The organism is Haloterrigena salina JCM 13891 (assembly GCF_000337495.1).
In the GTDB taxonomy this organism is placed as follows: domain Archaea; phylum Halobacteriota; class Halobacteria; order Halobacteriales; family Natrialbaceae; genus Haloterrigena; species Haloterrigena salina.
The window spans coordinates 1-56,741 of record NZ_AOIS01000017.1 but is presented as its reverse complement, the minus strand read 5'-3'; the positions used below and the strand labels follow the sequence as shown (position 1 = coordinate 56,741).

Below are 56,741 nucleotides of genomic sequence, written 5' to 3'. Positions count from 1 at the left end.
GGTTGCGCCGAGCGAGCGGGATCGCTCCGAACGGTCCGAGGAGAGGCCGATCGTTTCCTGGGTCCTGCGCCGCTGATCGGGATACTCGCGGGCGAGCAGCGCGCCGAGGTAGCCGCCGAGCAGCGACAGGCCGACGGTGTAGAGGAACAGGACCAGTCCGAACCCGACGATCGCCAGCGCCGCGATCGCGAAGCCCTCGATCGGCGCCGCGACGATCCCCATTCCGAACCCGAGGACTCCGAGTCCGAGCATCGCGAAGCCGGCGACCGGGAGGAACGCGATCGCCCCCGCGAGCGCGCCGGCGACCGCTCCCTGTCTGGCGTTCGATCCCTCGAGAAAACCCGCGGTAACGCCGCCGATAACGGGCGAGAGCGGGATGAACGAAAGCACGACGCCGACGATGGCGCCGACGATCGCGTTGGCGAGCGTTCGGCCGGAAGTCATAGGGAACGGACGACGACCAGCGTAAAAAGATGGGGAGGTCGTCCGAAGTTACCACGTTCGGACGCGACTATACGGGACAATTTCGACAACGGTGACCCGGAAAAGCGGCCCGGTGGGAAATGATAGAGCGCCGATCGACGGACTCGGAACGCAGGACGAGCGACCTACCTACGAGTTGGAAAGCTAAATAAAAGAAGTTCGTTCGCCCAATTCGATCCCTACGTCGAAATATTAATTCTGTAGCGATCTGCAAAAAGTATATAATATAGTGGAGATGAATATTAGGTTGAGGTACGAAACCGGCTGGCGGAACGTCGCCCTCCGAGCGTAGTATCGCCTCTCGAAACCGACCGAAGCGCGATCGTCGACCGCCCAACGGCTGAGAGACGGACGGCGGCAGACTATCCACCGAACAATATGACAGACGCATCCACGTTCGAACGATTGAATCAACAACTGAAAGAGAACCACATATTCCACGCGATTGCCGCGGTAGTCGTCCTCTTCGCAGTAAGTATCGCGTACGACCTGTATACGGGGTCAGAGCCCGCCTTTCTCGAAGCGATCGGTACTAGTATTGTGTTAGGCGCAATTTATTACGGAGGACTGAAGTACAACGATTCGGCGAACGAGTCCGACTGAGATGATACGACGGCTTCGGACGCTCGTCCACGGACTACGGATCGGCCGGACCGAAGTGCGTCGAGACTGGCGGGCGTTCAAGCGGGATCGGATTCGACTCGCGTTGCTCGCGGGAGCCGGGCTCTTCGGGACGCTATATCTCGGGCTGATGACGCTGGTCGTCCAGAGCCGAACGGCCGAACTCGCGGCTCGAGCCGAGCCGTCACTGCCGCCGATCGTCGGACTGCTCGTGACGCTGCTCTGGCTGTCGAGTACCGCGCTATTCGGGCAGCGAGCGGCGATACGAACCGTAGATATCGACAACCCGGCGCTGTTACTGACGAGCGTGCGACCGTCAGCGGTGACGATCGGCGTCCTCGTCGCGGAGGAACTCCGCGCGCTGGCGTTCGCCGCCCTCCCCGTCGGGATCCTCGGTGTCGGATTCATCACCGGTGCCGACACGGCCGTTCCGATTGCGACGATTCCGGTCGCCACCGTCCTGTTTCTGACGAGCAGCGTCTGCTGTGGCTACGCGGTCGGCACCGTGGTCGCCGTCTTGAGTCGCCGCATCCGCTGGAAGACGGCGCACGTGGCCGGCGGACTCGGCCTTCTCGGAGCGGTCGCCGCCGCCGGTGTAATGGCAAAACTGAGCACAACCCTGGAGTTCGCCGCGAGACTGCCGACGAGTTGGTACGCCGATCTCTTCGTCGTCGGGACGCCGATCGCGGCGTCCCCGTATCGGGTCGTCGGAGCAGTGCTCGGAACGCTCGTGGTCGCCCTCGCAGGCGGATCGGTGACCGAGCGGTTCGCGATTCAGCTCTGGACCGACGGCGAGGGGACGGACGGTGATGTTCGCCGGTCGCCGGCCACGAGCGAGCAATCGCGTCCGTTCGCCCGACTGCGAGGACGGATCGACCGACCGACGCGGTACGTCGCGTGGCGATCGGTACAACGAGCGAAACGCGACCTGACGCGCGTCTCGCATCTCGGCGTCCCGCTGCTCGTCGGCGTGTGGCTGGTGGTCGATCTGGTACGGACGTCGGCCGGACGCTCGCTGCTGCCGATTGCCGTCGGTCTCCTCGGCTCGTGGTTCGTCGGCGGCTGCCTGACGCTAAACCCGCTCGGCGACGACGGGGCGGCGCTACCGGCGACGGTGGCGTCGCCGGTCGACGGACACCAGTTCGTGGGTGGCACGGCGCTAATGAGCGCGATCGTCGGCGTCCCGCTGCTCGTCGCGACCGTCGGCGCGGTCAGCGCCGCGACATACGCGCTGCCGATCGCAGTCGGACTGGCGCTCTGGGCCGGCGTCCACGGTTCGGCTGCGATCGGGGTCGCGCTCGCCCTCGGTATGCGGTTTCCCCGATTCGGCGCGATACGAGTCAGCCGTCGGCGGAACGTGGTTCCACCGAGTCTGTCGGCGATTGCGATCTACTCGATGGTCGTGCTGTCGCTCGGGACGCTCGGGAGCGGCGCCGTCGTCGGTTCACGGCTACTGTTAGGCGACAGTGCGGTAGCGACCATCGGTTGGGCCGCGTCCGTACTGGTCTGGCTCGCTCTAGAGGGCGGCGTCGGCTACGGCTGTTATCGGGCGGCGGTGCGACGGTTCAACCGGTACACGCTCGAGTGAGCGGCGATTACAGTCCTCGACGAAGCGTACCGAGCATGTCGAAATAGAACGACAGAATGAAGCAGACAAACATCACGATCATCGTGCCGAGATACGGTATGAGTCCGATCGTATCGAGCATCCAGTCGGGGTCGAGAAATCCGGTCGCGAGCACTAGCATACAGAGGACGGCGACACCGGTAACGAGGATCGCAACCGGAAGCGACGTTCGACGATTCATATTTGAATTTCCGTTTCTATGGGTGATTAATTTAATGGCTTCAGTTCGGTTGCACTGATCTCGTGACGGCGATCGGAACGAGAACGATCGTTGGTCACGTACCAATATTTTTTGCATAATTATATCTCGGGAAAGAACTATAACATCTGATAGTGTATTAAAACTATGCGAACGAGTTAGATCGTGACAGTCACCAGAACCGGACTGGCGTGGATAATAGAGAATCGGTGACGGAGCGAATACGAGGACCGTAATCGTCGCGCATGAAATCCGAAAACGAACACAAACACGGACTCGAGAACGATGGGTACAGCGACGTTCAATTCCTGGCTGGAACGCGGGACCGACTTCGAATCCTCCAGGTGCTCTCGGAATCACCGCACAAACAGTCCAAGTTAGAAAAGAAGGTAAATGTCCATCGAACGACGCTCAGACGCAATCTCCGTGAGTTACAGGAACGGGACTGGGTCACAGAACGAAGCGGAAAAGTATACGAGATTACGCCGGTAGGCAGGTTCGTTCTGTCGAGTTTCACCGACCTGTTACAGGACGTCGAATCCGCAGCGAAAATCGGATCGTTTCTCTCGAAAGTTCCGCGAAAATTTTCGGTCGACGTAGACGCTCTGTCATCGGGCGAAATCGCGGTAAACGGATTCGATGTGCCGTTCGAAGCCGTCAACGAGTTTACTGCGTTCATCGAAAACGCCGATCGACTGCGGCTGTGCGCTCCGGCGATCAACCCGAAATACGCGTCCGTACTCGCGCAACGAGCGTCGATAACGGATAGCGAAATCGTCGGTCCTGTAGAATGTTTCGAAACGATAGGGCAGGCAGAACCGGCCGAGTTCGACGTGTTACAGCGGTCGGAGACGGTACAGATGATCGTTATTGACGAGTATCCGTCGTACGGAATTTGTTTCAGCGAAAACAGATACATGATTATCGCGTACAACGACGGAAGCGGGATCCACGGGGTCGTGCGATTCGACGATCCGGTACCCGGTGTCGAACGGTGGATGAAAGAAAAGTACGCGTCGTTCAAGCGAGCGGAAAACAGGATCAAAACGTACTGATTCTCGACGTCCACATCCGATCGACAGACAAGTATCTGATCGTCGACGAACGAGGTTCTCGAGAGAGGTGCGGTACGACTGTACCGCGGTCGCTATTCTCCGACGAAACCTACAGTGCCGGACCACCCGCTGCACGACGAGGATCGACTGCACGGACAGCGAACGACGCTTTGTGAGCAGAAGTTACTATCAATATTCCATCCATTCTACCGTGTACTGTAGCGATGAAAGAAGATAATAACGAACTAGAGGAAGGCAGTGGAATTAACCGTCGAAACGTTCTCAAAACCGTCGGTGCCGCCGGGTTATTCGCTGCCGGGTCGACGGGAATGGCTGCCGCAGCAGGTGACCTCTCGCAGGCTGAGGAAGCGAAACTGCTCACCGGCGCTGAGAAACGAGATCTCGCTCGCAAGCTCGCAGCGACGCCCGCGTTCCGCGAACTCGCACAGCGCGCTCGAGCCGACAGCGCACAGGTCCGTACCGACGCCGATGGCGTCGTCGCCGGCTACGCCCGGGGCGAGGACTTCGCTCGAGAAGTCGTCCAGTACGATCTCGAGAACCCGGCGGACGCCGACGAGGGCAGCATCGTCGTGGGTCGCAATCCCGATACCGGTGAGATCGAAGTCGCCAGTCTCGATTACTACTACGAAACCGACGACGGTGTCCTCAACGAAGTTCACCGGTTCGAGCCCACGGGCGGAGGGGAATCCAACGGGCCACAGCCTGCGGCCACGTCCGGCGGAGCGACGGTCATTTCCGTCGATACGGACGCGATCCGAGAAGCGCGCAATAGTGAACTCGATCCGGATCAGATCAGCCCCTCAGGCACTGCTGTCACTCCAGCAGATATCGAAGTCACGGGCTGTAGCGCCTGTCAGTACGCCGCAGGTCAAATTTGTACCATCGGGTGTAGTGCCGCCGGCGGATTCATCTGCGGGTTCCTCGGTATCACGATTCCTGTTGCGGGACTTAGCTGTCTGGGCTTCGTCGAAATCGTCTGTACCGTCGCCGACGAATACAGCGGCTGCGGTGACGCGGTCGCTGAAGAGGCCTGTGATCGAGCGGGACTCTGTTAGACGGTTCGCGACAGTGAGAACGAGTCCGGAACCGAAGCGAGCGAAATCACCGCTCCCTTCCGGGGCGGACGACGCGACGTCGACGGCCGTCCGGTAGCGAGACGGACCGGGCCAGTCGGTTCGATCAGTCGTCGGCGGTCCGCGTCTTCGATTCGTCGAAGTTGGTCTCTGTGTCCGTCTCGGAAGCCGTCGGTGACGATTCCTCGAGGTCCGACTCGACGAGTTCAGCGAACGTCGCGTCGCCGTTGACCTCGTCGGCCAGCAGGTCGACGGCCTCGACGAAGACGGCGACGATCAGCGGCCCGACGACGACGCCGATGGCGCCCAGCGTGAACAGCCCGCCGGTGAAGCCGACGAAGTAGAGGCTCCCGGGGAGGCCGGCGGAACGGCGGGCCAGTCGCGGTCGGACGACGATGTCGGGAAGCCAGGCGACGAGGGCCATTCCGAGGACGCCGACGAGGAGACCGGCGACGGGTTCGCCAACGGCGACGTGGTAGAGCGCGATCGGCGCGATCAGCAGACTGGGACCGATCATCGGGATGAACTGCAGTATCGCCGCGAAGAAGGCGATCGTGAACGCCGCGTCGTAGCCGAGCAGCCAGAACAGCGGGTAGGCGATGACGAGCGTCGCCACCGAAGTCGCGAACTGCAGGACGTAGATCGCGTACAGCGTCTCGCGGGCCCGCATCGCGAGCGCGTAGACGACGTCGCGGTAGCCGTAGGGAACCGGCGCGATGGCCGCGCGACCGGCGGCGTCGGCCTCGAGCAACAGCGCGAACAGCAGGATGACGAACAGCGCGAACTTGATCCCCAGCACGGGCAGCGCCGCGGCGAAGGAGACGGCCGCGTCGCTCAAAAAGTCGAGCGCGAGCGAACTGACGTCGGCGACGTCGACGGTGTAGGTGTAGCCCGCGACCGCGACGGGCAACTCGTCGGGAATCTCTTCAAGGACGGTCTGGATCTGGTCGAAGCGGACGTAGAGCGCGACGACCAGCGGCGCGAAGACGGCGACGGTTCCGAGGAAGCCGAGCAGGGTCGCCGCGACGGCCGACAACCGCTCCGAGAGGCCGCGCCGGTGGAGCCAGCCCTGGACGGGCAACAGGACGTAGGCGACCGTCAGCGCAAACATGATCGTCCCGAGGACGTCGAGCAGAATCGCACCGGTAACGAGGCCGAGTAGCGCGACGATACCCGCGAGCACGTATCGTCGGTCGTCGTCCGCAGTCGCGTTCGCTGTCACAGCCGTGACTCTCACCGGTGTGACAAAATCTTTCGGATTAGCGTAACGTCGAGAACGGACGGGGCCGCGACCGGTGCGCGCCGGCAGCGGTCGCCCTCGAGCGATCGTCACCGACGCAATTCGCCGAACGTCTTCGCACCGTTCTTTCCGAGTGAGAATAGGCGGCGTCACTGAAGTACGAGAGCCGCGGACACCGTACTACCGAGTCGCTCGGAGCGATCGACGGAACGGCGACGATCGCAATCGTTTCGGAGACGCCGAGTGCTTGCACGTAGCTATGGACGAATACACGCTCCTCATCGCGGCCGCGAACACGGCGACGTTCGTCACCGGCGGCGCCGTCGCCGCGCTGGCCTACCGTGCCTTTCGACGAACGGGGTCGGCGGCGCTGCGAGCGGTCGCTATCGGCTTTAGCGTCATCGTCGCCGGCTCGATCGGCGGCGCGCTCGCTCACGTCGGCGCCGACGACGTCGCGCTCGGCGTCGCGATCCAAAGCAGCTGCATCGCCGCGGGCTTCACGATTCTCCTGTACTCGCTGTACGCCGAGACGACGACGACAACGACGACGATCACGCTGGATCGGTCCGGATCCGGTTCCGGCTCCGAGTCCGATCTCGAGTTCGACTCCAACACGTCCGACCCCCGTTCGGACTCCGAGTCGGAGTGAGGGTCCGCGAGTCGAGTGTCGGTCCGGCTACCCTATTGCTCGAGTCGCCCTCGGAATCGCTCGAGGCCGACGTCGAGCATGTCCGGGCTGACGGGCTGGAACTCGCCGTCGTCGGGCAGGTACGGACGGACGGAGTCCCAGCTGTCGCGAGCGTAGCGCTCGTCTAAGAGCACGCGGACGCCGACGTCCTCGGGGCTCCGAATGACGCGGCCGATCGCCTGTCGGGCCTTCCGGACCGCGGGAATCGTCAGCGCGTAGGTGAAGCCGTCGCCGAACTCGTCGTCGTAGGCCCGGCGGACGGCCTTCGTGCGCGGACTCGAGGTGTTGACGATGGGGACGCCACAGACCACCGCGGCCGCGAGGCGGTCGCCGCTGTAGTCGACGCCCTCGGTCAGGGTCCCGCGGAGGCTGGTCACGAGGACCTTCCCCTCGCCGTCGAAGAACTCGCGTTTGAGCGCCTGGGTCGTCTCGTCGTCGCTGGCGGCGTCTAACAGGACGGGTTTCTCGAGTCGCTCCTCTAAGACGCCGGCGAGCCAGTCGGCCTCCGCGTAACTCGGCATCCCGACGAGGACGTTGCCCGGCAGTCGGCCGACCTTCGTGACGGCGTCGACGTACTGCCGACGTGTCGGATTCTCTTCTCCGGGTCGACCGCGGTTGTCGTAGGTGTATTTCGGTGCTGCAACGGCGAAGCTCTCGCGGTTCTCCTCGGGGAAGTGCAGGCCGTAGCGGCGTTCGACGACCGGCCGCTCTTCCTCGCGCTCGAGGTAGTCCAGTCCGGTCACCTCGGTGAAGGCGTCCATGGGCTCCAAAGTCGCGCTCATGAGGATGCCGCCGCCGAACATCCCGAGACGTTCGCCGATGGCGTCGCTGGGGACGCAGTTGTGCAAGGCGAGGCGAGCGTTGTACGCGCGGCGCCACGAGTCGGCGGGTTCGGTGTCGTCCCAGGTGCGCTCGAGTTCGATCTCGCGGAAGTAGTCGGTGTGGTCCCGGCGGTACCACTCGCCCAAGACGCGGCCGACGGCGGGTGCGGCGCGGGTGCGGTCCTCGTCCTCGGCTTCGTTCAGAATGCGCTCGACGACGGCGCCGACGGCCTCGGCGCGGACCCAGTCGGCGTCGCCGTACCCCGCCTCGCGGGCCCACGCCGTGAGTTCGTCCTCGGCAGGTTCCGCGGGGTCACGAAGCGGAATCTCGTCGTCCGAGAGATCGGTCAGGTTCGACTGCCACCCCCTGTGTTTCCGGTCGAGGTGCGCCGTGACCCGGCGGTCGAGTTCGCTCCGGAGGTCGCGGACGAACTCGAGGGTCTGCTCGAGTTCGTCGTAGGAGACGTCGCTGTCGTTGAGTTCCGCGCGGACGAGGTCGGCGTCGGCCGTCTTGGAGCCGCCCTCGGCGCGCCGTCCCTCGCGCTCGAACTTGATCGGTTGGATGACTCGCGAGAGTTCGGTCTCGGCGTCCCGCAGGGTCCGATCGGCGACNGCTTCGTCGCAGACGACGAACGTCGAGTCGTCGAGGAGGGCGCCAGTGAAGGAGCCGGTCGTCCGGGGATCGAACGCGTGGTAGTAGTTCCCGATGACGACCTCGACGTGGCCGAGCACGGCACCCATCACCGAGTGCGGGCAGGTTCCGTGGGCGACCGAGCGGGCGACGAGGTCCTCGGGAGTGATCATCCCCGCCTCGGTGAAGTCGTAGGGGACCGCTTCGACTGCATCCCCGTCGCTGCCCTCCTCCGGCAGGTCCTCGAGATACTGGGCGTAGAACGGACAGTACTCCGTCGAGACGTCGACGGGGCCGCCGCCGCTGTACTCCGGGAGGTCGGGCGCGTAGGGCGCGGTCTCGCCGGCGGTCTGGAGGAGCGTCGGGCCGCCACCCTGCCTGCCGCTGTCGGCCAGTCCCATCTGCTGGCTGCGCGCCTGTGCGGTCAGGCTCCCGGCGGTCGTGTCGCCGCCCTCGCCGGTCAGATCGCGGGTGCGATCCCGCAGGGTCTCACAGCGGTCGTAGACGTTGCCGTCGTCGATCCCGCCCGCGCCGGCGCGGTTGTACGGGCAGACGTCGGCCTTTCCGACGAGGGTGAGCCCCGAAACGGGGTTCCAGTCGTCAGGGAGGTTCTCGTTGATCGTCTCGAGGTCTTCCTCGAACTGGTGGAGTTGCTGTTTGACGCTCGTGAGTACGAAGACGCGCTCGTAGTCGGTGTCGGGATCGCGCACGAGGTCGATCCCCGCGGTCAGCGCGATCATCGTCTTTCCGGTGCCACAGGCGCCCTCGACGACGGAGTAGCCGCCGTCTCGAGCAACGTCGATCGCGGTCTCGATGCCGTCGACCTGCTCGTCGTAGGGGCGTTCGTGGCCGAAGATCGAGCGCCAGTCGGTCATTCTTCGCCTACTCGGTGACGGTGGTGCATATCCCTGACGGAGTACGGTTGCCGCGGCTTCCGCCGTAAACGTCGGGTCGACCGACGGGTGTGAGAACGCCAGCGCTCACGCCTCGCCGCTCGACGACTCGAGCGTCCCCGGGTCGCCGCCGTGATCGCCGTCTCCGGCGTCTGGGCCCGCAGCGTCGTCGCCGGCGACGGCCCAGTTGGCAGTGAGTTCCGGCGCCCCGCGGAGCGCGATGAGGACCGCGGCGATCCCGAACGCGAGCGCGCCCATCAGGCCGACGGGGTTGACGACGAGTTCCGAGCCTCCCTGCGCGAAGACGACCAGCGTGGTCGCGAAGGCGTTGAACGTTCCGTGGAAGATCGCCGGCGCCAGCACCGACCGCGCGGAGAGGGTAACGTAGGTGTAGACCGGCGACATCGCGAGACAGGCGACGGTCATGGCGCCGACCCCGAGGACGGGTTCGGTCGGGAAGTTGTACCCCTCGAGGACGATCGGCGCGTGCCACAGCCCCCAGACCAATCCGGTGACGGCCGACGCACCCCAGAAGCCGAGGGACGAGAGCGAGGTGAGAAACGCGCCGCGCCAGCCGAACTCCTCGCCGAAGGCGAAGATCACGTTGAGCGTCGCGCCGACCCCAATCGCGACGGCGATCGTCGCGAGCAGGTTGAGCGGCCAGCCGGGAAGCGACGGCCCGACGGGTTCGCCGCCCTGGGTCTGTGCGAAATCCGTCCCCTCGCCGGTCAGCGGGTTCGCGTCGGGAACGAACTCGACGCCCGGCAGGGCGAGCGAGATGGCGGTCCCGAGCAACACGAGCGCGATGGGGACGACCGCGGCGACCGCGAGCCAGCGGAGCCGTCCCCAGCCGACGCGGAGCCCGGCCCGTTCGAACGACGGCGGGCCGACGAGACAGGTCGCGATCCCCGCGAGCATCGGCGTGAACATGTACAGCGGCGCGAGCACGACCATGCCGACGCCGGTCAATCGCGAGAGCGCGACGACGCCGGCCGAGAGCGCCGCGAGCGAGCCGAGGAAGACGACGGGCGGACGGCGGTCCGTCATCGCCGTCGGCCCGCCTTCGCGCTCGTCCTCGGTTTCGATTCCGTTCCCGTTTCCGCTCGAGACCGTCGAACCCGCCGCGACCGTCGAAACCGTCGCGGCCGGCGCGAACGCCGTGACATACTGGGTCGTTCGCCGGAATTTCGATAAGCGTTACGTCGACGCCGGGTCGCCGGACGCTGCCGGCGTGCCCCTTTAATCCGCTCGGCTCCTACGCACGGGTAGACAATGAAGGTCCCCAATTCCCTCAAAAACGTCGAGCGAGACGATGCGGTCATCCGCACGTTCGAGTACGACGACGGCAGCGTTATCGCCGTCGACTTCGGGAACGCCGCCGCGGACCTCGAGATGGACGTTCTCGGCTCGACCGCGATCATCGTCGCCGACGGCGACCAGTTCGAGTTCGAACTCCCGCCGGAGGCCAGCGACGTCTCCGCGAAGAACGGCGTCCTGACGATCACAGAGTAACGCGGCCACGGCCGATCGAGCCGAGAGTGGCAACTGAACGGGCCGTGGCGGCAAAAGCGCAGGGTCGAGAGACGGGTTGACAGTCACGGTCATGGAGGCGTGTCGAGACGACTGCGACGGGAAACGCGTCTGGCCATCGTATTCATCTCGGTATGAGAAGTAATTTATCGGTTATCCAACTACCGATGACCGATGTCGGACTCGAGTCGATCGCTGGGGCGCGACCGGCGGACGACGAACGCGCTCCTCACGCTGCTCCTCGTCACGCTCGCTGCGGGGTCTCTCTACGTCGGTGAGGGTACCGGCGGTGTAACCCGTTCCGTCGCCGGACTGATTCTCACGACGGTGCTCTGGGTGCCGATTTTAGCCGGCATCGCGCTGGTCCTCAGTCGAGGGTGAGCGTCAGCGACAACCTCGAGGAGAACATCGGCGACAAACGCAACCCACTCCAGTCTCGACGCCTAACTGACGGTATGAGCACGCTCGACGACGTCGATCAGTGGCGCGAGGAGCTCGAGTCGAAACGCGACGAGAAAGACGAGTTCTTCGCGGACCACCCGCAGTCGCCGATCCCGCCCGAAGAGCGCGACTCGTTCGACGGCCTGGACTACTTCGATCCCGATCCGGACTACCGCGTGGCCGCGACCGCGACGGTCCACGACGACCCTGAGGTCGTCCTGATGGACACGACCGCGGGCCGAGAGATGCGGTATCTACGAGTCGCGACGCTCGAGTTTGCCTTGGAGCGAGCGGACGAGGAACTCGAGGACGGTACGTTCGAACTCAACGCCTACCAGCTGGAGAGCCCCAACGAGGAGCCGCTGTTCGTCCCCTTCCGGGACAAGACCACGGGCCAGCAGAGCTACGAGGGCGGCCGGTACATGGAGCTGTCGGCCGACCGCGACCTCGCGGACGGCGACGAGATCGTCGTCGACTTCAACCTCGCGTACACCCCGTTTTGCGCCTACAGCGACACCTTCGACTGTCCGCTGCCGCCCGAGGAGAACTGGCTCGAGGTGGCGATTCCGGCCGGCGAGCGGTTCGAGTAACGACGCGGTGTAGGTCGATGGCGTCTCCGTCGACGCCGTGTGACCTCGTTTTCCACGGACAGTTTCGAGTCGAGTTACAGTCCGAAAACCGGGGGACAGCGACGCATCTCGAGTCGAAGCGAAGGGGTTGTCAGCGGACGGATAGCTCGAGTCGAAACGGGGGCGTACGAGACTGGTTACCGATCTTGATCGACGTATTCGCAACAAACAAAACCGAATTTCGTCCTGCTATCGTGGCAACGCGGAATCGCCACGCTCTCCCCAACCGATTGCGGTCCTCGCTCCCTTCGGTTGCTGCGGTCCTCATCCCTCGCACGGCTTCGTGCCGCGACTCGTTTTCACTCGTCGCGGTACAGCGCGCGCCACCGCACGTAGGATTGCCATCAAGGCGCGACGCCGACGGTCAACAGCGTGCCGAACTCTCGGTAACGCTCGACCATCTCCTCGCGGGTGTCCCAGTCGTCGGTCGGGAACTCGGTCTCGGCGGGGATCGCGATCTCGCGGTCGGGGATGTTGTCCTGTTCGGCGATGTGCAGCCCCGCCTCGCGGAAGGCCTCGCGGTACCGGTCGCGGTCCCAGCGGGTCATCTCGATCGAGATGAACTCCTGCCACTCGTGGGAGTGGACGTTCTCCTCGTAGTAGTTGACGGCGCAGTAGAAGGTGCCCCCGGGTCGGAGGACGCGGGCGATTTCCTCGAGGGTGTGCTCTGGATCCGCGGCGTAGTAGAACGACTCCATGGACCAGACGTGGTCGATCGAGTCGTCGGCGAACGGCAGTTCGTCGAAGTCGCCGACGAGGAATCCGACCGTCGGATCCTCGGTGTACTCCGCGGCGTTGCGGGCCATCTCCGGCGCACCGTCGAGGCCGTAGACGCGGCCCGCGTCCTTGGTGTCCCGCAGTGCGCGACCGGCGTAGCCGCTTCCACAGCCTAGATCGAGGACGACGTCGCCCGATTCGACCGGCATCCGCGCGAGCGCGTGCTTCGCGGTGTGCCAGTGGCGGTCTTCCATGCCTCTGTCCCGGCCGCTCGCGGCCCACTCGTCGAACTCCTCGCGAACGCTCATACGCGAGTTCTCACGCCGGGCGAGGAAAACGTGTTCGACTCGGCATCGCGACCCGCGCCGGGTCGGCGCCGACTTGGGAAGACGGTGGTTCGAGTCGAACCGGTGGCGGTGGATCGACCGACAGGCTTTTTAGGCTAGCCTAAATAGAAATGAACGGAGAGGTTTAGGTCGGCCGAAATCCGTGGGCATCGGATCGTGGCCGAGCGAACCCTTCCGTGGGTCGTCTTTTCGCGCGTCGAGCGAACGCCCCGCAAACATCCGCACTATTAAGTCGGTGCCGGAAGTTGTTCACGGCAATATGGAGTATACGCTTGAGATAGACGGCACTCCGGAGACGGTACCAGGCGGCACTGGCGTGCTCCTTCTCCACCCCAGCACCGGTGAAACCGACCGCATCGACACCGAATTTCTCAAGACCGATACCGACCATTTCCTCGTCGTCTCTACGCGAACGACCGCGCGCGAAGTCAAACAGAAACTCGAGTACTACGACGTCGACGAGGACCGCGCCGAGATCCTCGACACGCTGAGCATCGAACACGGCTACTCGCGGCGCAAGAGCGACACCGTCCACTACGTCGCCGCCCCCGACGACGTCGACGGCATCGTCGAGCACATCGACGGCTTCCTCGAGGCCCACGACGGGAAACTCCGCCTCAGTTTCGACTCCGTGACCGAACTGGCCTACTACGCCGGCGACGAGGCCGCCCTCGAAGCCGTCGAGCGCATCCTCGATCTACTCGAGGAGTACGACGCCATCGGCCTCTTCCACGTCTCCGAGGAACCCCACGACGAGGAACTCGTCGAGCAGTTCCGCGAGCGCTTCGACGGCGTCATCGACTTGGACGAGGACGGCAGCGTCGACGCCGAGTTCTGAGCGGTCGCGCGGATTTTCTCGAACCGGTTCGTGAGTGTTGCCACTGGACGACTCGAGAGACGTCGGCCCGTGCCTCGCTGGGAACTGGGCCCCTGGTCGTCACGGTTCCGGATGCGCCGGTCACGGAGCACCGATGTTAGCCATCGTGAACGACGGATCGACGGCAATAGAGGTTTATCACACCGTTCGGTGAAGGCGCGCCTGTCGCTGTGAGTCCCATCGCGGCGACGGAACGGTGAAGACAATGCCCGAAATCAAATCGATCGTCCGCGAACAGGTTGTGAGCGCGTCTCCGGACGCGTCGCTCACCGAGTTAGCCGAGCTCATGGACGAGAAGGACGTCGGCAGCGTCGTTATCGTCGAGGAAGAGCAGCCACAGGGGATCGTTACGGACCGCGATATCACGATCGAGGCGGTCTCCCGCGGGGAAGATCCCACCTCGGTGACCGCCGCCGACGTGATGAGCGAGGACCTCGTGACCGTCGACATCGACAGCGGGATTTTCGACGTCCTCCGGACCATGGAGGACGGGAACGTTCGGCGGGTGCCCGCCACGGACACGGACGGGAACCTCGCCGGAATCGTCGCGTTCGACGACTTCGTCGTGCTCCTCGGTCGAGAGCTGAAACTGCTCGGCGACGTCGTCGAAGCCGAAATTCCGCCGTACGAACACACCTGAGAGCGCGCTGCTCGGCCGCGATGCAGTGACGGCCGAGACGGCCCCGGCCGTTTCCGTCTCTCGATCCGCCCCTCGGGCGACCGTCGAGAGCGACTCGAGTCGAGGACGGCCCGTCGACGTCACTCGAGTCGAAAGCGGGCCCTCGGCGTCCCTCGAGTCGGCGGTCCGGACGTTTCACGCTCGCCTCGTGTCCGGTCGTGCCGGTGTGTGTTTTGTGATATTATACACTACGATAGAGGTAGTAACGAGCGTCCGACAGAGAAAAACGATTTCGAGGGCTTGGACGCGGGAAGCGGCGAAATGGATGGTATCGGAGAGAACGAGGCCAGGCGAGACGATGAACGGGGTGCGACGCTCAGTCAGCGAGCGAGTCGAACGTCTTCTCGGCCCAGCGAATCGCGTACTCGGGGCCGTGATCTCGGTACGCGTCGGTATCCAGCGCCGCGAACGGCGCCGGTAGCTCGATGGCGTGTTTGATCGCCGCACACGACAGTTCCGTCGCGTCGGCGAACTCCGTCTCGCCGCGGGCGACCGCCCGCGGCAGTCCCGAGACGCGGTCCTCGAGTCGCGTACCCGCGTCCTGCCACGCGTCGGCCAGCTCCGGATGGTCGCCGTGCCAATCGGCGAAGACCTCGCGGGTCTGGAGTCCGACCCAGCCGTCGTACAGCGCGGCGGCCACCTGGTAGGTACCGTTCGAGTCGAGCGGGACCGCTCGATTTAGGTCCGGATACGTCTCCTCGAAGAAGCCGATGAAGTGTTCCGGGACCTCGAGGTCGAGTTCGACGAGCGCCTCGGCGAGCAGGAAGTCGACGAACGACTCGGGCGACCCCTCGACGCGGGGTTTGACGATGACCGTCGGCGGATCGGTCTGGCGGGTCCAGACGACGCTGCCATCGCCCGGCATCCCGACGGTGAAATCCGAACTCGCGTACCGGGCGAGTAGCTTCGGGGCGTCCGCCGGCAGCCAGTCGGCAGGGTAGCTCGCCGGCTCGAGGGCGTCGGCGAACAGTCCCAGTTCCTCCGCCTGAGCGGGCGGCAACGTCTCGAAATCACGCTCGCAGTCGACGATCCGCGCGTTCGGTGCGTACTCGTCGCGAACCGCTTCGACGGGACTCGAGAGGTCGCGAGCCGTAAACATCAGGCGAGGGTGGTCTGGGCGACGACCAGCAGCGCCAGCAGTGCCGATGCAGCGATCGTAGTGAGAACGATCTTGGTTGGGGTGCTCATACGAAAGCCAACTCGAGCGCGTCGCTTAAATCCATCTTTCTCTCCCGGCAACAGACCGCTATCGAGGCGTTTCGCCGCCGTCGACGACGGTACTCGAGTATCCACGTAGCCGTTCGAGAGTATTCTCGTCCCGCCATCGGGTTCCTAGACCATCATTTCATATGGAACCGAAATACCAATGTCATATCCAAAGACCGGTAGTACGCCGCGGGTTGCACTCGAAAGGGTGGGGTACAGAGAATCGGTCGTAACGGCGCCGGTCCTTACTCCTCGCCGTCCCGCCACGAATCCGGGACGTCGATGACGTACCGACCGTCCTCCTGTAAGGAGATGATGTACTCTTCGCGATTGTAGAGTTCCATCAGATTGAGTTCGTACTGACCCGGACTGACGATCTTGATGCTCTCGAACTGCTCGTTGAGTTCCTCGCGGAGCTCCTCGATCGAGGGCTGTTCCCCCGACGGTTCGCTGACGACCCGACCGTCGCTCGGCGGGGTCTTCTCGTCCGGGGTGGCCGCGGCGTCCGGGCCCCGATCGTGCTGGGGCGGGCTGTCGGGGAGATCGTTCGTCGAGACGACCTCGCTTCGAGCGTCGGCCTGCGCGTCGTTCTCGCTGTCGGCCATGATCGACTCGCTCGTCGAGTCGGCGGGCTCGGCCGCCGAGGTCGCACTCGAGGCCGGCGAGGACGCGTCCATCGTCGACGCCGATGGCGATGCTGATGCTGAGGACGCGTCCGTTTCCGATGTCGAGGGCGAATCCGTCTCAGACGGCGAGCGATCCTCGGGTCGACGAGCCGTCTCCGGCCACTCCTCGAACTCGCCGGCCGGCGTCGCCTCCGCGCCGTCGGACGGTTCGTCGCTTGCGGGCCAGGAACGCTCCGCTCGATCGTCGGCCGACCGGTCGCGTTGCGTCCCGTCGGCCGGCGTCGATCCGGCGGCCGCGGCGGCCGAGGCCGGATCGCTGCTGACGGCCGTCGAGTCGTCACCGCCAACCGTCGAATCATCAGCGTCGGTCGCCGACGCGTCGGCCGATCGGTTCGTCCCCGACGAGACCCAGTCACGAACGGTCTCTGCGGCGCGTTCGACCGTCCCGGCGTCGTCGGCCGTTCCGGCCGCGTTCCCGCCGGAATTCCCGGTCGAATCGGACGCTTGCGTGGCGGCCGACTCGCTCGAGTCGGTCGCGGCCCGCGCGGCGGGTGCAAACTGGAACTTGTTCCCGCCACAGTCGGGACAGCCCGACAGCATCTCCTTGGAGCCGTCGGGGAACGTCCGGCCGCAGTTCGTGCATTCGTGTGGCATTAGTCTCGGGAAACGAGCGCGCTGATCAGCGTTTCGTCCTTGTGGAGCGTCTCGATCTGGTTGGCCGGTCCGATAACCGTCAGCTTCGCCGTGGACTCCTCGCCGCCCATGATCCGGCCGAGCAGCGACGAGTCGTTCGTCTTGGATTTCGGATAGGTTTCGATCTCGATCCCGTTGAACTCGTCGGGACTGATCTCGGACATCGTCACCTCGATGAGTCGGCTCTCCTCGTCGGGAGTCAGCCCCTCCTCGAGGATGACGATGTTGCCGTCGTGGACGCCGTCCAGGATCATCCGGATTTTCTCCATGGTGGCCATGTTCTCCATCCGTTCGCCGCTGATCAGGTCGATCTGGACGCCGTCGGGACCCTCCGGGTCGTCCGTGTTAGTTGCTTTTGGCATCGATACTCACCCGAAGTACTCCGCGATGTTTTCGTAGACTTCGTCCATGTTTTCGCCTTCTTTCGCGGAGAGGGGAATCGTCTCGTGCTGCGGGAAAGCATCCTCGATGCGCTTGACGCTGGCGTCGTCGAGGTCGATCTTGTTCGCGAAGATAAGAACCGGGAGATCGCGAGACTCGATGATGCCGATCAGCATCGTGTTGACCTGCGTGATCGGATCTTCCGCGCTGTCGAGGACGTAGATAACGCCGTCGACGTCCTCGCGGAGCCAGTGCATGGCTTCGGCGACCCCTTCGGTCGCTTCGCGGGAGCGGCGGATGGCGTCGTCTTCCTCCATCTCGTCGGTAAACTCCTCGTAGTCGACTTTCGTCGTCACGCCCGGCGTGTCGACGATATCGATCTCGACCGACTTGCCGTTGCGTTCGATCTCGACGCCTTCCTTCCGACGCGCGCGTCGCGTTTCGTGTGGAATGTGGCTCTCCGCACCGACGGCGTCACCCGTCCAGTCGCGGGCGATTCGGTTGGCAAGCGTCGTCTTTCCTGCGTTCGGCGGACCGTAGATACCGATTCGTTTGGGTTCCTCTTCCGAGAAGAGGCGATCCGTAACCCGAGAGATACTATCTTTGAGTTCTGTGAACAGTCCCATCTGTGGGGCCCTCCAGCACCGCGGGGTGGTGCATCTGCGCGTACTACAAACCGAATCCACTTAAGCCTACGTCAGACGTGTATACTATTCAACGATACGGAGTTATACGGAGAGATACTGACTGGGGAAGAAGTCGTACTAGGATCTGATGAACGGCCGCCCGACCGACGGACGACTACCTCGAATCGAAACGAGGGGCAATTGGGCTCGAGGCCCTGACTACGGATCGATCTATCGGAGACTTGAGAACCGGAGTGTGACACCGTAGAATGAGATACCGTAGTACAGTACTGCACAATGAGAGAGCATGCCACCGAAGAGATGCATCACTTGGTACTAGATGCCACTATGAGAGAAGCACTTTAGAAGGGTGTACTAGTATGGGTTCAAACGACACACTAGGAACGTGTCTGGGCCTGACAGAAGCCCCCCCACCCCTTCGTTTCGAGTGGAGAGTCACGATAGTGGGAGAGGGGGAGCGGTATTGTTCGGGTGGAAAGACTCTGTAGCGATCCCGAGATCCCGCGTAGAAGGATAGTACGGACCGTAAACCGGAGGATTTCGGGATCAATGATCTCTCTAGTAACTCGAGTCGCTTAGAGCAGTTGTTCTAGTAGGGGCTAGTAACTATAACCAACATCTCTAGTAAAAATCTAGCTTTGCTAGTGCTACGGACCATGTTTCTTGCCTATAGACATAAAGGTTCCCGTCCTAGAGACACCCCTCCCCCACCCCCTCCTTCGTAGCGTTCCACCCGAAACGAAGGGGTGGGGGGCTAGGATGATCTCATCTTTCGCACCTCGTCCCCCGCTATCTTGATGCGCTCCCTATCGCTTGTTAACAAATAACACAATTTGATCTCGAAAACGTTCCCAGTGAGAACCGAGATCTGCACTTCAGCACCTAATGTCAGAACATCTATCTCTGTCAGTGGTGCCCTCCAGCAACAGCCCATACCAATCGACCAAATCGAGGTCAAGTAATCGAACGACAACAGCGGGCGGATACAAGCAGCGGGTGGCTTCAAGGTGGTCGTTCTTGCACGCATATCGCGAGCGCGCGTAAACATCACCTATCGACCCGAAACGGACGTCTCTTCCACCGCCATCATCGGTGGCGCGTCTCGAGGGGTGCCGTATCCCCTCGAATAGGCCGTCAAACGGCCGATACCGTGGATCGAACCAGATCCTTGTGGAGGGAAGGGAAGAATTTAATACCGTGGTTTTCCTCTGTTTCGTTTGCATCAACTGGACTCGGACCAGGGAGGCGAACCAGTGGGAGACCCTATTCGCCCCATTTACTGCGTGATATACCTGCTTTCGGGTCCGAATTCCACTCGAAACGAGGGGGTGTGTACGACGGATGTCAGACGACGATTCAGAACGGACGAGAGCGGAGGAAGCCGAGCAGGTGGATACTGACGAGACCGGCGGGTTCTCGAGTTTCGACAGTTCCGAGCTCGCCGACGAGGAACCGAGCCAGGGTCTGTTCGACGACCTGCTCAGCGGCGAACCGATTTTCGAGAACAAGGAGGTTCTGCGACCGTCCTACACGCCACACGAACTCCCCCACCGGAGCGATCAGATCAACAAGATGGCGACGATCCTCGTCGCCGCGCTCCGCGGCGAAACGCCGTCGAACATCCTCATCTACGGCAAGACCGGGACGGGGAAGACCGCCAGCGCGAAGTTCGTCAGCAAGGAACTCGAGAGCACGTCCCAGAAGTACAGCGTCCCGTGTGACGTCGAGTACATCAACTGCGAGGTCACCGACACTCAGTACCGCGTGCTCGCGCAACTGGCCAACAAGTTCATCGAGAAAAACGAGGCCCGGATCGACGATCGGATCGACGAACTCGAATCGCTGCTCGAGGCCGTAGACGAGTACGAGGCTGCCGGCGCGGACGCGGACGCCGCCGTTCGACCCGAAACCGAGGGCGACCTCTTCGACGAGGACGATCCGTTCGAATCGGCGCTCCCGAATGACGATGAAGTCACTTCGACTGGAGACGAAACCGGGTCGCCCTCGAGCGAATCTCCACTCGAAACGGAGGGGTCTTCGACCGGAGCAGACGGTTCTTCGAACGAGGCTATCGACGACTCGAACCCGGCCGGTCAGAACAACTCGAATCGGCTGCCGGCCGACGGGGACGAACAACGTCCTGGCGGCGACTCCAACCGCGAGGCCTCCGATCTCGAGCTAAGCGGCGCCGGCTCGAGCGACGACCGATCCGATGACGTCCCGCCGAACCACCCCCTCGACTCGACGCCGTTCGATTCCCGGGCGGACATCGAGGACGAAATCGAGTCCCTCGAGGCGGACAAGGAGTCGTTCGAGGAGGTGCCGATGACCGGCTGGCCGACCGACCGCGTCTACAGCGTCTTCTTCGACGCCGTCGACTACGACGAGCGGGTCGTCGTCATCATGCTGGACGAGATCGACAAGCTCGTCGAGAAGAGCGGCGACGATACGCTCTACAATCTCTCGCGGATGAATTCCGAACTCGAGAACTCGCGCGTGTCGATCATCGGCATCTCGAACGACCTGAAGTTCACCGACTTCCTCGATCCGCGGGTCAAGTCCTCGCTGGGCGAGGAGGAGATCGTCTTCCCGCCCTACGACGCCAACCAGCTGCGGGATATCTTGGAGCACCGCTCGGAGGTCGCGTTCAAGGGCGGCGCCCTCTCCGAGGACGTGATCCCGCTGTGTGCGGCCTTCGCGGCACAGGAACACGGGGACGCGCGTCGCGCGCTGGACCTCCTTCGGACCGCGGGCGAACTCGCCGAACGCTCCCAGGCCGAGACGATTGTCGAGGAACACGTCCGCGAGGCCCAGGACAAGATCGAACTCGACCGCGTCGTCGAGGTCGTCCGCACCCTCCCCACGCAGTCGAAACTCGTCCTCTTCGCGATCATCCTCCTCGAGAAAAACGGCGTCCACAGCATCAACACGGGCGAGGTGTTCAACATCTACAAGCGCCTCTGCGAGGAGATCGACGCCGACGTCCTCACCCAGCGCCGGGTGACGGACCTTATCAGCGAACTCGACATGCTCGGGATCGTCAACGCCGTCGTCGTCTCGAAGGGGCGGTACGGCCGCACCAAGGAGATCAGCCTCTCCGTTCCGCTCGAAGAGACAGAGGCCGTCCTTCTCTCGGACTCCCGGCTTTCCGATATCGACGACGTCCAGCCGTTCGTGCAGGCGCGGTTCGAGAACTGACCGCGTCCGCGCGCCGAGATTCGTTGATCGCGTTGAGAGTTGCGACGAGCGTTTTTCGAGTCGAAACCGAGCCCTATCACGGATCGAGACGGGATCGGGACTGTTCGAGACGGCACCGGGAATCAACGACGCACCGATATACCTCGAGTCATTTCCTCTCCACATGAACCGACGGGCGGTCATCGCCGGAGCCGGATCGGCGACGCTCCTCGCACTCGCCGGCTGCGTCTTCGTCGACGGCACGGTCGAAGCCGATCGGGGCGACATCGCGGTCGTCGTTGACGGCGAGCCGATTGACCTCTCCGCGGATCGATTCCAGTCCGAAAACGTCGAGAACGATTCGATCAAGTTCCACCTCCACGAGGACACCGACGACTGGTTCATGGAGGGCGAGGAGCCGGTCACGTTCGCCGAGGGGATCGATTTACTCCCCCACTTCGCATACGCGCAACGCGACGGCGACCACGTCGTGACCGTCGATGGAACGGCGTACGACGGACGCGAGCCGGGGACGGAACTGACCTTTCTCGTCGACGACGACCCGGTCGATCCGACCGAGTACGTGGTCGACGACGGCGACGAGCTTCGCCTCGAGATCACGACGGACGCGGACGCGAGTGACGAGTGATTGTTCTGCACTACGGTCGCACACACTGTCAGTAATCGGAGGATTTGCGGACCGAATCAATTTCGCCGTCGACCGATTGCGGTAACGGCACCGCCTCCGCAGGCCGCGAACCCGGTCGCGCCGGCGAGACCGGGCGGACTGACGCTCGCGTCCGAAGCGGCGGGACTCGAGGCGCCGGCGATGGCCGGCCCCGGTGACGGGGCGAGCATGCCGCCGAGGAGTTTGTCGAATGTCAGGCGGATGTTGCCGAGCCACGGGATCCGGAACATCGCCTTGCCGGTGACCCACTCGGATTTGACGACGGTCGTATCCGCGCCCCCTGCGATCTGGTCGTAGTTGGGATTCGCGTCACCCTTCGTGATGAATCCGTCGTGGGGCGCCGGACAGGTGGTGATGTCCGCGCAGGTGATGTCGCCAGCGATATCTTCATCGGCTTTGGTCTGGATCCAGTTCTCGTCCTCTTCGACCCAGAAGTGGGCCCGATGGATGATCGGCGTCTTCTGCTCGTTTCCGTTCGGCTGGAAGACGATCACGTCGCCGAGATTGCTGAACTTCTCGTAGCCGCTTTCCTGCCCGCTCTCGAGGGTGACCACGCCGGTCCCGGCGACGGCGCCGTCGCCGACGAACCGCTCGTTCTCGGCGACGAAGATGAGATCGCCGGTCTTCATGTTCGGATCCATGCTGGGGCTTTCGACGGCGACCAGTGGCGGCCAGACGCCGCTGACGCCGAACAGAATCAGTCCGATGACGGCGACGATCGCGACGCTGCTGAGCACGTCGCGGGCGAAGAGCACGTTCTCGTCGTCCGATCGGAGAAACCAGCGCACGACGCCGTCGTCCTCGATCGTGACGGGGTCTGTTTCTTCGTCGCCCGGCTTCGTCCTAGACGTGTTTGACGGCCCTCCGCGTGAAGGCGAATCGGCCCCATCTTGGGCTGTCCCGTCTGAGACGCCGTCGTCACTCGAGCCACTGGAGGTATCCGTGGGGCCACCACTCATTGTCACCCGTTTCGCCGCGCCTCTTAATCAACTTTCTGTTGCAGGGAAATATATTGAAACAAAACCCTCGGTCGTCGGAAACAGACGGTGCGATCGCAAGCGAGCGAACGTCTGCATACCTCGAGAACGACCGGTGTTTCGGAACGAACCCGAGAGTTGCTCGAGATGCTCGAGTCGTGATTACATCCGATGGAAACGAGAAGCGGTAGTTCAGTGAACTCCGTCGATCCGTCAGTTCCGTCTCCGTCCGACGGCGGTGACGGCACCGCCGCCGAGGGCTGCAAGTCCGGTTGTGCCGGCGAGACCGGCCGGGGTAACCGGTTCGCCCGGAGTCGAGGCGTCCGGTACACTGGTAACGGTCGAGGTCGGTTCAGGCGACGGGGCGAGCATGCCGCCGAGGAGTTTGTCGAAGGTCAGGCGAATGTTGCCGAGCCACGGGATCCGGAACATCGCCTTGCCGGTGACCCACTCGGATTTGACGACGTTCGTATCCGCGCCCCCTGCGATCTGATCGTAGTTGGGGTTCGCGTCGCCCTTCGTGATGAACCCGTCGTACGGTGCCGGACAGGTGGTGACGTCCGCGCAGGTGATGTCGCCGACAATATCTTCGTCGGCCTTGGTATTGACCCACTTTTCGCCCTCTTCGACCCTGAAGTGGGCGCGGTGGATGATCGGCGTCCGCCGCTCGTTTCCGTCGGGCTGGAAGACGATCACGTCGCCGGGATTGTTGAACTTCTCGTAACCGCTTTCCTGTCCGCTCTCGAGGGTGACCACGCCGGTCCCGGCGACGGCACTGTCGCCGACGAACCGCTCGTCCTCGGCGACGAAGATGAGGTCCCCTTTCTGCATGTTCGGGTCCATGCTCCCGCTCTCGACGGCGACCAGCGGCGGCCAGACGCCGCTGACGCCGAACAGGATCAGTCCGATGACGGCGACGATCGCAACGCTGCTCAGCACGTCGCGGACGAAGAGCACGTTTTCGTCGTCGGATCGGAGAAACCAGCGAACGACACCGTCGTCCTCGATCGTCACACCGTCGTCGGACGTCGGCGCTGTTGCAGCCGAGCCGTCCCGTCCCGAACCGGGGTTGGCGGCTGCGTCTCGCTCCCCGCGATGTCGCTCCCGATCGTCGGGACGGTCGGAATCGGGAGTATCGTCGGGGTCGTCGGATACGTCACCGGGGCTAGAACCGCTCATCGTCACCCGTTTCGCCGGGCCGTCCAATCAATTTTCTGCTCCGGCGCATGGCGTCGACTCCGATCGATTCCGACGCCTCATCACTCCCGCTCTCGCTACCGCGTCGTAGGCGCCGTAGCGACCGGGTACCGTATCCCGTCCCCGCTCGCGGAACGAGCCCGCTGTGTCCTTCCATCGTGCGTGAATTGTCTGTCTCGGAAATAATGGTACTGGTGGTGGCCTCCCCGCTCCCCGTCGCGACGTCCCCCAATCGGGGACGCCGATTACGGTACCCTTTTCTCGTCGCTCGCGAATGCGACGCGTGTGCCACTCGAGGCGCCGGCCCGAATCGTCAGCGAACTCACCAGCCGCGGCTACAACGCCGAGCGCGAGGCCGTGACCAAACTCGCGTCGGCCGAGAACCCGCGGGCGGCCCTCCAGCGCGTCGTCGACGAACTCCCCGAAGACGCGCTGGTCGTCCGAACCGACCACGTCGACGCGGCCCTCTCGCGGGCGGACGCGACGGCCGATTCGCCGGGAGGATCGACGGGACCGGACGCCGACTCAGCCCCCGGTTCGCGGACCGACCCCTCGGTTTCGACTGGAGACGCTGTACCCGATCCCACGGCCGCGGACGGGGACACTCCAGTTGAAACGAAGGGGGGCGGAGCCGCCGACCGATCGGTCGATCCCGAGCTTCGATCGTTGGAGATCGTCGGGGATATGACCGGCCAGAGCACCGGAACCGGCGAGTACGAGGATTTCGTCGCCGTCTTCCGGGACCGACTCGAGCGACTGGGATCGAAACTCCGCGGGCGGGTCAACCACCGTCCGGCGTCGGCCATTCAGGACATGCCCGGCGGCAGCGACGTCGCGATGGTCGGGCTGGTCAACGACATCCGGTCGACGGCCAGCGGCCACTGGCTGATCGAACTCGAGGACGCGACCGGGACCTTTCCCTGGCTCGTGATGAAGGACCGGGAGTACGTAGACCTGGTCGACGAGCTGCTCTGTGACGAGGTGCTGGCGATGGAGGGGACGCTGGCGGACGACTCGGGGATCGCCTTCGTCGACTCGATGTACTTCCCCGACATCCCGCGAACCCACGAGCCGTCGACCGCGGACCGCCACGTGCAGGCGGCGCTGATCAGCGACGTTCACGTCGGCAGCGACGAGTTCATGGAAGGCGCCTGGAACCGCTTCGCCGACTGGCTGCACACCGAGCAGGCCCAACACGTCGAGTACCTCCTGTTGGCCGGCGACATGGTCGAAGGCGTCGGCGTCTATCCCGACCAGGACGAGGAACTCGAGATCGTCGACATCTACGAGCAGTACGAGTCCTTCAGCGAACATCTGAAGAAGATCCCCGGCGACATCGAGATCGTGATGATCCCGGGCAACCACGACGCGGTCCGCCTCGCGGAGCCCCAGCCCGGGTTCGACGAGGAACTGCGGGAGATCATGTCGGCTCACGATCCGCAGATCGTGAGCAATCCCTCGACGGTCACCCTCGAGGGCGTCTCCGTGCTGATGTACCACGGCGTCAGTCTGGACGAGGTCATCGCGGAACTCCCCGAGGAGAAGGCCAGTTACGACGACCCGCACAAGGCGATGTACCAGCTCCTGAAGAAACGCCACGTCGCCCCGCAGTTCGGGGGCCACACCCGACTCGCCCCCGAAGAGCAGGACTACCTCGTGATGGAGGAGGTCCCCGACATCTTCCACACCGGCCACGTTCACAAGCTCGGCTTCGGGAAGTACCACAACGTGCTCGCCATCAACTCGGGCTGCTGGCAGGCTCAGACGGACTTCCAGAAGAGCGTCAACATCGACCCCGACGCCGGCTACGCGCCCATCGTCGACCTCGATACGCTCGACGTGACCGTCCAGAAGTTCAGCTAGCCTGCTGCTCGTCGGGTATTTCCGTTTTCGGTCGGTGTCGTCGAATTGAGTCCGTGTACTGCCTATCCCAGGAACCGGCGTGCAGTGGCGCACGCTGGACCGCGGTGAGTTGTTAACGAACCGCGGTCCGAATCCGTGCGAGGGATGAGGACCGCAGCTCCTGGAAGGAGCGAGGACCGCAATCGGTTGGGGAGGGCGTGGCACTTCCCTGTTGCCACGATAGTAGAACGCTCCTTTCCGGATCCCGTTTCAATAGTTTGTCAGCCAGTTCGTCCGATCTACGTATAACCGGGATGACGAACGCCACCCGAAGCGGGCGCCAGTGATCCGCCAATAAGTCAGATTATTCCTCCTTCCAAATGAGGCCCTCGACGGTACCGGTAAGCACCGGCTCTCCGTCGTCGTTCTCACAGACCACGTCGACGCCGATCACGTACCGATCCTCGCGTTCGTCGACGCTCTCGAACGTCCACGTGCAGCTAATGCGCTGGCCGGTGTAGACCGGCCGACGGAACTCGAGGTCCATCGACCGCGCGAGCACCTCGAGGTCGCCGCCGATCTTCGTCGGCAGCGTCGCGGTCAGCAGGCCGTGGACCATCAGGCGGCCGTCGTCGTCCGGTTCGGTGTGGATCGGCTGTCTGTCGCGGGAGAGCTCCGCGAACCGCTCGACGTCGTCGGTCGTGAACGTCCGCTCGAACGTGTGGGTCTCGCCCTCGACTGGCCGGCTCATGCGGTGTTCTACCGGGTCCCTCTATGCGAGTGCCCATAATGATCTCGACCGCGGGACGGCCCGTCCGATTGCCGCCGGCAGTACGTCTATACCCGACCCCGTGATACGCGTTCGCAACACTCGACGAGGACGGATTCAGATGCCTCCGCCAGACCAATCGACGGATTCCGACGACCGCGAAACCGCCTTTCGGCCGGCGATCGACGCCCACACGCACCTGTTCCCCGACCGGCTGGCGGCCGCCATTCAGCGAGCGCTCAGCGCCGAAACCGACTGGGAGTTCTCGACGCCGACGGCTCGAGCCGACATCGAGGACGTCCTCTGCTCGGCGGGCGTCGAGGCCTACGTCGCCCTTCCGTACGCCCACGAGCCGGGGCTCGCGAGCGACCTGAACGACTGGCTGCTCGAGCAGGCCGCCGACTCCGAGTTCCTGATTCCGTTCGCGACGGTCCACCCCGACGACGAGGAGCCGGCGGCCGTCGTCCGCGAGGCGTTCGAAGCGGGCGCCCGCGGGGTGAAGATCCACTGCCCCGTCCAGGAGTGTCGGCCCGCCGATTCCAGGCTCGAGCCCGCACTCGAGGTCGCGGTCGACTACGACCGGCCGATCACCTACCACGGCGGGACGGCGCCGATGTACGAGGGAAGTCCGTACGTGGGTGCGGACGTCTTCGAGGAGTTGCTCGAGTCGTATCCGGAATTACGAGTCTGCTGTGCGCACATGGGAACCTACGAAACCGATCGGTTCCTCGCGTTCGCCCGCGAGTACGAGACCGTCTACCTCGACACGACGTTCGCGATGTCGACGTCCGCACCGGAAACGATGGGGTTCGATCCCTCGTCGATTTCGGACGCGACGCTCGTCGAGTGTTCGGGGTCGATCATGTACGGCTCCGACTTCCCGAATATTCCGTACCCCTATCGGAACGAGCGAGCCGGGTTGCTCGACCGAGAGCTACCGCAGGAGGCCGCGCGGGATATCTTCTCCCGGACGGCCGTCGAGTATCTGGGGCTGGACGACGACCCCGGCTCCTCGGGTTAGAAGCTCTTACAGTCGCGAGACAGTCGGCGTCCGCGGACCCGTTCGCAGTTGCTCGAGCCGCCGCCGCGGACCGGCCGTGCCAGAACTATTCGCTCAGCCCTTCTTCCCGCTCCCGCTCGAGTCGTTGACAGCCGATCACTAACGACTCGGGGACGTCGTCGGCCACCGTCTGTAGGGCGTCGATGACGGCGGCGACTTCGTCGAACTGCGGACCGCGGGACGCGACGAACGGCTCCCGCTCCCAGTCGACGAACTCCCGGTCGGCAAGCATCGGCAGGTGCGTGTGCAGGAGGTCGCATCGAAGCCGCTCGGGATCGGTCGGGACGTTCGGATTCGCGGCGCGCTCCGGGAGGGGGATCGACCGGTCCGGCGGCGCGTCGAGTAGTGAGACCTCGATCTGGCGTCGCGGTACCGCCGAGAGCGCGGTGAAGACGCGATCCCATTTCTCGATGACTCGCCGGCCGTTCTCGATCCGTGCGTCCAGTCCCATGTAGCGATAGTAGGCCGTCTGATCGCATAAAGTAGTAACAGCGACACGGCTGCCGCGAAATCTGGATTTAGTGCCGATATTGCTGCAATCAGCCTCTAATATTCGGTATTGATAGACGATCGCCGCTATATCGACTGAGAACGTTCACATTTCAACTTCTTCGAACGCGTCGATGCCGTCGAGACCGCGACACAACGACTGTTCGAGTCACTCCGCGACGCGGTCGCGCTTCAGCGAGAGGACGGTCCGGTCGAACTCGCAGACCAGCGGCTCGTCGTCACCGTCGGACTCGTCCGACGAGGTCCCATTCGCTTCGCTCGCGGGACCATCGTTCACCCTGAAGACCTCGACGTGCATGGTCACGATGCCGCGCTCGCCGTCGCTGGTCTCGCGCTTGTCCGTCACCGTCGACTGCACGCGGATCGTGTCGCCGTGGAAGACGGGTTCGGGGTGCTCGACGTTGTCGTAGGAGAGGTTGGCGACGATGGTTCCGTCGGTCGTCTCGGGAATCGTGATGCCGACCGCGAGGCTCATCGTGTAGAGCCCGTTGACCAGCCGCTCGCCGAAGTCGGTGTCCGCGGCGAAGTCGGCGTCCAGATGTAGCGGTTGCTGGTTCATCGTCATGTCGCAAAAGCGCTGGTTGTCGCTCTCCGTGATCGTGCGCCGTCGTTCATGTTCGATGGTTTCGCCGACCTCGAACTCCTCGTAGTAGCGTCCTGGCATGGGTGTCTGTTGGTGTTTCAGTGGAATCGTGATGAGATAGGTTCGACTCGAGCGCGCTTACAGGATCGTCCCGTGTTTCTTGTCCGGGAGGTCCTTCTCGACGGTCTCGTAGAACGCGAAGCGGGCCTCGAGTTCCTCTCGAAGCTCGCTTGGCGGCACGATCTCGTCGATGACGACCTCGCTGGCCATCCGGTGGACGTCGATGTCCTCGCGGTACTCCTCGCGGAGTTCCTGCTCCTTCTGTGCGCGCTCCTCGGGATCGTCGATCGCGGCCAGCTTGTTCGCGTAGACGGCGTTGATCGCCGCCTCGGGGCCCATGATCGCGATCTCGCCGCTGGGCAATCCGAGCACGCTCTCGGGGTCGTAGGCGGGACCGGACATCGCGTAGATCCCCGCGCCGTAGGCCTTCCGGACGACCACGGACTGCTTGGGCACCGTCGCCGAGGAGGTCGCGTAGATCATCCGCTTGCCCTGCTCGAGGATGCCCTCCTTCTCGACCCCCGAGCCGGCCATGAAGCCGGGGGTGTCACAGAGGTACAGCAGCGGCACGTCGTAGGCGTCGCAGGTCCAGATGAACTGCGCGGCCTTCTCCGCGGCGTCGGGGAAGATCGCCCCCGCGCGCTGTTTCGGCTGGTTTGCGACGATGCCGACCGGCCGGCCGTCGATGCGGGCGAAGGCGGTGATTATCTCGGAACCGTACTCGGGACGGAGCTCGAGCACCGAGTCGGCGTCGACGACGCGCTCGATGACGTCGAACATGTCGTAGCCGCGGTTCGGCGCCTGCGGCACGACGGAGTCGATCCCCGCGGGCGACCGTTCCGGCGCCCGTCCCTCGGTTCGGGGCGGTTTCTCGTCCGCGTTGTCCGGCAGGTAGCCGATCAGCTTCGCGACGAGTTCGCGGGCGTGTTCCTCGTCCTCGGCGATCAAATCGGCGCTGCCGGAGTGGCGGGCGTGGACGTCGGGCCCCCCTAACTCGTCTAAGTCGATGTCCTCGCCGGTGACCATCTCGACCATCCGCGGGGAGGCGATGGCCATTGCGGACATGTCCCGGACCATGACGGTGAAGTCCGCGAAGACGGGGGTGTAGGCGGCGCCGGCGATGCAGGGCCCGTAGAGCACGCAGATCTGGGGCACCCGGCCGGAGAGCATCGAGTGGTTGTAGTAGTACTTCCCGATGCCCTCGCGGTTGGCGAAGAAGCCCGTCTGCTGGTCGATCCGGCCACCCGAGGAGTCCATCAGGTAGAGGACGGGACGGCCGGTCTTCAGCGCGCGCTGTTGCATCCGGAGGAACTTCTCGACGCCCTTCTCGGCCATCGAGCCGGCCTTGACGGTGAAGTCGTTGGCCATGAAGTGGACGTCCCGGCCCTCGAACTCCGCGGCGCCGGTAATGAGGCCGTCCGCCGGCAGTCGGTCTCCCGAGTCCGCCTCGCCCTCTCGTCCGCTGGGATGCCACGAATCGAAGTTGGCGAACTTGCCGTCCTCGAACTTGATGCCGTCCTCGCCGTCGCCGGACTGCGTCCGGCTGCTCGACGAGGTTTCCTCGTCGTTGAACCAGAGGTCGAGTCGGTCCCGGACGAACAGCTTCCCCTGCTCGGAGAGCCGCTCGCGGTACTTCTCGGGGCCGCCCTCGAGGATGTCGTCGATCTCTTCGCGAAGCCGTTCCTCGCGGTCGGTCGGCCCGAGGCCGTCGCCGGACGACGCGGCGCTTTCGGTGCCGCCGTCGCCGGTCGCGGCCTCGAGCGCCTCCGCAGCGGCCTCGCTCGCGTCGGCGGGGATCGCGCTCTCGTCCGGCGCGGCCGTCGCGAGGAGGTCGTCGCCCCGCTTCGGGTAGAGTTCCACCTCCTCCCCGAAGTGGGACGCCAGCGCCTTCGCGATCGCCTGTGCCTCCTGATCCGTCGCGGCGGTGTTGACTCTGAGTTCCATACGGGTTCCGTTAGGTCGATCCTACGACGGGGGCGTTCTTATCGGCTGTGGCGATTGTTGCCACCTGACTCGCCGCCGGCCGGCGGCCGGATTCGATCTCGAGCATCGTCAGTACGATCTCGGGAAGCCGAGTTGCTGACCGATGTGGTTGTAGGCCATCTGCTGGGAGACGGGCGCGAGTCGGGTGAGGTTGACCTCGCGCCACCAGCGTTCGACGTCGTACTCTTTCGCGTACCCCCAGCCGCCGAAGGCCTGCATCGCGTGCTTGACGGCCTCGATTCCGGCGTCGACGGCCGTCGCCTTCGCGACGTTCGTCTCGTAGCCGCAGTCCTCGCCCTGATCGTAGAGCCACGCGGCCTTTTCCCGCATCAGCGCGGCGGTCTCCATCTTCGCGTAGGCCTCGGTGATCGGGAACGAGACGGCCTGATGGGTGCCGATCGGCGAGCCGAAGATCTCGCGATCGTTGGCGTACTCGATCGCGGCGTTCGCGGCGAGTTTGCCGATTCCGGTGCCCGCGGCCGCGAAGCCGATGCGCTCGGGGTTGAGCATGTCCACGAGCACCCACCAGCCGTCGTCCTCGTCGCCCAGCAGGTTTGCCGCGGGAACGCGGACATCCTCGAGGAAGACCTCGCAGGACTTCGAGTAGTTGATCGCGTGTTTGGGGATCGGCGAGACGTCGACGTTCGGGTCGTCCATGTCGACGACGAAGAGGCTGATGCCGTCGGTGCCGCGCTCGACGTCCTCGCGAGGGGTCGTCCGCGTTACGAGGATCATGTTGTCCGCGCGGTCGGCGAACGTGATCCAGGCCTTCTTGCCGTTCAGGACGTACTCGTCTCCATTCCGCTCCGCTCGAGTCGCGACGTTCAGCGTGTTCGTCCCCGCCTCGGGTTCGGTGATGCCGATCGAGAAGTTGCGCTCGCCCGTCGCGATATCGGTCAGGTACCGCTCCTTCTGCTCGTCGGTGCCGTACTCCCGGAGCCCGACCGCGGCCATGCCGGCGGTCAGCACCAGGTACCACGTACCGGCCATCCCGCAGCCCTCGGCACAGAGGGTCTCCATCGCCAGCCCCATCTCTTCCATGCCCATCCCGGCCCCATCGTACTCCTCGGGGACCAGCAGGCCGTGAAAGCCCGCCTCGCCGAGTTCGTCCCAGAACTCGCTCGAGAACTCGCCGGCTTCCTCCTTCTCGCGCCAGTGCTCCGGTCCGTACCGGTCGGCGATTTCCGTCGCCGTCTGTCGGATCAGCTTGCGTTCCTGTGTGTCTTCGAAATTCATGGTCTGTCTCGTCTCGACTCCGGGTCGCCGTCGTCCGGAATCACGTTCGAACCGCTCGGTCACTCCTCGCGCTCGCCTCGAGCGCGGCTTCAGGCCGCCTCGGCCTCTTCCTCGACTTCGTCCTGCAGCTCCGTCCGGCGGATCTTCCCGGTGACCGTCTTCGGCAGCTCGTCGCGGAACTCGATCTCGCGGGGGTACTCGTGGGCCGAGAGCTCCTCCTTGACGTGGTTCCGGATGTCCTCTTTCAGCTCCTCGGAGGGCGTTGCGCCCTCGCTGGGGACGATGTAGGCCTTCACGATGTTGCCCCGCTCCCGGTGGGGTTTCGGGACGACGGCGGCCTCGGCGACGGCCTCGTGTTCGCCCAGCGAGCTCTCGACCTCGAAGGGGCCGATCCGGTAGCCCGACGAGAGGATGACGTCGTCGGCTCGGCCCTCGAACCAGAAGTAGCCGTCCTCGTCCAGATGAGCCAGATCGCCCGAGAGGTACCATTCACCGTCAGACGTTCCGTCTGACGAGGATCGCATCGCTTCGCTCTGCTCACCCCCGTCGGGGCCGTCGACGAAACAGTCCGCGGTCTTGTCGGGCTTTTCCCAGTATTCCGCGAAGAAACAGGGGTAGTCCCCGCGCTGGGCGATCTCGCCGGTCTCGCCGGGCTCGAGCACCTCGCCAGTCTCCGGATCGACGACGGCGGCCTCGATTCCTGGCAACGGTTTCCCCATCGAGCCCGGTCGAACCTCCATCGTCGGGTAGTTGTTGATGATCATGTTCCCCGTTTCAGTCTGGCCGTAGGTGTCGTGGACGGTGACGCCCAGCGTCTCCTCGCCCCACTCGACGACGCCGGCCGAGAGCGGTTCGCCGATCGAGAGCGCGTGGCGCAGGTCCAGGGAAACGTTCTCGAGAACGTCCTCGTGTTCCCGGAGCATCCGGTAGGCCGTCGGCACGGAGAACAGCACGGTGATCGGATAGGTGTCGAGCAGGTCGGCCCACGCTTCGGGGTCGAACTCGCCCTCGTAGGTGAACAGCGCGGTCCCCCAGAACCACGCGCCGAGGGTGTTGATCGGGCCGGTCAGCCAGCCCAGATCGCCCGTCGACCAGTAGCAGTCGCCCTCTTGCAGGTCGACGGCGTACTTCTGGGTGGCCGCGACGCCAAGCACCCACCGGTGTTCGTGCAAGACGCCCTTCGCGAGTCCGGTCGTCCCGCTGGTGTAGTACAGCAGCGCGTCGTCTTCGGCGCCGGTGTCGGCCGGTTCGTACTCGCGGCTCGCGGTCTCCATCGCCGCGCGGTAGCTGACGTCGCCCCGCCGGATCCCCCGCCCGTCGTCGCTGACGACGATGACGTGCTCGACCGATGGGGCGTCCTCGAGCGCGTCGGCGACGGTCTCCCGATTGGCGGCGGTCGTCACAATCGCCGTCGCGTCGCAGTCCGACAACCGATACGAGATGCCGTCGGGTCCGAACCGCTCGTTGATCCCGCCGAAGACGGCCCCGCGCTTGAGCGTCCCCACGAGGGCGACGTAGTGTTCGGGGATCCGCGGCATGTACGAGAAGACGCGGTCGCCCCGCTCGATCCCGAGGTCCTCGAGGACGTTCGCGAATCGGTTCGTCGCCTCGGCGAGTTCCCAGAAGGTCGTCGTGGTCAACTCGCCGTCCTCGCTCACCTGATAGAGCGCGACTTTTTCTTTGTTCTCGGCGTGGCGGTCACAGACCTCGTGGGCGACGTTCAGTTCCTCGGGCGCGTCCCAGTCGGCCGCCTCCTCGATGTCCTCCCAGGCGAAGCCGTCTCGCAGCTGCTCGTAGTCGGGCATATTGTGTTCTGATACCATACCACGATCGCCACCGCTTTCGGCAATAATTGCTACGTATAATTACGTGGGTGTGAAATACGATGAAAATCGCCGGTGGCGCGACTGTTTCTTACGAACCGTCCTCGCCGTCGACGACCAGTCGCCGGCGGACGTACTCGGTCAGTTCGCGGCGCACGTCGTCGACCGCCGCCTCGTTGCCGGTCGTCACGTACTGGGACTGCGCGCCGTCGATCGTCGCCGAGATGAACGCGGCCGTCCGCTCCGGATCGACCTCCCGGAAGACCCCCTGCTCGATCCCGTCGCGGACGATGTCGGCGACGTGCTCGCGGAAGAACGCGTCGGTGTCCGCGAACTGCTCGCGGTAGGCCTCGTCGAACGGCGCCTGCCCGCGGAGCGCGGCCATCGCGCCGAGGAAGGCGACGTGCTCGTCGTCCGGGTCCGCCAAGGGTCGCTCGACGAGCGTCAAGAGGTGGTCACGGGCGTCCTCGAAGTCGTCGTCCGACGGCACGTCCGCCTTGAACCGCTCGAGGAGGAACTCGAGGAAGGCCACGAGCAGGTCGTCCTTGCCGTCGTAGTGCTGGTAGATGAGCGACTTGCTCTTGGGGAACTCGTCGCCGATGCGTTGGATCGTCAGGTCCGAGTAGCCGTGTTTCCGGAGCGCCTCGTAAGTCGCTCGCATCATCTCGCCGCGGGTCTCGTCGGGGGAGGACTCGAAGGGATCGGGTGCACCCATATGAATGAATATTCATTCACAAGCTATATGTCTTGTCACTTCCTTCTATCACGCGTGACCGAGACGAACGCAATCGACGCCCAGCACGTCGAACTGACGTACGCGGACGGGACGGAGGCCGTCACCGACCTCGTGCTCGAGATTCCGGAGGGCGAGTTCTTCGGCTTCCTCGGCGCGAACGGCGCCGGGAAGACGACGACGATCAAGGTCCTGACGACGCTGCTCGTGCCGACCGGCGGCACCGTCACCGTCAACGGGTACGACGTCGAGACCGAATCGCGGTCGGTCCGCGAGTCGATCGGCTACATGGCCCAGGAGACCAGCATCGACCCGGAACTCACGGCCCGCGAGAACATCCGCTTCGCCTGCGAGGCCTACGGCGTCTCGGGCGCCGACCGCGACGAGCGGATCGACGACCTGCTCGACCTCGTCGACCTGGCCGACGTCGCGGACAAGCAGGCCAAGGGGTTCTCCGGCGGGATGAAAAAGCGCCTCGACGCCGCCACGGCGCTGGTTCACGAACCGCCGATCGTCTTCTTGGACGAGCCGACCACCGGCCTCGACCCGAAGGCTCGCAACCGCCTCTGGGACTACTTCGAACGGATCAACGACCGGGGGACGACGATCTTCTTAACGACGCAGTACTTGGAGGAAGCCGACCAACTCTGCGATCGGATCGGCGTCATTCGCGACGGCGAAATCGTCGCCTCCGGCTCGCCCGCCGAACTCAAGGACCGGGTCGGCGGTGCCGTCCTCGAGGTCGAACTCGGCGACTCCGACGACGAGACCCGCGAGCGGGCCCGGGAGGTCGCCCTCGAGGCCGACGTCTTCGACGGGACGGCGATCGAGGTCACCGGCGAGGGGCTCAGCGTCCGGTCGACGGCGGCCCGGCAGCGGGGGCCGGAGCTGCTCGTCGCGCTGAAGGAGGCCGACGTTCCCGTCACGGGGTTCAACGTCCGCGATCCGACGCTCGACGACGTCTTCCTCGCGATCACCGGCGAGGGACTCGACGACGAGGTGGCTGCGTCCGAGCCGACGGGGGAGGGGGAGACGGACGACGCCTCGACGACCGCGGAGGTGGGCCGATGAGCGCCGAGACGGAGCCCGAGCCCGGGGCTGGGACCGGAACCGGGACCGCCGGCGGCCGGAAGACGAGCGGCAACGGGTTCGCCAGGGACACCTGGATCGTCCTGAAGCGGTGGCTGATCAAGACCGTCCGGAACCCGTTCGTGATGACCTCCTCGCTGTTGAACCCGATCGTCTTCCTCGTCCTGTTCACGGAGGTGTTCGGCGGCATCACGGAGGGGACCGTCAGCCAGAGCCTCGGCACGGAGGCGAGCTACGTCACCTATCTGGTGCCGGCGATCGCGATTCAGACGGCGCTGATCGCCGCGACGACCTCCGGCATCGGGCAGGTCGACGACATCGAGAACGGCATGTTCGAGAAGATGCTCGTCTCCCCGATGCACCGCGGCGCGGTGTTCCTCGGAAAGTCCCTCTCGGAGATCATCCGGATCGTTGCACAGGTCTCGATCATTCTCGCGCTCGGCTACGTGCTCCTCTACCTGGACACGGGCACGTCGCCCGGCGAGTACGTCCAGACCGGGTTCCTCGGCGCCGTCGGGATCGTCCTCGTCGCCATCCTGTTCTCGATCTGGTTCACCGCCATCTCGAACGTGGTGGCGTTGATCACCCGCGATCAGGAGTCGACGATCATCGCCGTGAACGTGTTGCAGTTCCCCCTCCTGTTCCTCTCGAGCGCGTTCGTCCCGATCGAGGCGCTCCCGGAGTGGGTCCAGACAATCGCCGCGCTCAACCCGATCACCTACGGCGTCGACGCCGCCCGCGCCCTGATGTTCGGCCAGGACGTCATGACGGTCCTCGATGTGTCGGCCTTTGGCGGCATGTGGAACACGCTCGTTCCCGCGCTGGCGGTGCTCGGCGCGCTGGACCTCGTCTTAGGGGCCGTCGCCGTCCACTTCCTGAACAGCGCCTCGAGTTCCGACGTGCAGTGAGCGTTCGATCGTCAGTCTAGTGGCCAGACGCCCGTTCTCCCTCTCTCGAGGCGGCGATTCCGGTCGCGTTATTCAGCAGTAGCCGTGCAATTCGTGCTCAGTACAGGAAAACAGTGGTCAGTTCAATAGAGATAGTGAGTAGAAGGATTCTGACTCAGAATAATCGTGGAAAGCCTAGTAGGATGAGTCCGGCACCAAGTAACCGGTAGATCTAAACACCTTTTCTAGATAGCTCAGACGAGTTTCCGCGCTGATACCGTAAATCAAAGATATGCATTTTTTGTGGGATGACGATATATGCTATCCCGAGTGCTACTGTTGCAAGCGCAGCAATTTGAATCAGAACATTCATAATACCAATCACTTTTTTCAAACAGTTAAGTATAATAGTTGTTGAATTTGAGCCGTGTGAGGTGAGGACCGCAGCGACTGGCGCGGGACCGGAGGTCCCGCGCTATTCGCCGCCGAGGTGCTTCCGTCGGTCGCACCTCGCGTCGCTCGAGCAGTCGACAGCGCGCGCCACCACGGCGTCGACCTCTCGGTTTGAGCGGTTGGAGAGTGAATCTACAGTTTCGGCGATTTCAACCGGACTCGAGCGCCCTGCACCCCGAGAGCCCGGACCGTCGACCAACGATGCAGCGTCTCTCCTCGACGCTCGAGTCGAGTTGACAGCACCGACGGCTGGGATTCGCATCGACCGTGACGGCTCGAGCGTCGAAGCCCGAGACTGCGCGCACGATACTCGACGCTGGACGCGACCGAGCAGGCGCTATGGCTCGAGTCGGAACCGGGTCGTCGGCGCGCCGTCGAACCGCGGGCCGCGCCCGCGCCGTTCGAACCCGAGTTCCTCGGCGGCGTCTTCGATGACCTCCGAGTCGGGCGAAACCAGGAGTTCGACGGCCATCGATTCGCGTTTCGCGAAGCGAACCGGTTCGCCGAGGAGTTGCTTGCACGCCTCGCTCGTGCCGTCGAGTTGGGTGACGTGAACGGTGTCCTCGCGGGCATCGAAACTGATGAAGCCCAGCAGGTCCTCCGGATCGGAGCCGTCGAACTGCGAGTCCGACACGTCGGCGTTGGGGTCGTGCGTGCCGTCCTCGGCGACGCGGACGGTTCGGTCGTGAACCAGATTCCGCATCACGTCGGTCGGCGAGTCGGCGATCGACGCCAGCGCGTCCGCGTCGGCCTCGAGTGCGTCCCGTACGTTCATCAACGTGTGGTAATGCCACCCACAAATATAAATCCCGGCTGCGACGGCGGGGCGGCGACCCGCTGCGACCGGCCGCCGTCGGGGACTCTCGTCGGCGCTGACATATGGACGTTCGATCGCCTGCGGTAAAAACGCGGGCGATGGGACACAGTTATCTGCCCGCTCTGGTAACGGTGTGCCATATGAGCGAAGTTATCGTCACGCGAGCCGCGGACGAGGTGTCAGCATGCGCGTAGTCGCCAAGTTCGGCGGAACGAGCCTCGGCAGCGGGGATCGGATCAATCGCGCCGCCGATTCGGTCGCCGCCGCCGTCGAGGACGGCCACGAGATCGCCGTCGTCGCCAGCGCGATGGGGTCGACCACCGACGACCTGCTCGACGAGATCACGTTCGAGACCGACGAGGAGGACCGCGCTCAGATCGTCAGCATGGGCGAGCGAACCTCGGTGCGGATGCTCAAGGCCGCGCTCTCCGCCCGTGGTATCGACGCGACCTTCCTGGAGCCCGGCAGCGACGACTGGCCGGTCGTCACCGACGAGTACGGCGAGGTCAACGTCGAGGAGACGAAACAGCGCGCCCTCGAGGTCGCCGACGAGATGGACGCGACGGTCCCGGTTATCACCGGCTTCCTCGCCGAGGGGCCCGACGGCTCGATCACGACGCTCGGCCGCGGGGGTAGCGACACCACGGCGGTTATGATGGGCAAGTACATGGACGCCGACGAGGTCGTCATCGTCACCGACGTCGAGGGCGTCATGACCGGCGACCCCCACGTCGTCGAAGGGGCTCGGAACGTCGGCGAGATCTCGGTCGACGAACTGCGGAACCTCTCGTTCCGCGGGGCCGAAGTCGTCGCCCCCTCTGCGCTCTCCTACAAGGACGGCGAACTCGACGTCCGCGTCGTCCACTACCAGCACGGCGACCTGCTCTCCGGCGGGACGAGCATCGAGGGCGAGTTCAAGAACCTCGTCGACCTGCGCGAGCGACCGCTTGCCTGTCTGACCGTCGCCGGCCGCGCGATCCGGAACGAACCGGGCATCTTCAACCACCTCTCCGAGGCGCTGGCCGAGAGCGACATCAACGTCGACGCCGTCGCCAGCGGGATGGACACCGTCACCTTCTACATCGACGAGGAGGAGGCCGAACGCGCCGAGAACATCCTCCACCGCGAGGTCATCGCCCGCGACGAACTTTCCTCCGTCACCGTCGACTCGCCGGTCGCGGTCGTCCGCGTCACCGGCGGCGAACTCCCTAATCAGCCGGGAATCATCAGCGAGATCGTCAACCCCCTCTCCGAAGCGCGGATCCACCTCAACGACATCATCACCAGCGCGACCAGCGTCGCCCTGTTCGTCGACTGGGACGACCGCGAGGAAACGCTCGAGCTGACCCAGAACCTCTTCTAGGCGGTCCGAGCGCCTCGAGTCGGGACCAAACCGATTCCGTCGGTCGATTTTGCGGCGACGTTCTCTCGAGCGAGACAGTATTTTAGTCGTTGATTAGCCGCTCGAAATCTCGGTAACGGGGTCGTAACGAAGGGGGACGGTACGGGAGTCACTGCCATGAGCACGGAGCAGACGGACGCGGAGGCGTTCGACGACATCGATCCCGATCCCGACGCGGTGCTGGCCGAGTTCGGCGTGGACTCGCCCGAGGAACTCGTCGCCGACGACGGCGCACACGATACGATTCCGGACGACGCGATCGATGTCGACGATACCACGGCCGCCGAACTGTTCGCCGACCTCGAGGACCGGGCCGCCGAGACTCGAGCGCTCGAGGAACGGGACAACGATGACGACGTAACCGACGCGCCGAGCGAATCGCCCGGCGAGGAATCGCCGCCCGAATTCGAGGAGTTCGAGGCGGCATTCGTCGGTAATCCATCGGTTACCAGTCGCGAGGACGAGGGGCTCGTCGAGTCGACAGCCGCCGAACTCAGCGCCGTCGCCGAGCGCGTGTTCGGGTCCGACGAGACGGCCGCTGACGACGAGACCGAAGCGCCGCTCGAGTCCGAACTGATACCCGAGGCCGAAGCGCCGACCGATGCCGACGAATCGACTGACGGGAACGCGGCCGACGGCGGACCGGTGACGGACGCTCGACGCGACGACTCGGGTCTCGACCGGACGCTCACCGTCTCCCGGGCGACGGACGGGATGGAACTCGTCGGCCCCGAGCCGACGACGACGCGAGTCGAGAGCGACGTCTTCGGCTGTGCCGGCGCAGACGAGTGCTGATCCCGGCGGCCCCCGTCGGAGACGCCGGCGTCGGTCGATCGCGGGCGAGTTGCGGTCAGTCGCGGGCAAGTCGGAGTCGGTCGCGACGGGACGCCGCGACGTCCGCCCGTCGATGCGCCGATTCGGTCCGGAACGAACGGTTCGACTCATCGATGAACACGAACTCTCAGCTAGACTGAACACGCGCGACGGCGTTGTGGAGGTATGGTCGCGTACAAGACGAAAGTCGCAGAACGGATCCACCTCCCCTCTCGAGACCGGCGCGAACGAGCGCTGGCCGAAGCGGGGTACAACGTCTTCAATCTCGATGCCGAGGACGTCTTCGTCGATCTCCTGACCGACAGCGGCACCGGCGCGATGAGCGACGCCCAGTGGGCGGCCGTCATGCGCGGCGACGAGTCCTACGCCGGCTCGCGCAGCTTCGACGACCTCGAGTCGGCCGTCCGGGACGTGATGGGCTTCTCGCGCGTCGTCCCGACCCATCAGGGCCGGGGCGCGGAGAACGTCCTCTACGGAACGCTGCTCTCGGAGGGCGACGTCGCGCTCAACAACACCCACTTCGACACGACGCGGGCCCACGTCGCGAATCAGGGGGCCGATCCGGTCGACTGCCCCGTCGAGGGGGCCCACGACCTCGCAACCGACGAGCCGTTTAAGGGGAACTTCTCGCTCGAGCGCGCTCGGTCAGTCGTCGACGAGGTTGGCGCCGAGCGCGTGCCGCTGGTGATCTCGACGATCACGAACAACTCGACAGCGGGCCAGCCGGTTTCCGTCGAGAACACGCGACGGGTTCGGGACTTCGCCGACGAGATCGACGCGACGTTCGTCATCGACGCCTGCCGGTTCGCCGAGAACGCCGGTTTCGTCCGGCGCCGCGAGGACGAGTTCGACGGGGCCGCCATCGACGAGATCGCTCGCGAGCAACTCGGCTACGCCGATGCGATCGTCATGAGCGGCAAAAAGGATGGGATGGCCAACGCCGGCGGCTTCGTCGCGACCGACGACGAGGCGCTGTTCGAGCGGTGCAAGCAGCGCGCGATCCTCTACGAGGGCTTTCCCACGTACGGCGGGATGTCCGGACGGGACGTGGCCGCGCTGGCCGTCGGCCTCCGCGAGGCCGTCGAGGAGGCCTATGTCGCCGACCGCATCGACGGCGTCCGCGCGTTCGCGGACCTGCTCGAGGACGCCGGCGTACCGATCTACACGCCGCCGGGGGGCCACGCCGTCTACCTCGACGCGGGCGCGGCGCTGCCCCACCTCGATTCCGACGAGTTCCCGGGCCAGGCGCTGGTCTGCGAACTGTACCGAGAAGGCGGCGTCCGCGGGGTCGAACTCGGGAGTTTCGCGTTCCCCGATACGGACCGGCCGGAACTGGTCCGCCTCGCGGTGCCCCGTCGCACCTATCACACCGAACACTTCGAACACGTCGCGGAGACCGCCGCGACGGTCATCGAGAAGCGCGAGTCGGTCGCCGGGCTCGAGATCACGTCCGAACCCGAAAATCGCGAGTTACGTCACTTCACGGCTGACCTCGAGCCGCTCTCCGACTGAGAACACGAGCGATCGCTCGAGACGTCCGCTGAACCGCGCGATCAGCGACCCGAGAGCGCGCGCTGGGCCCGATCCTTCAGGCTCGGCTCCGCTTGCGGTTCGGACTGGCGTCCCAGTCGCTGCTTCGCGAGGCTGCGGACGCCCCGCTGGGCCTGTTCGGAGGTCGCGAGATCGATCGCCCAGTCGGGGACCTGCGATTCGATTTCCCGTCGTTTCTCCGCTTTGAGAGAGCTATACTGCCGCAACGCGAGACCGACGCCGATGAACATGGCGGCGTCGGTCAGTTCCCGGCGGAACCGGTTTCGGTCGTTGCGGACCGCGACCGCTTTGACCAGCGAGATGAGACCGATCCCGATGTAGAGCTTGGCGTTTCGCGACGGCTTGCCGCTGAGTAACCCTTTGAGTGCCATGCGGCGGTGGCTACCACGTTCTCTCGGATAAAGTTCCGCTGGCAGGCGACGGGTCGCCCGCCGGCGGGCGACGCGTTTCAGTCGAACTCGAGCCCGCGACCGACTTTGACGCCGCGGTGTCGCTGCTCGTCGATCGGCTCGATCGAAAAGCCCAGCCGCTCGTAGAACGGGCGGACGCCGTCGTCGAACCGCGCCGTCAGCCGTCCCTCCCGCTCTACGGCGCGGTCGATCAGCGTCGTGCCGATGCCGCGCCCGCGGTGGCGACGTCGGACGCCGATCGCCGAGACGTGCGCCCCCGGCCCGTCGTGGGGCTCGAGCACGACCGTGCCGAGCACCCGTTCGCGGTTCGAGCCGGTCGTCCCGCCGCGCTCGTCGCCGGCGACCAAGACGTTCCCCTCCGCGATCCGAGTCTCGACGTCACCGGGCTCGAGCATGGCCGCGTCAAGGATGCGTCGGACCTCGAGGACGTCGTCGTCGGTCGCGGTGCGGACGTACCCGACCGTCTCGTCGGAGCCGTCCGCTCTCGTCTCGTGGGGGTCGTCCATTCGTCAGGTCCGTCGGTCGACGGTGGCCAACAACTCGTCGATTTCGGGTCGATCCATGTTGCTCCGGCCGCGGTAGGTCGCGACGACCTCGAGGGCGGCGGGGTCGCGGATATCGAGGACGACGGCGGCGGGCATCCGGCCGACGAGATCGAAGTGGCGACCGACCGGCCCGAGGCGGACGGGCTGGTCGAAGGCCTCGCCCGCGGTCGCCTCCGGATCCGCACAGAGCGGGAAGGGCAGGTCGTACCGTTCCTGCCACTCTTGAACTCGATCGCGGGGTTCGGGAACGACCGAGACCACCTGACAGCCCCGGTCGCGGAACTCGTCGTAGCGGTCGGCGACGGCTCGGACCTGCCGGCGACACTGCCCGGCGTGGTGGTCGCGGTGAAGCAACAGGAGGACCGCGTCGTGGGCCGGTTCGGCCTCGTCTGTCGTCGTCGGATCGGCCGGTGCGACCGGCTCCGTCAGGTCGGTCAGCGAGAGCGGATCCGGGCCGGGACCGACGTTCGGGAAGGTCAGCTCGGGGGACGATTCGGTCATACGTGGCGTACCGCGGCAGCCGGGAAAGTCACTCGGCTTTCAGCAGTCAGGCGGACACCGCCGGCGCCGCCGTCCGAACACGATCGAACCGTCCCCCGACCGGAGCGCACGAGTACGGACTCGCGATGAACAGATTCCAGGTTACACACTTCTTTCGAACACGAGGTAACGATTAAGTATCTATAATCAGAATACATGACTAAATGAGAACTATATTCGAGTTTAGCTCAAGAAATCGGGTGAAAATAGATCATGAAGGTGGTTGTTTCGGAACGAAGACACCGCACAACAGTCGCTGCCGTGACGAACCGTGAGCATGATCGCAATTCTCGATATCGCGCATCCGGATCTCGCGTTGACGCCGACGATCCGGGACCGTCCGGACGCGTCCATCGAGGTCGTCCCCCACTCCACGACGGACCCGAAGACCGGACTGTTCTTCTACCTCGTCGAGGGTGCCGACGAGGCGTTCGAGGACGTCCTCGAGCAAGACCACACGGTGACGGACTGGATGCTCGCGGACGACCTCGGTTCGGCGCGAATCTATCGGCTCCAGCACCCCGAGGAGACCGTCCTCATCTCGCCGTTGACGACCGAACTCGGCGGGCTGCTGTTGAACGCGGAGACCACCGGACGTGGCTGGACGACCCGCGTTCAGCTTCCCGACCGGAAAGCGCTCGCCGACCTCTGGGACTGCTGTGAGACGCGGGACATCTCGTTCGAACTGCGCCGGATGTTTCGGCGCGACGAGTGGACCGGCGAGACGTTCCCGGAGGTAACCGACGAACAACGCGCCGCGCTGGTCAGCGCTCACGAGGAAGGCTACTTCGAGGAGCCCCGCGAAATCTCGCTCGAGGAACTCGCCGAACAGCTCGGCATCTCGTCGACGGCCGCCAGCGGGCGCATCCGCCGCGGGACCGGGCAACTCGTGGCGTCGACGCTCCGCGAGGAGTGACTCGCGAGGGCGACGACGCCGATCGGGTCGACGATGGTGTAGGCGCCGTAGCCGTCGGCGGTCCCGTACACGTTGACCGTGACCTTCGGCCAGCAGTAGTAGAACTTCGCCTCGCGTTCGTCGCGGATGCGCATCTCGTCGTCGATGTCTTCCTCGTGCCGGCGACCGCCGGTGGCCTCCGAGCCGGCCCCGATTCTCCAAAAAGGCGTGTCAGGCATTAACTAACAACCAAGTGGGTGCCCGACGAACCGACCGATGGTATGGTCGCAACAGGAACCCGATACGACGTCATCGTGATCGGCGTCGGCGGAATGGGCAGCGCGACGGCCGCTCACCTCGCCGACCGCGGCTGCGACGTGCTCGGTCTCGAGCGCTACGACGTGCCCAATACGATGGGCTCTTCCCACGGGATCACCCGGATCATCCGGCGCGCCTACTACGAGCACCCCTCTTACATTCCGCTCGTCGAACGGGCTTACGAGCTCTGGGACGACCTCGCGGACGAGACCGGCCGCGACGTGATCCACCGGACGGGATCGATCGACGCCGCTCCCCCGGACAATGTCGTCTTCGAGGGGTCGCTGCGCTCCTGCGAGGAACACGACATTCCCCACGAGGTCCTCACGAGCGCGGAGGTCGCCGAGCGGTTCCCCGGCTACGACCTCCCCGAGGGGTACAAGGCCTTGTATCAGCCCGACGGCGGGTTCGTAGTTCCCGAACAGGCGATCGTCGGCTACGTCGAGACGGCCCAGGCGGCGGGCGCCGAGGTGCGCGCCCGCGAGCGCGTCCTCGAGTGGGAGCCGACGTCGGACGAGGGCGTTCGCGTCGAAACCGATCGCGGGACCTACGAAGCCGAGAACATGGTGCTCGCCGCGGGGGCGTGGAACTACAAGTTCGCCGACGTGCTCGAGGGTCTCGCGGTCCCCGAGCGACAGGTACTCGGCTGGTTCCAGCCCGATCGGCCGTCGACGTTCGAACCCGAGACCTTCCCGGTCTGGAACCTCAAGGTCCCGGAAGGCCGCTTCTACGGGCTGCCGATCTACGACGTACCGGGGTTCAAGATCGGCAAGTACCACCACCGCGACAAGCAGGTCGATCCCGACGACTACGAGAGGGAGCCGAACCGCGAGGACGAGCGACTCCTCCGCGAGGTCACCGAGAACTACTTCGCTGACGCCGCCGGGCCGACGATGCGGCTCGCGACCTGCATGTTCACCAACTCGCCCGACGAGCACTTCATCCTCGATACGCTCCCCGAGCACCCGCAGGTGGCCGTCGGCGCGGGCTTCTCGGGTCACGGCTTCAAGTTCGCCAGCGTCATCGGCGAGATCCTCGCCGACCTCGCGATCGACGGCGATACCGACCACCCGGTCGACATGTTCCGGTTCGATCGATTCGACGTCTGAGCCGCCCGCAACCGTCCCTCGATTCGACACCGGCGGCGCCGGAACGCTCGAGACCGGTCGCCGTCGACCGATTTCTCGCTCGAGCCGCAGCCGTCGCCGATTGCGCTCGTCGTTCGCGTTCTCCCGAACGGTCGCGATTCGTTCGGTCTCAGAAACGCGCGTTCCGTTCGGCCGCGGAAACACCGCGCGTCGATCCCGTTCGAACAGAACTCGTAGAACTTGTCGACCGAGTCGAACGCCCGCTCGAGCGTCGCCCCGACCTGCGGACCCGCGGCCGGCGTTAGCCGCCCTTGATCAGCCGCAACACCGTCACGTGATCGCTCTCGACGGGCTGGTCCTCGGGAACCGGGCGACCGTCGACGAGGACGCTCACCTCGTGGGGGCTGAGATCGACCTCGCGGAGGAGGTCCTGATAGGTCGGGGTCGGCTCGCCGTCCGCGGTCGCTCCCGACACCGAGACCGACTCGAGGTCGATCTCGCGGGTCTCTTCGCCCTTGACGTCGACGGTGACGCGCATGGTCGCCGTTACGCGAGCGCGGACTTGAGCGCGTCGCTCTCGGGGAGGCCCGTCGCCGCGCCGTCGACCGGGCGGTTCCCGACGGCGTCAGTCGGTCGTCGGGCCGTCGGGTCCGACTCCGCGGCGCGGCTCCCGGTCGCGTTTCCGGGCGGTCCGCCAGTGACTGACCACGCCGACGGCGAGCGCGCCGACGCCGAGCAGGAGCACGAGCAGGTTCAGCAGGTCGCCGACGTACGGCACCAGCCCTAACGCCGCGCCGATGACCAGCCCGACCACCAGCGCGAGCCAGTGGTTTCCGACGCCGACGAGCGAGAGCAGCCACGCCCCGACGGCGAAGCGGCCGTAGACGAGCCCGAGCCAGACGACGAGAGCGAACAGGAACGCGCCGACGATCGAGAACGGGATCCCGATCACCGTCAGCGCCACCGCGACGAGCAGGACCGGAACGCCGACGAGGACCCCGAGTCCGACCAGTCCGGACCGTCCGGGCGTGCTCGCGGCCCGACTCGCGACCCCGTCCGAGAACCGGGGGAACAGGGCGAGCAACGCCGCCCCGAGCACGAGGTTCAGCGCCAGCGCGTAGGCCGCGAACAGCCACGAGGCGATCGGCTGGATCGTCGGCGCGACGTCGACGCCGACCGACGAGTCCTGCTCGGTGGTACCGGTGACCGCGTCGGTGTTCCCCTCGAGGGTACCGCCGTAGCGCAGATCGCCCGCGATCGACGCGCTCTCACCCAACTGGATCGTCTCGGCGCCGATCTCCGCGTCTCCCTCGAGCGTCCCGTCGACGACGACGGTTCCGGCGCCGATCGAGGTCGTTCCGCCGACGACCCCGTCCTCGGTGATCGTCACGCTCCCGGCGGCGGCCTCGACGTCGCCCTGGACGGTCCCGGCGATCGTGACGCTGCCGCCGACGGCCTCGAGATCGCCCTCGACGTCGCCATCGATTCGCACATCGCCGGCGACGGCGCTGACGTCGCCCGTCACGGTGCCCTCGACGATGACCGTCCCCCCGAACGCCTCGAGGCTGTCGACCGTCTCGCCCTCCTCGACGACGACCGTGCCGCCCGTCCGTTCCGCCTGTCCGGCGACGGTAGCCGGGACAGTACCGGCGACGACGACGGCTACGAGGGCGATGACGAGAAGCGTCCGCGAGTTATTGTTACTGGACATACAGGATCGTACGACGAGTCTCGAGAAAAATACCCTACGCAACGGTCAGTGCGTCGGACTGTCTTCCCGTCGTGATTCGCTGCCGGCGGCTGGGGACCCACCGGGCCGACGCGGACAAGGCAAGATTCACCTTCCGGCCGCACCTTGCGAGCGGTATGAGCGAGGCCGACGCCGAGGCGGCGGAGCCGACACCCGGCAGGACCGAAGTCTGGATCGAGAAGTACCGGCCGGAACGGCTCGACGAGATCAAGGGCCACGAGAACATCGTTCCGCGACTGCAGCGGTACGTCGAGCGGGACGACCTCCCCCACCTCATGTTCGCTGGACCGGCCGGGACGGGGAAGACCACGGCCGCGCAGGCGATCGCCCGCGAGGTCTACGACGACGACTGGCGCGAGAACTTCCTCGAACTCAACGCCTCCGACCAGCGCGGGATCGACGTCGTCCGCGACCGGATCAAGGACTTCGCGCGCTCGTCGTTCGGCGGCTACGACCACCGCATCATCTTCTTGGACGAGGCCGACGCGCTGACCTCCGACGCCCAGTCGGCGCTGCGCCGAACGATGGAGCAGTTCTCCAACAACACGCGCTTCATCCTCTCGTGTAACTACTCGAGTCAGATCATCGACCCCATCCAGTCCCGGTGTGCGGTCTTCCGCTTTACCGAACTCACCGAGGACGCCATCGAGGCCCAGGTCCGCGAAATCGCCGAAAACGAGGGGATCGAGGTCACCGACGACGGCGTCGACGCCCTGGTCTACGCGGCCGACGGCGACATGCGGAAGGCGATCAACGGCCTCCAGGCCGCGGCCGTGATGGGCGAGACCGTCGACGAGGAGACCGTCTTCGCCATCACCGCCACCGCGCGCCCCGAGGAGGTCGAGGAGATGGTCGAACACGCCATCGACGGCGACTTCACCGCCGCTCGCGCCGCCCTGGAGGACCTGCTGACCGAGCGCGGCCTTGCCGGCGGCGACGTCATCGACCAACTGCACCGCTCCGCCTGGGAGTTCGACATCCCCGAACTGGCGACCGTCCGCCTGCTCGAGCGACTCGGCGAGGTCGACTACCGGATCACCGAGGGCGCGAACGAACGGCTGCAACTCGAGGCCATGCTGGCGTCACTGGCCCTCGAGGACGACGCCTGACCGGTCCGCCTTCGCCCTTCGTTTCGACCCGAGGTTGTAACACGCCGTCCGAAGTACGTTTTCACGGCGACGAGGATGCCCGTCTCAGTCGCCGCTCACGTCGGCCGGGCCGATCCCGCGGAAGGCGAACGTCGCTCCGGTCTCCTCGTCGGTGGCGACGCCGACGTCCCAGCCGTGGGCGTCGGCGACCCGTTCGATCGGCCCGAGTCCGAACCCGGTGCCGTCGGCGGCGGCCAGCCGACCCGGAACGGTGGTCGTCTCCCGTCCATCGGGCGTCACGTCGGTCCCCGCTGGATGGCCGGTCACGGCGAACCCGTCGTCGGTCGCCCCGACAGTGACGATCGGCGCGTCGCCGGCCGCGGCGTCGTCGCTTCCGTTCCTGTCAGCGTCGACGCTCTCGACTGCCGCCTGCAGCAGGTGCTCGAACAGCTCCCGCAACTGGGCCTTGTCGGCCTCGAGGACGCGGTCCTCGCGGGTCACGAGCCGCGCGTCGTCGGTGTCGACGGCGACCCACGCGCGACGGGCGACGTCGGTGACGGCGACGGGTTCGGTCTCGACAGCCGCCTCGTCCCGGCGGGCGATCGCGAGCAGTTCCTCGATGCGCTCGCGCAGCCGTTCCTGGGCCGTCTCGACCTCCGCGAAGTGCTCCGGATCGGTCGTCTCCTCGGCGAGTTCGAGATAGCCGCGGGCGACGTTCAGCGGCGTTCGAACGTCCTCCGCGAGGGTCTCGGCGACCGTCTCGAGGCGAGCCTCGGCGGCCGCCAGTTCCCGTTCCGTCCGGTTCGCGTCGGTGACGTCGCTGTAGACGATCAGCCCTTCGGGGTCGTCCGCCGTCGTCCCGTCCCGTTCGGTGCCGTCCGAACCGGCCGTCTCGAGGGGAACCACCGTCAGCCGGAACTCGCGGACGCCGTCGACGGTCTCGCGCCGGCTGACCAGCTGCCGACGTCGACCGGCCCGGAGCGCCTCGGCCAGCGTCGCCTGTCGGCGCTCGAGTCCCGGCGGGAGGGGGTCCGCGTCCAGCGGCTCGTCGACGATCGCTGCCGGCTCGGTGCCGAAGACGTCGGAAAAGGCGTTGTTGACGTCCCGGACGACCGGCCGGCCGCCGTCGATCTCGTAGTGGACCGCCGGATCCGGGACGGTCGCGAACAGCGCCCGGACGCGGTCGCGCTCCGCGGCGAGCCGATCGCGTTCGGCCGCCAGATCGTCGCGCTCCGCTTCGAGTTCGTCTCGAGTCTCCGTGGCTCGGTCCAGTTCCTCGCGAAGCCGATCGCGATCGTTTCGAAGCCCCGTTTCGGTCTCGATCCGCTCGAGGACGGCGGCACCGACTCGAGCCCACGCCGCGAGCAGTTCCCGGTCGCGGTCGTCGAACGCCGCCGGTTCCGCGGCGGAGAGCATGAGGAGGCCGACGTCGCCGACCGGCGCACAGCACAGCGATTCCGTCTTCTTGAGGGGCGGCTCCGGACGTCCGTCGGCCGCGAGATCGTCGATCCGAATCGGTTCGCCGGTCCGCAGCGCCTCGTCGAAGGGCCCGTCTCGGGGGATCGGCTCGAGGTCGGCGGTCGCGACCGCGTCGGTGGTCGCCCGTGGCGTCAACTCGCCGAAGTGGACCGTCGACAGCCAGCCGCACTCGGTCCCGACGGCGTCGGCGGCGGCCTCGACCAGCCGCTCGAAGAGTTGGTCTCGTTCCTCGCAGGCGACGACGCCGGGGAGTGCCGCGAGGAGATCGGCGACCGGCCGGCGCTCGGCGGCGTCGGTCTCGGTCGTCCCGGCGGTATCGGTATCGTCCGTTTCCACCGCGTCCGAACTCGAACTCGAGTCCGCGTCGGCGGCGGGCAGCGCCGTCGCCGCGCCCGCGCGGTCGCCGGCGCAGACCCACTCGATCTCGTCCGCGAGGTGGGCGACGGCGCCGTCGGTATCCCGGCGGACGTAGCCGTCGATCCCGTCGGTCGACCGCGCGGCCGCCGGCGCGTACGCGGACCGAGTGAAGAGCACCAGCGGCGTCGACCCGCAGGCCTCGGCGGCCTCGAGCAGCGTGGCTCCCGCCGCGGTCGTCGGCGTCTCCGCGAAGACGACGCAGTCGACCGCGGACGCCCAGTCGGCCAGGCTATCGACGACGGCCGTCGTCAGCGGGTGGACCGTGCGCTCCGGACCCGAGTCGACGCGCTCGAGGGCGGCCGCGCCGTCGCGGGCCGCGGCGTCGGATTCGGCGAGATAGACCACCGTACGCAGTCGTGATTGCGGCGAAGGTGCCATGACGTTGGTACCGTATCGTTTGCAGTGACCGACTCCCCCTATACTAATCCACCGGACGTATCGAACGCTGAGGCGGCCGAATTCGTTCCCTGCCTGTCACGAGCGACTCGCGTTCGACCCGCTCGCCGTTCGGCGACGACCGACTCGAGACCGCGCGAGCGACCCCGGTCGGGACTACCTTTTCGGCCGTCACCGTGGAACGTGATTCCATGGACGTGACGCTTCTCAGCACGGGCGGGACGATCGCAAGCACCGACGCGGACGGCGGAGCGCGGCCGACGCGAACGGGCGCGGAACTCCTCGAGGCCGTCCCGGAACTCGAGTCGCACGCGTCCCTCTCGGTCGAGGAGGTCGCGCAGGTGCCGAGCTTCGAGATGGATGCCGAGACGCTGGAGACGGTCGGCGAGCGGGTCCGCGAACTCGAGGCCGATCCGGCGGTCGACGCCGTCGTCGTCACCCACGGCACGGACACGATGGAGGAGACGGCGTACTACCTCGACGTCACCGTCCGGCCCGAGACGCCGGTGTTCCTGACGGGCGCCCAGCGCCGCCCGGACGAGGTGAGTTCGGACGGGCCGAGCAACCTGCTGACGGCGGTCCGCGCCGCCGAGGCGTTTGCCGACCGCGACGCCGGCGGGACGTTCGTCGCGTTCGACGAGACGGTCCACAGCGCCCGATCGGTGACGAAGGCCCACACGTCCGCCCTCGAGGCCTTTCGCTCGCGGAACTCGGGACCGGTCGCGACCGTCGACCGGAACGGCGTCGCGATCCACCGCCCGCCGCGCAGCGAGACGCGCCCGATCGACGCGACGTCGCTCGAGGCGACCGTCTACACGATCAAGAGCGGAAGCGCGGTCACCGGCGACTTGCTCGCCGCCGCCCTCGAGCGGGGCGCCGACGGTCTCGTCCTCGAGGGGACCGGCCTCGGGAACGCCACGGCGGGACTCGCCGACGCCGCCCGCGACGCGATCGACGCGGGCGTCCCCGTCGTCGTCACGTCTCGCTGTCTCGAGGGGCGGGTCGCGCCGGTCTACGGCGGCGACGGCGGCGGAGAACGGCTCCGCGAGTACGGCGCCGTCTTCGCCGGCGACCGCACCGCCCAGCAGGCCAGGCTTCGGTTGACGCTCGCGCTCGAGGCGTTCGATGACGAAGACGCGATTCGTGAGGGCGTTTCGCCCGCTGACTCTCAGACGTAGTCGCTCTCGTACCCCGATGGATCATCCTTGTACGTCTCGGCGATCGTCTCGAGAGTGGTGAACCGCGCGTTCTCGTGGCCCTTGACGTACTGGATGAACTCCTCGAGCAGCGGGATCATCTTTAGTCAGCGAGGAAACCCCGCCCTTGCGGCGGGGAGGAATCGCGTACGCTCTGTTCCACACCTGGCAACGACAGCCGGCCGACTCCCCTACAGGAACGATATCGTTATAAATGCAGTGTACTACATATGAAGTATGGCGGAGGTCCGTCGTACAGTCGTCGTCAAACTCGACGTAGACGACAGCGACACGACTCTCCTCCACGAAACCGTCGAGGAGTATCTGTGGGCGTGCAACTACGTCGTCCGAGATGCGTGGAAGGACGACTACAAACCCACTTCCAAGACGAAACTTCACGAACGGACGTACTCGGACGTGCGCGACGAGACGAGGCTCCAAGCGAACCTCGTTCAGTCCGCGCGGAACAAGGCTGCCGAAGCCATCAAGGGCGTCATCGCCCGATGGAAGAACGGCAAGAAGGCATCGCAACCACAGTTCACGACGCCCTCTGTTCGCTACGACAAGCGAAGCGCCACGTTCCACGACGACTACGTTTCGCTCTCGACCGTCAACGGGCGCGTCGAAGCCGACTACGTCCTTCCGCCGGAAGGCGAGAATCCGCACACGAAGTATCTCCGCAATGACGACTACGAAGTGACGGGGGCGACGTTACAGTACCGCGACGCGACGGACACCTTTTACCTCCATATCGGAACGAAGGCCGACATGGAGTCCGAGATACCGGACGAAGGCGACGCCGAGCACAGCACAGTCTTCGGCGTGGACCTCGGTATCGAACAAATTGCCGTCACGTCGACCGGGATGTTTTGGAACGGTGCCTACCTGAACCACCGACGCCGGGAGTACGAGCGGATTCGAGGCAATCTGCAACAGACGGGTACCGAATCGGCCCACCGAACCATCGACCAGATGGGCGACCGCGAAACGCGGTGGGTCGAAGATTACCTCCACCGTCTCTCGAAGGCTCTCGTCCAAGAAGCCATCGCGCACGATTGCGACACCATCGCGTTCGAGGAACTAACGGACATCCGCGACCGGCTGCCCCGAGCAAAGAAGTTCCACGCATGGGCGTTCCGACGCCTGTACGACTACGTAGCGTACAAGGCAAAGGCCGAAGGGATCGAAGCGACGCAAATCGATCCGGCGTACACGAGCCAGCGGTGCTCGCAGTGTGGAACGACGCTGCGGGAGAATCGTCCATCGCAAGCGGAGTTCTGTTGCCAGAAGTGTGGCTACGAAGCGAATGCGGACTACAATGCAGCGAAGAACATCGGGTTCAAGATGCTCCGTGCGGGGCAAAAGTCTCCGCACGGAGGGGCGACACGTCACCTCGCCCTGAAGTCGGGGACGTTGAACGTGAACGGCGAGTATTCGCCTGCCGAGTAGGTTCGGCCAGAGCGGGAGTCCACCGACAAGCTCCGCCCTTTAGGGCGGAGAAGGTGACCTCCGGGTCCTTGTAGCCGGCGTGGTAGATCGGCTGCTTGATAAAGAGCATCGGCGGAATGTCGTCGCGGTACCAGCTGATCGGGATCTCGACGATATCGGTCTCCTCGCCGTACTGATACGGCTCCATCCACGTTTCGGGATCCTCCTCGTACCGGATCTTCTCCCAGCTGTCGCCCTTGCGCATCCAGCCCGGTTCGAACATCCGTTCCATGAGGCTACTGTCGTAGAGGAACCCGTGCTTCTCGACGAGTTCGGGCGTGTTCTCGCTGAACTCCCACCAGCTGGCGCGGTGGCCGACCGGCTCCGACCCGGTGACGTCCTCGATGAGGTCGATCGAGACCTCGAGGATCTCGTCTTCCTGCTCCCGGGAGAGGTCGGTCGAGTTTTCGTGTGAGTAGCCGTGGACGCCCAGTTCGTGGCCGTCGGCCGCGACCGCCTCGATCTCGTCGCGGAAGGTGTCGATCGTGTGGCCGGGGACGTACCACGACGTCTCGATATCCTGCTCGTCGAAGAGCGCGAGCATCCGCGGGATGCCCTCGTTGCCGGCGGCCAGCCCCCGCGAGAGGTCCGCGGGCGAGTCCGCTCCGCCGTACGAGCCGAGCCAACCGGCCACGCAGTCCGCGTCGACGCCGATCGCGACATCAACAGTTCCCATAGTGCGGTCGTAGCTCTCAGGAACCAGCGGTAAAGAACCGTTTTACGGCCACTCGTGACCGTATTCGGTGCTGACCGGTCGCCGCCGATTACGGTAGCTCAGCATCGAGTCGCCACTCGAGACCGCTCCGTCGAACAACTTACTCGAGGTCGCTCCGCGAAATTGCTGATCCGGTTCGACGCCGGTCACGTGTCGGCTCGATCGCTGTCGGCGTGGTCGGCCCGCGTCGCAACGGCCGTTCGAACTTCGACGGCCCAGTAGCTGGCGACAATTCCGAAGGGAACGAGCCAGAGCGCAGCGAACAGCGCGTAGCGCTCGAGACTTCGCGGCGGGACGGCGGCGGCGAACCGGGCGATTCCGAAGGCGGCGACGACCGTCAGCACCGTCACCGCCAGGAGCCGCGGGACCGCGGGGCCGCCCGCGGTCCGCCAGGGGCGAAGCGAGCCCGCGGTCCGGACGTCGGTCGCGTAGAGGGCGAGCGCGCTCGCGGCCGCGCCGGCGGTCAGCGCGACCGCCGTATCGATGCCGAGCACGTACCGGCCCGCCGCGAGGTCGCCGAGAGCGACCGGCACCAGCGGGATCGCGAAGGCCAGTCCCGGCCCGCCGTTCCAGATCGCGTAGACGAACGGAACGATCGTGATCGTGACCGTCACGGCGACGATCAAGACGGTGCTGACGTGGTCGAACCCGAGCGATAGCGTGTCCAACAGTACGTCGTCGACCGTGACGTTCGCCCCCGCGTAGCTGACGACGAACAGCCCGATCAGGGCGCTCAGATACGCGACGGCGACCGTCGTTCGACGGCGCTCGAGGACGGCCAGCGGGTGGTCGAGAACGGCGCTGACTGCCGATCGGAGGGCGAACCGGTTCCGGTTTCGGTCGTCGGTGCTCATGGGGCCTCAGTGATGACGGTCGCGAGACCGTCGTGATCGCTCTGGTCGTTGTCGAGATCGATCGCGCTCGGCGAGACGTCCCAACCGGCCGCGTCGAAGGCCGCGGCGATCGGCTCGCGGCCGCGGTCGTAGGAGATCACGTCGTGTTTCGGCCGGGCCGCCGAGTCCTCGTGGACCTGCATCGAGACGGTCCCCTCGAACGACCAGCAGCGAACGTGAAAGCGGCCGCTGGCGCCGAAGTAGGATTCGGCGGCCGTCGCCTGCTGGCGGACGAACCGACCCTCGGTCCGGTCCCAGGCGTAGCGCGTGTACTCGTCGGGGTCGCGAAGCCAGCCCTCGGCCTCGAGCACTTGCAGGACGCTCTCGAGGCCGGCCGCGTCGGTCTCGGCGTTCGGAAGGAGGACGACGTTGATCGGCGACGTCGCGACGAACGTCTCGCGGTCGGTTCGGTCGGGATCGGCGGCGGTCGCGCGGTACTGGTAGCGCGCGATCGGCGTCTCGGTCTCGCGGGTGATCCGGTCGTCGGTCCACCCGGCCACCGCGTCCGGCAGCGCGGCGGCTTCGGCCGTTTGATCCATCGGCGTCGCCTCGGGCGGCGACGGTAACGCGACGAGGCCGCCGAGCGTCCCGACCGCGGCCAGGCCGCCGGTCCGGAGCAGGGAGCGTCTCGATCGCATCACTCGCTACCGGAAGGTCGGGCCGAGCGCCCGCGGTCGTCTCGAGCGAAGCGTTCGATTTCGTCCATTTCGATCCTATACGTGTGAACACAATCGAAATACTATATATCTTTTCAACGAAACGACAGTGAATCGAAACACCGGGGGCGCCAGGGTGACGGCTTCGATTGCGGTCGACGATTTCGCCCGATTGAACGTTGCGGAACTGTTTTAGGCGCTGGCTGGCCAACACATACGTAATGAGCGAACTGGCGGACGAGTACCGCCTCGAGTACTTCGAGGAGGAAGGATTCGAACGCAAGGAGTGTCCGTCCTGTGGCGCGCACTTCTGGACCCGCGACCACGACCGGGAGACCTGTGGCGAGCCACCGTGTGCGGAGTACGGCTTCATCGAGAATCCCGGCTTCGACGAGGAGTACAGCCTGACGGAGATGCGCGAGGTGTTCCTCTCGTACTTCGAGGACAACGACCACGAGCGGATCGACCCCTACCCCGTCGCCGCAAACCGCTGGCGCGACGACGTCCTGTTGACCCAGGCCTCGATCTACGACTTCCAGCCGCTGGTCACCAGCGGGGAGACGCCGCCGCCGGCGAACCCGCTGACGGTGTCCCAGCCCTGCATCCGGATGCAGGACATCGACAACGTCGGCAAGACGGGCCGGCACACGATGGCCTTCGAGATGATGGCCCACCACGCGTTCAACACGCGCGAGGACATCCCCGAGGACAAGTACGCCTACCACGGCGAGGTCTACTGGAAGGACCGCACCGTCGAACTCTGCGACGGTCTGCTCCAGGAACTCGGCGCGGACATCAGCGAGGTCACCTACATCGAGGACCCCTGGGTCGGCGGCGGCAACGCCGGCCCCGCCATCGAGGTCATCTACCGCGGGCTCGAGATCGCCACGCTGGTCTTCATGTGCATGGAGCAAGATCCCGAGGGCGAGTACGAGCTCAAGGACGGGAACCGGTACTCCTACATGGACACCTACATCGTCGACACCGGCTACGGCCTCGAACGGTGGACCTGGATGAGCCAGGGCACCGCGACGGTCTACGAGGCGATCTACCCGGAGATGATCGACTTCC

At 65.3% G+C, this 56,741-nt stretch carries 52 protein-coding genes and 2 pseudogenes (1 of these 54 running past the window's edge); 24 read left to right on the top strand and 30 right to left on the bottom strand.

Features of this window, described 5'->3' with window-relative positions; genetic code table 11:
- A protein-coding gene (locus C477_RS04620) for a DUF5518 domain-containing protein (RefSeq protein ID WP_008893284.1) crosses the window boundary here: on the bottom strand, positions 1-444 show its 5' portion. Its footprint begins 210 nt before the window's first position; the window shows 444 of its 654 coding nt (coding positions 1-444); the start codon lies at positions 442-444; its stop codon lies off the left edge, out of view.
- A 643-nt stretch (positions 445-1,087) separates the two neighbouring features.
- Here C477_RS04620 and C477_RS04610 point away from each other — a divergent pair.
- From C477_RS04610 to C477_RS24460, 3 genes are all read left to right on the top strand, one after another.
- A complete protein-coding gene (locus C477_RS04610) occupies positions 1,088-2,692 on the top strand; it encodes a hypothetical protein (RefSeq protein WP_008893282.1) in 1,605 nt (534 codons plus the stop codon).
- A gap of 483 nt (positions 2,693-3,175) precedes the next feature.
- Complete coding sequence (locus C477_RS04600; protein ID WP_008893280.1) at positions 3,176-3,985, top strand: helix-turn-helix transcriptional regulator; 810 nt, start codon at positions 3,176-3,178, stop codon at positions 3,983-3,985.
- A gap of 329 nt (positions 3,986-4,314) precedes the next feature.
- Complete coding sequence (locus C477_RS24460) at positions 4,315-5,061, top strand: halocin C8-like domain-containing protein (protein ID WP_008893279.1); 747 nt, start codon at positions 4,315-4,317, stop codon at positions 5,059-5,061.
- A 124-nt stretch (positions 5,062-5,185) separates the two neighbouring features.
- On the opposite strand, the gene C477_RS04590 is transcribed toward C477_RS24460, so the two are convergent.
- Entirely contained in the window at positions 5,186-6,301 is a 1,116-nt protein-coding gene (locus C477_RS04590) for an AI-2E family transporter (protein WP_008893278.1), read from the bottom strand.
- 277 nt (positions 6,302-6,578) lie between these two features.
- Here C477_RS04590 and C477_RS04585 point away from each other — a divergent pair, with 277 nt between their 5' ends.
- Positions 6,579-6,968 carry a DUF7521 family protein gene (locus C477_RS04585; protein WP_008893277.1) on the top strand — a complete coding sequence of 130 codons (390 nt, stop codon included), beginning with the start codon at positions 6,579-6,581 and terminating at the stop codon, positions 6,966-6,968.
- 32 nt (positions 6,969-7,000) lie between these two features.
- Here C477_RS04585 and C477_RS04580 read toward each other — a convergent pair whose 3' ends face one another.
- Together C477_RS04580 and C477_RS04575 are read right to left on the bottom strand one after the other, a co-directional pair.
- Positions 7,001-9,334 (bottom strand): ATP-dependent DNA helicase, encoded by a 2,334-nt coding sequence (locus C477_RS04580; RefSeq protein ID WP_008893276.1) that lies wholly within the window; start codon positions 9,332-9,334, stop codon positions 7,001-7,003.
- Positions 9,335-9,439: 105 nt separating this feature from the next.
- Entirely contained in the window at positions 9,440-10,399 is a 960-nt protein-coding gene (locus tag C477_RS04575; RefSeq protein ID WP_008893275.1) for a CPBP family intramembrane glutamic endopeptidase, read from the bottom strand.
- Positions 10,400-10,624: 225 nt separating this feature from the next.
- Between C477_RS04575 and C477_RS04565 the strand changes: the two genes are divergently transcribed.
- The 3 genes from C477_RS04565 to C477_RS04555 all read left to right on the top strand — a co-directional run bounded on the left by C477_RS04565 (position 10,625) and on the right by C477_RS04555 (position 11,913).
- Positions 10,625-10,864, top strand: a complete 240-nt coding sequence (locus tag C477_RS04565) for a DUF7127 family protein (protein WP_008893273.1) — start codon at positions 10,625-10,627, stop codon at positions 10,862-10,864.
- 192 nt (positions 10,865-11,056) lie between these two features.
- Entirely contained in the window at positions 11,057-11,263 is a 207-nt protein-coding gene (locus C477_RS04560) for a hypothetical protein (RefSeq protein ID WP_008893272.1), read from the top strand.
- Positions 11,264-11,337: 74 nt separating this feature from the next.
- Positions 11,338-11,913, top strand: a complete 576-nt coding sequence (locus C477_RS04555; protein ID WP_049914273.1) for a DUF1684 domain-containing protein — start codon at positions 11,338-11,340, stop codon at positions 11,911-11,913.
- 383 nt (positions 11,914-12,296) lie between these two features.
- Here the strand turns inward: C477_RS04555 and C477_RS04550 are convergent, their stop codons facing one another.
- Entirely contained in the window at positions 12,297-12,977 is a 681-nt protein-coding gene (locus tag C477_RS04550; protein WP_008893270.1) for a class I SAM-dependent methyltransferase, read from the bottom strand.
- A 298-nt stretch (positions 12,978-13,275) separates the two neighbouring features.
- Between C477_RS04550 and C477_RS04545 the strand changes: the two genes are divergently transcribed.
- Positions 13,276-13,854: a DUF7090 family protein gene (locus C477_RS04545; RefSeq protein WP_008893269.1), complete on the top strand. Its 579-nt coding sequence runs from the start codon at positions 13,276-13,278 to the stop codon at positions 13,852-13,854.
- Between the two features lie 244 nt (positions 13,855-14,098).
- Positions 14,099-14,533, top strand: a complete 435-nt coding sequence (locus C477_RS04540; RefSeq protein ID WP_008893268.1) for a CBS domain-containing protein — start codon at positions 14,099-14,101, stop codon at positions 14,531-14,533.
- 355 nt (positions 14,534-14,888) lie between these two features.
- On the opposite strand, the gene C477_RS04535 is transcribed toward C477_RS04540, so the two are convergent.
- From C477_RS04535 to C477_RS04520, 4 genes are all read right to left on the bottom strand, one after another.
- Positions 14,889-15,671 carry a DUF7089 family protein gene (locus tag C477_RS04535; protein WP_008893267.1) on the bottom strand — a complete coding sequence of 261 codons (783 nt, stop codon included), beginning with the start codon at positions 15,669-15,671 and terminating at the stop codon, positions 14,889-14,891.
- Between the two features lie 352 nt (positions 15,672-16,023).
- Positions 16,024-17,058, bottom strand: a complete 1,035-nt coding sequence (locus C477_RS04530) for an OapC/ArvC family zinc-ribbon domain-containing protein (RefSeq protein ID WP_008893266.1) — start codon at positions 17,056-17,058, stop codon at positions 16,024-16,026.
- The gene (locus C477_RS04525) at positions 17,058-17,459 is read right to left on the bottom strand and encodes a DUF2073 domain-containing protein (RefSeq protein WP_008893265.1); all 402 of its coding nucleotides are present in this window, start codon (positions 17,457-17,459) and stop codon (positions 17,058-17,060) included. The genes C477_RS04530 and C477_RS04525 overlap by 1 nt, the downstream gene beginning before the upstream one ends.
- A 6-nt stretch (positions 17,460-17,465) precedes the next feature.
- Positions 17,466-18,104: an Era-like GTP-binding protein gene (locus C477_RS04520; RefSeq protein WP_008893264.1), complete on the bottom strand. Its 639-nt coding sequence runs from the start codon at positions 18,102-18,104 to the stop codon at positions 17,466-17,468.
- A 1,362-nt stretch (positions 18,105-19,466) separates the two neighbouring features.
- Here C477_RS04520 and C477_RS04515 point away from each other — a divergent pair.
- Together C477_RS04515 and C477_RS04510 are read left to right on the top strand one after the other, a co-directional pair.
- Positions 19,467-21,323: a Cdc6/Cdc18 family protein gene (locus C477_RS04515; protein WP_008893263.1), complete on the top strand. Its 1,857-nt coding sequence runs from the start codon at positions 19,467-19,469 to the stop codon at positions 21,321-21,323.
- Positions 21,324-21,486: 163 nt separating this feature from the next.
- Positions 21,487-21,951 carry a hypothetical protein gene (locus tag C477_RS04510; RefSeq protein ID WP_008893262.1) on the top strand — a complete coding sequence of 155 codons (465 nt, stop codon included), beginning with the start codon at positions 21,487-21,489 and terminating at the stop codon, positions 21,949-21,951.
- A 56-nt stretch (positions 21,952-22,007) separates the two neighbouring features.
- Here C477_RS04510 and C477_RS04505 read toward each other — a convergent pair whose 3' ends face one another.
- Together C477_RS04505 and C477_RS04500 are read right to left on the bottom strand one after the other, a co-directional pair.
- Positions 22,008-22,949 carry a S24/S26 family peptidase gene (locus C477_RS04505; protein WP_083870244.1) on the bottom strand — a complete coding sequence of 314 codons (942 nt, stop codon included), beginning with the start codon at positions 22,947-22,949 and terminating at the stop codon, positions 22,008-22,010.
- Positions 22,950-23,180: 231 nt separating this feature from the next.
- Positions 23,181-24,146 (bottom strand): S24/S26 family peptidase, encoded by a 966-nt coding sequence (locus tag C477_RS04500; RefSeq protein ID WP_049914271.1) that lies wholly within the window; start codon positions 24,144-24,146, stop codon positions 23,181-23,183.
- A gap of 303 nt (positions 24,147-24,449) precedes the next feature.
- Between C477_RS04500 and C477_RS04495 the strand changes: the two genes are divergently transcribed.
- The gene (locus C477_RS04495) at positions 24,450-26,027 is read left to right on the top strand and encodes a DNA-directed DNA polymerase II small subunit (protein WP_008893259.1); all 1,578 of its coding nucleotides are present in this window, start codon (positions 24,450-24,452) and stop codon (positions 26,025-26,027) included.
- Between the two features lie 343 nt (positions 26,028-26,370).
- Here C477_RS04495 and C477_RS04490 read toward each other — a convergent pair whose 3' ends face one another.
- The gene (locus C477_RS04490; RefSeq protein WP_008893258.1) at positions 26,371-26,757 is read right to left on the bottom strand and encodes a MaoC/PaaZ C-terminal domain-containing protein; all 387 of its coding nucleotides are present in this window, start codon (positions 26,755-26,757) and stop codon (positions 26,371-26,373) included.
- 139 nt (positions 26,758-26,896) lie between these two features.
- Between C477_RS04490 and C477_RS04485 the strand changes: the two genes are divergently transcribed.
- Positions 26,897-27,796: an amidohydrolase family protein gene (locus C477_RS04485; protein WP_008893257.1), complete on the top strand. Its 900-nt coding sequence runs from the start codon at positions 26,897-26,899 to the stop codon at positions 27,794-27,796.
- A gap of 85 nt (positions 27,797-27,881) precedes the next feature.
- Here the strand turns inward: C477_RS04485 and C477_RS04480 are convergent, their stop codons facing one another.
- From C477_RS04480 to C477_RS04455, 6 genes are all read right to left on the bottom strand, one after another.
- Complete coding sequence (locus C477_RS04480) at positions 27,882-28,286, bottom strand: hypothetical protein (RefSeq protein WP_008893256.1); 405 nt, start codon at positions 28,284-28,286, stop codon at positions 27,882-27,884.
- Between the two features lie 207 nt (positions 28,287-28,493).
- On the bottom strand, positions 28,494-29,030 hold the full coding sequence (locus C477_RS04475; RefSeq protein WP_338032977.1) for a MaoC family dehydratase: 537 nt from the start codon (positions 29,028-29,030) through the stop codon (positions 28,494-28,496).
- Positions 29,031-29,066: 36 nt separating this feature from the next.
- Positions 29,067-30,932 (bottom strand): acyl-CoA carboxylase subunit beta, encoded by a 1,866-nt coding sequence (locus C477_RS04470; RefSeq protein ID WP_008893254.1) that lies wholly within the window; start codon positions 30,930-30,932, stop codon positions 29,067-29,069.
- A 108-nt stretch (positions 30,933-31,040) separates the two neighbouring features.
- Positions 31,041-32,207 carry an acyl-CoA dehydrogenase family protein gene (locus C477_RS04465; protein WP_008893253.1) on the bottom strand — a complete coding sequence of 389 codons (1,167 nt, stop codon included), beginning with the start codon at positions 32,205-32,207 and terminating at the stop codon, positions 31,041-31,043.
- Between the two features lie 89 nt (positions 32,208-32,296).
- Positions 32,297-34,030 (bottom strand): acyl-CoA synthetase, encoded by a 1,734-nt coding sequence (locus C477_RS04460; RefSeq protein ID WP_049914267.1) that lies wholly within the window; start codon positions 34,028-34,030, stop codon positions 32,297-32,299.
- 91 nt (positions 34,031-34,121) lie between these two features.
- A complete protein-coding gene (locus tag C477_RS04455) occupies positions 34,122-34,745 on the bottom strand; it encodes a TetR/AcrR family transcriptional regulator (RefSeq protein WP_008893251.1) in 624 nt (207 codons plus the stop codon).
- 54 nt (positions 34,746-34,799) lie between these two features.
- On the opposite strand from C477_RS04455, the gene C477_RS04450 reads away from it, so the two are divergent.
- Together C477_RS04450 and C477_RS04445 are read left to right on the top strand one after the other, a co-directional pair.
- Positions 34,800-35,834 (top strand): daunorubicin resistance protein DrrA family ABC transporter ATP-binding protein, encoded by a 1,035-nt coding sequence (locus C477_RS04450; RefSeq protein WP_008893250.1) that lies wholly within the window; start codon positions 34,800-34,802, stop codon positions 35,832-35,834.
- On the top strand, positions 35,831-36,760 hold the full coding sequence (locus C477_RS04445) for an ABC transporter permease (protein ID WP_008893249.1): 930 nt from the start codon (positions 35,831-35,833) through the stop codon (positions 36,758-36,760). Before C477_RS04450 ends, C477_RS04445 begins: the two co-directional genes overlap by 4 nt.
- 769 nt (positions 36,761-37,529) lie before the next feature.
- Here the strand turns inward: C477_RS04445 and C477_RS04440 are convergent.
- The gene (locus C477_RS04440; RefSeq protein WP_008893248.1) at positions 37,530-37,967 is read right to left on the bottom strand and encodes a hypothetical protein; all 438 of its coding nucleotides are present in this window, start codon (positions 37,965-37,967) and stop codon (positions 37,530-37,532) included.
- Positions 37,968-38,193: 226 nt separating this feature from the next.
- Between C477_RS04440 and C477_RS04435 the strand changes: the two genes are divergently transcribed.
- From C477_RS04435 to C477_RS04425, 3 genes are all read left to right on the top strand, one after another.
- The gene (locus C477_RS04435) at positions 38,194-39,372 is read left to right on the top strand and encodes an aspartate kinase (RefSeq protein WP_008893247.1); all 1,179 of its coding nucleotides are present in this window, start codon (positions 38,194-38,196) and stop codon (positions 39,370-39,372) included.
- A gap of 156 nt (positions 39,373-39,528) precedes the next feature.
- The gene (locus C477_RS04430; RefSeq protein ID WP_008893246.1) at positions 39,529-40,206 is read left to right on the top strand and encodes a hypothetical protein; all 678 of its coding nucleotides are present in this window, start codon (positions 39,529-39,531) and stop codon (positions 40,204-40,206) included.
- Between the two features lie 204 nt (positions 40,207-40,410).
- On the top strand, positions 40,411-41,757 hold the full coding sequence (locus tag C477_RS04425) for a tryptophanase (RefSeq protein ID WP_008893245.1): 1,347 nt from the start codon (positions 40,411-40,413) through the stop codon (positions 41,755-41,757).
- A 41-nt stretch (positions 41,758-41,798) separates the two neighbouring features.
- Here C477_RS04425 and C477_RS04420 read toward each other — a convergent pair whose 3' ends face one another.
- From C477_RS04420 to C477_RS04410, 3 genes are all read right to left on the bottom strand, one after another.
- Complete coding sequence (locus C477_RS04420; protein ID WP_008893244.1) at positions 41,799-42,167, bottom strand: hypothetical protein; 369 nt, start codon at positions 42,165-42,167, stop codon at positions 41,799-41,801.
- A gap of 77 nt (positions 42,168-42,244) precedes the next feature.
- The gene (locus tag C477_RS04415) at positions 42,245-42,712 is read right to left on the bottom strand and encodes a GNAT family N-acetyltransferase (protein ID WP_008893243.1); all 468 of its coding nucleotides are present in this window, start codon (positions 42,710-42,712) and stop codon (positions 42,245-42,247) included.
- Between the two features lie 3 nt (positions 42,713-42,715).
- On the bottom strand, positions 42,716-43,252 hold the full coding sequence (locus C477_RS04410; protein WP_008893242.1) for a peroxiredoxin family protein: 537 nt from the start codon (positions 43,250-43,252) through the stop codon (positions 42,716-42,718).
- A gap of 316 nt (positions 43,253-43,568) precedes the next feature.
- Here C477_RS04410 and C477_RS04405 point away from each other — a divergent pair, with 316 nt between their 5' ends.
- On the top strand, positions 43,569-44,207 hold the full coding sequence (locus C477_RS04405) for a helix-turn-helix domain-containing protein (RefSeq protein ID WP_008893241.1): 639 nt from the start codon (positions 43,569-43,571) through the stop codon (positions 44,205-44,207).
- A gap of 20 nt (positions 44,208-44,227) precedes the next feature.
- Here the strand turns inward: C477_RS04405 and C477_RS24455 are convergent.
- A pseudogene (locus C477_RS24455) lies at positions 44,228-44,368 on the bottom strand (aromatic ring-hydroxylating oxygenase subunit alpha); the annotation flags it as partial.
- 99 nt (positions 44,369-44,467) lie between these two features.
- Between C477_RS24455 and solA the strand changes: the two are divergent.
- Entirely contained in the window at positions 44,468-45,613 is a 1,146-nt protein-coding gene (solA, locus tag C477_RS04400) for an N-methyl-L-tryptophan oxidase (protein ID WP_008893239.1), read from the top strand.
- A 280-nt stretch (positions 45,614-45,893) separates the two neighbouring features.
- On the opposite strand, the gene samp2 is transcribed toward solA, so the two are convergent.
- Together samp2 and C477_RS04390 are read right to left on the bottom strand one after the other, a co-directional pair.
- The gene (samp2, locus tag C477_RS04395; protein WP_008893238.1) at positions 45,894-46,130 is read right to left on the bottom strand and encodes a ubiquitin-like small modifier protein SAMP2; all 237 of its coding nucleotides are present in this window, start codon (positions 46,128-46,130) and stop codon (positions 45,894-45,896) included.
- 87 nt (positions 46,131-46,217) lie between these two features.
- A complete protein-coding gene (locus C477_RS04390) occupies positions 46,218-47,303 on the bottom strand; it encodes a bactofilin family protein (RefSeq protein WP_008893237.1) in 1,086 nt (361 codons plus the stop codon).
- A 155-nt stretch (positions 47,304-47,458) separates the two neighbouring features.
- Between C477_RS04390 and C477_RS04385 the strand changes: the two genes are divergently transcribed.
- On the top strand, positions 47,459-48,451 hold the full coding sequence (locus C477_RS04385; protein ID WP_008893236.1) for a replication factor C small subunit: 993 nt from the start codon (positions 47,459-47,461) through the stop codon (positions 48,449-48,451).
- Positions 48,452-48,535: 84 nt separating this feature from the next.
- Here C477_RS04385 and C477_RS04380 read toward each other — a convergent pair whose 3' ends face one another.
- Positions 48,536-50,704 carry a GAF domain-containing protein gene (locus tag C477_RS04380; protein WP_049914264.1) on the bottom strand — a complete coding sequence of 723 codons (2,169 nt, stop codon included), beginning with the start codon at positions 50,702-50,704 and terminating at the stop codon, positions 48,536-48,538.
- Positions 50,705-50,913: 209 nt separating this feature from the next.
- Between C477_RS04380 and C477_RS04375 the strand changes: the two genes are divergently transcribed.
- The gene (locus tag C477_RS04375) at positions 50,914-51,900 is read left to right on the top strand and encodes an asparaginase (RefSeq protein WP_008893234.1); all 987 of its coding nucleotides are present in this window, start codon (positions 50,914-50,916) and stop codon (positions 51,898-51,900) included.
- Here the strand turns inward: C477_RS04375 and C477_RS23395 are convergent.
- Positions 51,891-52,019 (bottom strand): annotated as a pseudogene (locus C477_RS23395) (polysaccharide deacetylase family protein); the annotation flags it as partial. The gene C477_RS04375 and the pseudogene C477_RS23395 sit on opposite strands and share 10 nt — an antisense overlap.
- A 136-nt stretch (positions 52,020-52,155) precedes the next feature.
- Between C477_RS23395 and C477_RS04370 the strand changes: the two are divergent.
- Positions 52,156-53,367, top strand: a complete 1,212-nt coding sequence (locus C477_RS04370) for an RNA-guided endonuclease InsQ/TnpB family protein (protein WP_008893232.1) — start codon at positions 52,156-52,158, stop codon at positions 53,365-53,367.
- On the opposite strand, the gene C477_RS04365 is transcribed toward C477_RS04370, so the two are convergent.
- From C477_RS04365 to C477_RS04355, 3 genes are all read right to left on the bottom strand, one after another.
- Entirely contained in the window at positions 53,258-54,082 is an 825-nt protein-coding gene (locus C477_RS04365) for a polysaccharide deacetylase family protein (RefSeq protein WP_049914262.1), read from the bottom strand. The two genes, C477_RS04370 and C477_RS04365, sit on opposite strands and share 110 nt — an antisense overlap.
- A 185-nt stretch (positions 54,083-54,267) precedes the next feature.
- Positions 54,268-54,975 (bottom strand): hypothetical protein, encoded by a 708-nt coding sequence (locus C477_RS04360; RefSeq protein ID WP_008893230.1) that lies wholly within the window; start codon positions 54,973-54,975, stop codon positions 54,268-54,270.
- Entirely contained in the window at positions 54,972-55,652 is a 681-nt protein-coding gene (locus tag C477_RS04355) for a hypothetical protein (RefSeq protein ID WP_008893229.1), read from the bottom strand. The genes C477_RS04360 and C477_RS04355 overlap by 4 nt, the downstream gene beginning before the upstream one ends.
- Positions 55,653-55,891: 239 nt before the next feature.
- Between C477_RS04355 and C477_RS04350 the strand changes: the two genes are divergently transcribed.
- On the top strand, positions 55,892-56,741 hold an 850-nt coding region (locus C477_RS04350; RefSeq protein WP_008893228.1), incomplete at its 3' end, for an alanine--tRNA ligase-related protein.

Excerpts from the sequence above, each read along its gene's own strand:
- C477_RS04610 (WP_008893282.1), top strand. The coding sequence starts at position 1,088 with ATGATACGACGGCTTCGGACGCTCGTCCACGGACTACGGATCGGCCGG.
- C477_RS04600 (WP_008893280.1), top strand. The coding sequence starts at position 3,176 with ATGAAATCCGAAAACGAACACAAACACGGACTCGAGAACGATGGGTAC.
- C477_RS24460 (WP_008893279.1), top strand. The coding sequence starts at position 4,315 with ATGGCTGCCGCAGCAGGTGACCTCTCGCAGGCTGAGGAAGCGAAACTG.
- C477_RS04585 (WP_008893277.1), top strand. The coding sequence starts at position 6,579 with ATGGACGAATACACGCTCCTCATCGCGGCCGCGAACACGGCGACGTTC.
- C477_RS04575 (WP_008893275.1), bottom strand. The coding sequence starts at position 10,399 with ATGACGGACCGCCGTCCGCCCGTCGTCTTCCTCGGCTCGCTCGCGGCG.
- C477_RS04565 (WP_008893273.1), top strand. The coding sequence starts at position 10,625 with ATGAAGGTCCCCAATTCCCTCAAAAACGTCGAGCGAGACGATGCGGTC.
- C477_RS04560 (WP_008893272.1), top strand. The coding sequence starts at position 11,057 with ATGTCGGACTCGAGTCGATCGCTGGGGCGCGACCGGCGGACGACGAAC.
- C477_RS04555 (WP_049914273.1), top strand. The coding sequence starts at position 11,338 with ATGAGCACGCTCGACGACGTCGATCAGTGGCGCGAGGAGCTCGAGTCG.
- C477_RS04550 (WP_008893270.1), bottom strand. The coding sequence starts at position 12,977 with ATGAGCGTTCGCGAGGAGTTCGACGAGTGGGCCGCGAGCGGCCGGGAC.
- C477_RS04545 (WP_008893269.1), top strand. The coding sequence starts at position 13,276 with ATGGAGTATACGCTTGAGATAGACGGCACTCCGGAGACGGTACCAGGC.
- C477_RS04540 (WP_008893268.1), top strand. The coding sequence starts at position 14,099 with ATGCCCGAAATCAAATCGATCGTCCGCGAACAGGTTGTGAGCGCGTCT.
- C477_RS04535 (WP_008893267.1), bottom strand. The coding sequence starts at position 15,671 with ATGTTTACGGCTCGCGACCTCTCGAGTCCCGTCGAAGCGGTTCGCGAC.
- C477_RS04530 (WP_008893266.1), bottom strand. The coding sequence starts at position 17,058 with ATGCCACACGAATGCACGAACTGCGGCCGGACGTTCCCCGACGGCTCC.
- C477_RS04525 (WP_008893265.1), bottom strand. The coding sequence starts at position 17,459 with ATGCCAAAAGCAACTAACACGGACGACCCGGAGGGTCCCGACGGCGTC.
- C477_RS04520 (WP_008893264.1), bottom strand. The coding sequence starts at position 18,104 with ATGGGACTGTTCACAGAACTCAAAGATAGTATCTCTCGGGTTACGGAT.
- C477_RS04515 (WP_008893263.1), top strand. The coding sequence starts at position 19,467 with ATGTCAGACGACGATTCAGAACGGACGAGAGCGGAGGAAGCCGAGCAG.
- C477_RS04510 (WP_008893262.1), top strand. The coding sequence starts at position 21,487 with ATGAACCGACGGGCGGTCATCGCCGGAGCCGGATCGGCGACGCTCCTC.
- C477_RS04505 (WP_083870244.1), bottom strand. The coding sequence starts at position 22,949 with ATGAGTGGTGGCCCCACGGATACCTCCAGTGGCTCGAGTGACGACGGC.
- C477_RS04500 (WP_049914271.1), bottom strand. The coding sequence starts at position 24,146 with ATGAGCGGTTCTAGCCCCGGTGACGTATCCGACGACCCCGACGATACT.
- C477_RS04490 (WP_008893258.1), bottom strand. The coding sequence starts at position 26,757 with ATGAGCCGGCCAGTCGAGGGCGAGACCCACACGTTCGAGCGGACGTTC.
- C477_RS04485 (WP_008893257.1), top strand. The coding sequence starts at position 26,897 with ATGCCTCCGCCAGACCAATCGACGGATTCCGACGACCGCGAAACCGCC.
- C477_RS04480 (WP_008893256.1), bottom strand. The coding sequence starts at position 28,286 with ATGGGACTGGACGCACGGATCGAGAACGGCCGGCGAGTCATCGAGAAA.
- C477_RS04470 (WP_008893254.1), bottom strand. The coding sequence starts at position 30,932 with ATGGAACTCAGAGTCAACACCGCCGCGACGGATCAGGAGGCACAGGCG.
- C477_RS04465 (WP_008893253.1), bottom strand. The coding sequence starts at position 32,207 with ATGAATTTCGAAGACACACAGGAACGCAAGCTGATCCGACAGACGGCG.
- C477_RS04460 (WP_049914267.1), bottom strand. The coding sequence starts at position 34,030 with ATGGTATCAGAACACAATATGCCCGACTACGAGCAGCTGCGAGACGGC.
- C477_RS04455 (WP_008893251.1), bottom strand. The coding sequence starts at position 34,745 with ATGGGTGCACCCGATCCCTTCGAGTCCTCCCCCGACGAGACCCGCGGC.
- C477_RS04445 (WP_008893249.1), top strand. The coding sequence starts at position 35,831 with ATGAGCGCCGAGACGGAGCCCGAGCCCGGGGCTGGGACCGGAACCGGG.
- C477_RS04440 (WP_008893248.1), bottom strand. The coding sequence starts at position 37,967 with ATGAACGTACGGGACGCACTCGAGGCCGACGCGGACGCGCTGGCGTCG.
- C477_RS04435 (WP_008893247.1), top strand. The coding sequence starts at position 38,194 with ATGCGCGTAGTCGCCAAGTTCGGCGGAACGAGCCTCGGCAGCGGGGAT.
- C477_RS04430 (WP_008893246.1), top strand. The coding sequence starts at position 39,529 with ATGAGCACGGAGCAGACGGACGCGGAGGCGTTCGACGACATCGATCCC.
- C477_RS04425 (WP_008893245.1), top strand. The coding sequence starts at position 40,411 with ATGGTCGCGTACAAGACGAAAGTCGCAGAACGGATCCACCTCCCCTCT.
- C477_RS04420 (WP_008893244.1), bottom strand. The coding sequence starts at position 42,167 with ATGGCACTCAAAGGGTTACTCAGCGGCAAGCCGTCGCGAAACGCCAAG.
- C477_RS04415 (WP_008893243.1), bottom strand. The coding sequence starts at position 42,712 with ATGGACGACCCCCACGAGACGAGAGCGGACGGCTCCGACGAGACGGTC.
- C477_RS04410 (WP_008893242.1), bottom strand. The coding sequence starts at position 43,252 with ATGACCGAATCGTCCCCCGAGCTGACCTTCCCGAACGTCGGTCCCGGC.
- C477_RS04405 (WP_008893241.1), top strand. The coding sequence starts at position 43,569 with ATGATCGCAATTCTCGATATCGCGCATCCGGATCTCGCGTTGACGCCG.
- solA (WP_008893239.1), top strand. The coding sequence starts at position 44,468 with ATGGTCGCAACAGGAACCCGATACGACGTCATCGTGATCGGCGTCGGC.
- samp2 (WP_008893238.1), bottom strand. The coding sequence starts at position 46,130 with ATGCGCGTCACCGTCGACGTCAAGGGCGAAGAGACCCGCGAGATCGAC.
- C477_RS04390 (WP_008893237.1), bottom strand. The coding sequence starts at position 47,303 with ATGTCCAGTAACAATAACTCGCGGACGCTTCTCGTCATCGCCCTCGTA.
- C477_RS04385 (WP_008893236.1), top strand. The coding sequence starts at position 47,459 with ATGAGCGAGGCCGACGCCGAGGCGGCGGAGCCGACACCCGGCAGGACC.
- C477_RS04380 (WP_049914264.1), bottom strand. The coding sequence starts at position 50,704 with ATGGCACCTTCGCCGCAATCACGACTGCGTACGGTGGTCTATCTCGCC.
- C477_RS04375 (WP_008893234.1), top strand. The coding sequence starts at position 50,914 with ATGGACGTGACGCTTCTCAGCACGGGCGGGACGATCGCAAGCACCGAC.
- C477_RS04370 (WP_008893232.1), top strand. The coding sequence starts at position 52,156 with ATGGCGGAGGTCCGTCGTACAGTCGTCGTCAAACTCGACGTAGACGAC.
- C477_RS04365 (WP_049914262.1), bottom strand. The coding sequence starts at position 54,082 with ATGGGAACTGTTGATGTCGCGATCGGCGTCGACGCGGACTGCGTGGCC.
- C477_RS04360 (WP_008893230.1), bottom strand. The coding sequence starts at position 54,975 with ATGAGCACCGACGACCGAAACCGGAACCGGTTCGCCCTCCGATCGGCA.
- C477_RS04355 (WP_008893229.1), bottom strand. The coding sequence starts at position 55,652 with ATGCGATCGAGACGCTCCCTGCTCCGGACCGGCGGCCTGGCCGCGGTC.